The sequence below is a fragment of the Streptomyces sp. NPDC003247 genome (assembly GCF_042888135.1).
Classification (GTDB): domain Bacteria; phylum Actinomycetota; class Actinomycetes; order Streptomycetales; family Streptomycetaceae; genus Streptomyces.
Genome location: NZ_JBIAPF010000003.1, coordinates 576664 through 634334, shown reverse-complemented (window position 1 = coordinate 634334; position 57671 = coordinate 576664). Strand labels below are relative to the sequence as shown.

48 protein-coding genes (2 of these 48 only partly in view) are annotated in these 57671 nt (G+C 74.8%); 17 read left to right on the top strand and 31 right to left on the bottom strand.

What is annotated here, in order from left to right; all coding sequences use genetic code 11:
- Positions 1–2884, top strand: the 3' portion of a protein-coding gene (locus ACFYWQ_RS12195; RefSeq protein ID WP_389515392.1) for a helix-turn-helix transcriptional regulator. The gene continues 92 nt to the left of window position 1, outside the view; the window shows 2884 of its 2976 coding nt (coding positions 93–2976); its start codon lies beyond the left edge, outside the window; its stop codon occupies positions 2882–2884.
- Between the two features lie 590 nt (positions 2885–3474).
- Here ACFYWQ_RS12195 and ACFYWQ_RS12190 read toward each other — a convergent pair.
- The 6 genes from ACFYWQ_RS12190 to ACFYWQ_RS12165 all read right to left on the bottom strand — a co-directional run bounded on the left by ACFYWQ_RS12190 (position 3475) and on the right by ACFYWQ_RS12165 (position 10385).
- The gene (locus ACFYWQ_RS12190; RefSeq protein WP_389515390.1) at positions 3475–4074 is read right to left on the bottom strand and encodes a GAF domain-containing protein; all 600 of its coding nucleotides are present in this window, start codon (positions 4072–4074) and stop codon (positions 3475–3477) included.
- Positions 4075–4084: 10 nt separating this feature from the next.
- Positions 4085–4984 carry a S8 family serine peptidase gene (locus ACFYWQ_RS12185; protein ID WP_389515389.1) on the bottom strand — a complete coding sequence of 300 codons (900 nt, stop codon included), beginning with the start codon at positions 4982–4984 and terminating at the stop codon, positions 4085–4087.
- Positions 4981–8307, bottom strand: a complete 3327-nt coding sequence (locus ACFYWQ_RS12180) for an adenylate/guanylate cyclase domain-containing protein (RefSeq protein WP_389515387.1) — start codon at positions 8305–8307, stop codon at positions 4981–4983. Before ACFYWQ_RS12180 ends, ACFYWQ_RS12185 begins: the two co-directional genes overlap by 4 nt.
- Before the next feature lie 103 nt (positions 8308–8410).
- The gene (locus ACFYWQ_RS12175; protein WP_389515385.1) at positions 8411–8611 is read right to left on the bottom strand and encodes an aroma-sacti cluster domain-containing protein; all 201 of its coding nucleotides are present in this window, start codon (positions 8609–8611) and stop codon (positions 8411–8413) included.
- The gene (locus tag ACFYWQ_RS12170) at positions 8608–9303 is read right to left on the bottom strand and encodes an iron-containing redox enzyme family protein (protein ID WP_389515383.1); all 696 of its coding nucleotides are present in this window, start codon (positions 9301–9303) and stop codon (positions 8608–8610) included. Before ACFYWQ_RS12170 ends, ACFYWQ_RS12175 begins: the two co-directional genes overlap by 4 nt.
- Positions 9300–10385, bottom strand: a complete 1086-nt coding sequence (locus ACFYWQ_RS12165; RefSeq protein WP_389515381.1) for a radical SAM protein — start codon at positions 10383–10385, stop codon at positions 9300–9302. The genes ACFYWQ_RS12170 and ACFYWQ_RS12165 overlap by 4 nt, the downstream gene beginning before the upstream one ends.
- A gap of 336 nt (positions 10386–10721) precedes the next feature.
- On the opposite strand from ACFYWQ_RS12165, the gene ACFYWQ_RS12160 reads away from it, so the two are divergent.
- Positions 10722–10904 (top strand): hypothetical protein, encoded by a 183-nt coding sequence (locus ACFYWQ_RS12160; protein ID WP_389515380.1) that lies wholly within the window; start codon positions 10722–10724, stop codon positions 10902–10904.
- A 136-nt stretch (positions 10905–11040) separates the two neighbouring features.
- On the opposite strand, the gene ACFYWQ_RS12155 is transcribed toward ACFYWQ_RS12160, so the two are convergent.
- From ACFYWQ_RS12155 to ACFYWQ_RS12140, 4 genes are all read right to left on the bottom strand, one after another.
- Positions 11041–12900, bottom strand: coding sequence for a BTAD domain-containing putative transcriptional regulator (locus tag ACFYWQ_RS12155; RefSeq protein WP_389515378.1), 1860 nt, complete (start codon positions 12898–12900; stop codon positions 11041–11043).
- A gap of 715 nt (positions 12901–13615) precedes the next feature.
- Positions 13616–14422 (bottom strand): rhomboid family intramembrane serine protease, encoded by an 807-nt coding sequence (locus tag ACFYWQ_RS12150; RefSeq protein ID WP_389515376.1) that lies wholly within the window; start codon positions 14420–14422, stop codon positions 13616–13618.
- 114 nt (positions 14423–14536) lie between these two features.
- Positions 14537–15937: an FAD-dependent oxidoreductase gene (locus ACFYWQ_RS12145; protein WP_389515943.1), complete on the bottom strand. Its 1401-nt coding sequence runs from the start codon at positions 15935–15937 to the stop codon at positions 14537–14539.
- A gap of 44 nt (positions 15938–15981) precedes the next feature.
- Positions 15982–16878, bottom strand: coding sequence for a DUF4349 domain-containing protein (locus ACFYWQ_RS12140; protein ID WP_389515374.1), 897 nt, complete (start codon positions 16876–16878; stop codon positions 15982–15984).
- A gap of 162 nt (positions 16879–17040) precedes the next feature.
- Here ACFYWQ_RS12140 and hemG point away from each other — a divergent pair, with 162 nt between their 5' ends.
- Both hemG and hemQ read left to right on the top strand, forming a co-directional pair.
- Positions 17041–18540: a protoporphyrinogen oxidase gene (hemG, locus tag ACFYWQ_RS12135; protein ID WP_389515372.1), complete on the top strand. Its 1500-nt coding sequence runs from the start codon at positions 17041–17043 to the stop codon at positions 18538–18540.
- Positions 18541–18545: 5 nt separating this feature from the next.
- On the top strand, positions 18546–19277 hold the full coding sequence (gene hemQ / locus ACFYWQ_RS12130; protein WP_385073826.1) for a hydrogen peroxide-dependent heme synthase: 732 nt from the start codon (positions 18546–18548) through the stop codon (positions 19275–19277).
- 370 nt (positions 19278–19647) lie between these two features.
- Here the strand turns inward: hemQ and ACFYWQ_RS12125 are convergent, their stop codons facing one another.
- The 11 genes from ACFYWQ_RS12125 to zapE form a co-directional block, all read right to left on the bottom strand.
- The gene (locus ACFYWQ_RS12125; protein ID WP_389515370.1) at positions 19648–21249 is read right to left on the bottom strand and encodes an alpha/beta hydrolase; all 1602 of its coding nucleotides are present in this window, start codon (positions 21247–21249) and stop codon (positions 19648–19650) included.
- Between the two features lie 212 nt (positions 21250–21461).
- Positions 21462–22274 carry a TIGR04222 domain-containing membrane protein gene (locus tag ACFYWQ_RS12120; protein ID WP_389515368.1) on the bottom strand — a complete coding sequence of 271 codons (813 nt, stop codon included), beginning with the start codon at positions 22272–22274 and terminating at the stop codon, positions 21462–21464.
- 336 nt (positions 22275–22610) lie between these two features.
- On the bottom strand, positions 22611–24095 hold the full coding sequence (locus tag ACFYWQ_RS12115) for a DUF692 domain-containing protein (protein WP_389515366.1): 1485 nt from the start codon (positions 24093–24095) through the stop codon (positions 22611–22613).
- Positions 24096–24219: 124 nt separating this feature from the next.
- Positions 24220–24921, bottom strand: coding sequence for a peptidyl-tRNA hydrolase (locus ACFYWQ_RS12110; protein WP_389515364.1), 702 nt, complete (start codon positions 24919–24921; stop codon positions 24220–24222).
- Positions 24922–24988: 67 nt separating this feature from the next.
- Positions 24989–25180, bottom strand: coding sequence for a hypothetical protein (locus ACFYWQ_RS12105; RefSeq protein WP_385073812.1), 192 nt, complete (start codon positions 25178–25180; stop codon positions 24989–24991).
- 123 nt (positions 25181–25303) lie between these two features.
- Complete coding sequence (locus tag ACFYWQ_RS12100; RefSeq protein ID WP_389515362.1) at positions 25304–26146, bottom strand: polysaccharide deacetylase family protein; 843 nt, start codon at positions 26144–26146, stop codon at positions 25304–25306.
- 84 nt (positions 26147–26230) lie between these two features.
- Positions 26231–27613, bottom strand: a complete 1383-nt coding sequence (locus tag ACFYWQ_RS12095) for a PhoX family protein (RefSeq protein ID WP_389515360.1) — start codon at positions 27611–27613, stop codon at positions 26231–26233.
- 107 nt (positions 27614–27720) lie between these two features.
- Complete coding sequence (locus ACFYWQ_RS12090) at positions 27721–28512, bottom strand: slipin family protein (protein WP_389515358.1); 792 nt, start codon at positions 28510–28512, stop codon at positions 27721–27723.
- Positions 28513–28718: 206 nt separating this feature from the next.
- On the bottom strand, positions 28719–30200 hold the full coding sequence (locus ACFYWQ_RS12085) for a SulP family inorganic anion transporter (protein WP_389515356.1): 1482 nt from the start codon (positions 30198–30200) through the stop codon (positions 28719–28721).
- Positions 30201–30208: 8 nt separating this feature from the next.
- A complete protein-coding gene (locus tag ACFYWQ_RS12080; RefSeq protein WP_389515353.1) occupies positions 30209–30790 on the bottom strand; it encodes a carbonic anhydrase in 582 nt (193 codons plus the stop codon).
- A 675-nt stretch (positions 30791–31465) separates the two neighbouring features.
- The gene (gene zapE, locus ACFYWQ_RS12075; protein ID WP_389515351.1) at positions 31466–32569 is read right to left on the bottom strand and encodes a cell division protein ZapE; all 1104 of its coding nucleotides are present in this window, start codon (positions 32567–32569) and stop codon (positions 31466–31468) included.
- Positions 32570–32606: 37 nt separating this feature from the next.
- Here zapE and ACFYWQ_RS12070 point away from each other — a divergent pair, with 37 nt between their 5' ends.
- From ACFYWQ_RS12070 to msrB, 4 genes are all read left to right on the top strand, one after another.
- On the top strand, positions 32607–33491 hold the full coding sequence (locus ACFYWQ_RS12070) for a pyrimidine reductase family protein (protein ID WP_389515349.1): 885 nt from the start codon (positions 32607–32609) through the stop codon (positions 33489–33491).
- A gap of 325 nt (positions 33492–33816) precedes the next feature.
- Positions 33817–34290 carry an indole-3-glycerol phosphate synthase gene (locus ACFYWQ_RS12065; RefSeq protein WP_389515347.1) on the top strand — a complete coding sequence of 158 codons (474 nt, stop codon included), beginning with the start codon at positions 33817–33819 and terminating at the stop codon, positions 34288–34290.
- Positions 34291–34397: 107 nt separating this feature from the next.
- On the top strand, positions 34398–35789 hold the full coding sequence (murC, locus tag ACFYWQ_RS12060; RefSeq protein ID WP_389515345.1) for a UDP-N-acetylmuramate--L-alanine ligase: 1392 nt from the start codon (positions 34398–34400) through the stop codon (positions 35787–35789).
- 22 nt (positions 35790–35811) lie between these two features.
- Positions 35812–36219: a peptide-methionine (R)-S-oxide reductase MsrB gene (gene msrB / locus ACFYWQ_RS12055; protein WP_389515344.1), complete on the top strand. Its 408-nt coding sequence runs from the start codon at positions 35812–35814 to the stop codon at positions 36217–36219.
- A 92-nt stretch (positions 36220–36311) separates the two neighbouring features.
- Here msrB and ACFYWQ_RS12050 read toward each other — a convergent pair whose 3' ends face one another.
- The 3 genes from ACFYWQ_RS12050 to ACFYWQ_RS12040 form a co-directional block, all read right to left on the bottom strand.
- Positions 36312–37376, bottom strand: coding sequence for a YbhN family protein (locus tag ACFYWQ_RS12050; RefSeq protein ID WP_389515342.1), 1065 nt, complete (start codon positions 37374–37376; stop codon positions 36312–36314).
- 365 nt (positions 37377–37741) lie between these two features.
- Complete coding sequence (locus ACFYWQ_RS12045) at positions 37742–39193, bottom strand: sensor histidine kinase (RefSeq protein WP_389515340.1); 1452 nt, start codon at positions 39191–39193, stop codon at positions 37742–37744.
- Complete coding sequence (locus ACFYWQ_RS12040; RefSeq protein ID WP_389515338.1) at positions 39190–39879, bottom strand: response regulator transcription factor; 690 nt, start codon at positions 39877–39879, stop codon at positions 39190–39192. Before ACFYWQ_RS12040 ends, ACFYWQ_RS12045 begins: the two co-directional genes overlap by 4 nt.
- 167 nt (positions 39880–40046) lie before the next feature.
- Between ACFYWQ_RS12040 and ACFYWQ_RS12035 the strand changes: the two genes are divergently transcribed.
- From ACFYWQ_RS12035 to ACFYWQ_RS12025, 3 genes are read left to right on the top strand one after another with little or no spacing between them, the layout of a single operon-like run.
- Positions 40047–41384, top strand: a complete 1338-nt coding sequence (locus ACFYWQ_RS12035; RefSeq protein ID WP_389515336.1) for a ferric reductase-like transmembrane domain-containing protein — start codon at positions 40047–40049, stop codon at positions 41382–41384.
- A gap of 17 nt (positions 41385–41401) precedes the next feature.
- Positions 41402–42112, top strand: coding sequence for an FMN-binding protein (locus ACFYWQ_RS12030; protein ID WP_389515941.1), 711 nt, complete (start codon positions 41402–41404; stop codon positions 42110–42112).
- A 1-nt stretch (position 42113) separates the two neighbouring features.
- A complete protein-coding gene (locus tag ACFYWQ_RS12025) occupies positions 42114–42854 on the top strand; it encodes an FAD:protein FMN transferase (RefSeq protein WP_389515333.1) in 741 nt (246 codons plus the stop codon).
- Positions 42855–43108: 254 nt separating this feature from the next.
- Here the strand turns inward: ACFYWQ_RS12025 and ACFYWQ_RS12020 are convergent, their stop codons facing one another.
- Entirely contained in the window at positions 43109–45262 is a 2154-nt protein-coding gene (locus ACFYWQ_RS12020; RefSeq protein ID WP_389515331.1) for an ArnT family glycosyltransferase, read from the bottom strand.
- A gap of 347 nt (positions 45263–45609) precedes the next feature.
- Between ACFYWQ_RS12020 and ACFYWQ_RS12015 the strand changes: the two genes are divergently transcribed.
- The 3 genes from ACFYWQ_RS12015 to ACFYWQ_RS12005 are packed head-to-tail and all read left to right on the top strand — an operon-like array spanning position 45610 to position 48190.
- Positions 45610–46752, top strand: a complete 1143-nt coding sequence (locus ACFYWQ_RS12015) for an ABC transporter ATP-binding protein (protein ID WP_389515329.1) — start codon at positions 45610–45612, stop codon at positions 46750–46752.
- Positions 46749–47516 carry an ABC transporter permease gene (locus ACFYWQ_RS12010; RefSeq protein WP_389515327.1) on the top strand — a complete coding sequence of 256 codons (768 nt, stop codon included), beginning with the start codon at positions 46749–46751 and terminating at the stop codon, positions 47514–47516. The genes ACFYWQ_RS12015 and ACFYWQ_RS12010 overlap by 4 nt, the downstream gene beginning before the upstream one ends.
- Positions 47513–48190, top strand: a complete 678-nt coding sequence (locus ACFYWQ_RS12005; protein ID WP_389515325.1) for an ABC transporter permease — start codon at positions 47513–47515, stop codon at positions 48188–48190. The genes ACFYWQ_RS12010 and ACFYWQ_RS12005 overlap by 4 nt, the downstream gene beginning before the upstream one ends.
- Positions 48191–48573: 383 nt before the next feature.
- Here ACFYWQ_RS12005 and ACFYWQ_RS12000 read toward each other — a convergent pair whose 3' ends face one another.
- From ACFYWQ_RS12000 to ACFYWQ_RS11985, 4 genes are read right to left on the bottom strand one after another with little or no spacing between them, the layout of a single operon-like run.
- A complete protein-coding gene (locus ACFYWQ_RS12000) occupies positions 48574–49173 on the bottom strand; it encodes an ATP/GTP-binding protein (protein WP_389515323.1) in 600 nt (199 codons plus the stop codon).
- On the bottom strand, positions 49160–49600 hold the full coding sequence (locus ACFYWQ_RS11995; RefSeq protein WP_389515322.1) for a DUF742 domain-containing protein: 441 nt from the start codon (positions 49598–49600) through the stop codon (positions 49160–49162). Before ACFYWQ_RS11995 ends, ACFYWQ_RS12000 begins: the two co-directional genes overlap by 14 nt.
- Before the next feature lie 49 nt (positions 49601–49649).
- Complete coding sequence (locus ACFYWQ_RS11990) at positions 49650–50126, bottom strand: roadblock/LC7 domain-containing protein (RefSeq protein ID WP_389515320.1); 477 nt, start codon at positions 50124–50126, stop codon at positions 49650–49652.
- Entirely contained in the window at positions 50123–53311 is a 3189-nt protein-coding gene (locus tag ACFYWQ_RS11985) for an ATP-binding protein (RefSeq protein ID WP_389515319.1), read from the bottom strand. The genes ACFYWQ_RS11990 and ACFYWQ_RS11985 overlap by 4 nt, the downstream gene beginning before the upstream one ends.
- 330 nt (positions 53312–53641) lie before the next feature.
- Here ACFYWQ_RS11985 and ACFYWQ_RS11980 point away from each other — a divergent pair, with 330 nt between their 5' ends.
- From ACFYWQ_RS11980 to ACFYWQ_RS11970, 3 genes are read left to right on the top strand one after another with little or no spacing between them, the layout of a single operon-like run.
- Positions 53642–54598 carry an ABC transporter substrate-binding protein gene (locus ACFYWQ_RS11980; protein ID WP_389515317.1) on the top strand — a complete coding sequence of 319 codons (957 nt, stop codon included), beginning with the start codon at positions 53642–53644 and terminating at the stop codon, positions 54596–54598.
- A gap of 10 nt (positions 54599–54608) precedes the next feature.
- Positions 54609–56480, top strand: coding sequence for an aromatic amino acid ammonia-lyase (locus tag ACFYWQ_RS11975; protein WP_389515315.1), 1872 nt, complete (start codon positions 54609–54611; stop codon positions 56478–56480).
- A 44-nt stretch (positions 56481–56524) separates the two neighbouring features.
- Positions 56525–56941: an ankyrin repeat domain-containing protein gene (locus ACFYWQ_RS11970; RefSeq protein WP_389515313.1), complete on the top strand. Its 417-nt coding sequence runs from the start codon at positions 56525–56527 to the stop codon at positions 56939–56941.
- A gap of 6 nt (positions 56942–56947) precedes the next feature.
- On the opposite strand, the gene ACFYWQ_RS11965 is transcribed toward ACFYWQ_RS11970, so the two are convergent.
- Both ACFYWQ_RS11965 and ACFYWQ_RS11960 read right to left on the bottom strand, forming a co-directional pair.
- Positions 56948–57577: an ATP/GTP-binding protein gene (locus ACFYWQ_RS11965; RefSeq protein ID WP_389515311.1), complete on the bottom strand. Its 630-nt coding sequence runs from the start codon at positions 57575–57577 to the stop codon at positions 56948–56950.
- Positions 57564–57671, bottom strand: partial view of a DUF742 domain-containing protein gene (locus ACFYWQ_RS11960; protein ID WP_389515310.1) — the final stretch only. It continues 249 nt past the right edge of the window; 108 of the gene's 357 nt are visible here — the last part of the coding sequence; the start codon falls outside the window, past its right edge — the gene reads right to left on this strand; it ends in the stop codon at positions 57564–57566. Before ACFYWQ_RS11960 ends, ACFYWQ_RS11965 begins: the two co-directional genes overlap by 14 nt.

Genomic DNA, 57671 nt, shown 5'->3' with positions numbered 1-57671 from the left:
CACGGCCGCCCGCCGGCCACCGGTCGGCCGGGAGGAGGAGACGGACCGCCTGCGGCGGATCCTCGCCGACCGCTCGCCCGCGGGGCCCCGGCTGGTGCGGCTGACCGGGGATCCGGGGACCGGCAAGACCCGTCTGCTCACGGAGTGGGGGGAGCGGGCCGAGCGGGCCGGGTTCACCCTGCTCGCGGGACGGGCGTCCCCGCGGGACCGGGACCGCCCGTTCGCGCTCTTCGCGGAGCCGGTCGCCCGGCTGCTGGCGGACCCCGTACCGACGGCGGCCGTCGCCCCGGCCGACCGGACGCTCCTGCACCGATGTCTGCTGGAACCGGACCTGGCCGCCGGCCGGTCGCGGCGGGAAACGGCGGCCGGCGGGCCGGACCGGCTGCTCCACGTCATCGGCGACCTCGTGTGGGCGGCGGCACGCCACCGGCCGGTGCTGCTGAGCCTGGACGACCTGCACTGGGCGGACGACCGCTCCCTGGACCTGCTGAGCGACCTGCTGCGCCGTCCGCGGGCCGGGACGCGACTGGTCCTGGTCGGTGCCCTGCGCCCGCGTCAGGCGTCCGCACCGCTGATGGCCGCCCTCACGGACACGCACACCGCCTGCCGGGTCGACCAGGTCGCGTTGCGGCCCCTGTCCCGCGACGCGGTGGACACGCTCCTGGGACCGGCGACGCCCCCCGAGCGGCGGCGGATCCTCCACCGGGCGAGCGGCGGGAACCCCCTGTACCTGCGGATCCTGTCCCTGTCCCCGAAGGCCCCGAGGGGCGTCGACCACCCCCACGACCTCGTGCTGTCCGAGGAGGCCGCCGTGTCCGCGATGACGGCCGTCGCGCGGGAACTGGCGCCGCTCGGCACCGTGGAGACCGACGTCCTGCGGGCCGCCGCCGTGCTGGGCGACGAGTTCGAACCCGCGCACCTGGCCGTGGTGGCCGGGTGCGATCCGCCGGTCGCCGCCGCGGCCCTCGACCGGTTGGTGGCCCTGGACCTGCTGCGGGACGACCATCCGCGCGGCAGGCTGTGCCGGGCCCGGCACCCGGTCCTGCGGGCCGCCGTCCACCGCAGCATCCCCCCGGCCTGGCGCCGGGACGCGCACGCCCGCGCCGACCGGCTGCTGCGGGACACCGGCGCCGGCCCCCTGGAACGGGCCCCGCACGTCGCCCGGTCGGGGCGGATGGGGGACATGGACGCGATCCGCCTGCTGGGGGAGGCCGCTGACGGGCTCATGGACACGGACCCCGCGCTGTCCGCGTCGTGGCTGCGCACGGCGCTGAGCCTGCTCGTCGAGGACCGCGAGGGGCTGCGCGCGTCCCTCACGGCCTCCTTGGCCCGGGCCCTGGGCCTCAGCGGCCGGCTGCGCGCATGCCGGGAGCTGCTGCGGCGGACGCCCCCGGAACCGCATCGCCCCACCCGTGAGAGCGCGCGGCGTGTCGCCTTCCACGCCATGGTCGAACGCCACCTTGGCGACTACCGGGCCGCCGAGGCCCTGCTGGAGGCCGAACTGGCGCGGGTGCCGGAGGGCGCGGACGCGGTCGCCCACCCGATGCGTCTGGAACTGGCCACCGTGAGGCTGCTGTGCCGCGCCGGTCCCCGCTCGCCCGAACGGGTGGCCGAGCTGGTGGACGACGTCCTGCGCCGGACCCCGGACGGTCAGGAGCCGCAGCGCATGGCGGCCCTGGTGCGGCTGGCGCACGCCGGCGCATGCCAGGGGGACGTGACCGCCCTGAGGCGGTCCGCGGCCGAGGCGTGCGCCCTGGCCGACGCGACGGGCGACACCGTCCTCGCCGCGCACCTGGACACCGTGTGCCAGCTCGGCTGGGCCGAGGCCCTCGCGGAGCGGCACCTCGACGCGCTGCGGCACACGACCCGCGGGGTACGGCTGGCCCGTGAGACGGGACAGCTGTTCGTCCTCCCCCATCTGCAACTGGCGCACTCCTACGCCGGACTGGCCGCCGGCCGGCCCGCCGACGCGCTCCGATCCGCCGAGGAGGCCGAGGAGACCGCCCGCCTGCTGGACCGGCCGTCCGTCCTGGGCTTCGCCCTGGCCCTGAACGCCTGGGCCACCTCCCTGCTGGACGGGCCGGACGCCGCGGCGCCGCTCGCCGAGCGCGCGGTGCAGGAGGCCGGCGCCGACGGCCGGCCGTGGGGCGTCACCGCGGGAGTGCTGGCCGGCATCCGGGTCGCCCAGGGGCGTCCGGACGAGGCCCTGGACCTGGCCCGCTCCGCCGCCGAGCACAGCGGGCCTCCCGGCACCGCACGGTGCGTCAGACCGATGTGGTACGCCCTGGCGGCCGAGGCCGCGGCGGCCCGGGACCACGGTGACGGACGTGTCTGGGCCCGGCGCGCCCGGCTGGACGCCGAGGTGCTGGGACTGCCGGGCCAGCGCGGCCACGCGGCCCTCGCCGAGGCCCACACCTCGGCCGACCCGATCGGGCCGCTGCGCTCCGCGATCGGCGACTTCCGCACGGCCGGGCTCGTGGTGATGGAATGCCGGGCGGGGCTGCTGCTGTCGCGGACGCTGGCGGCCCGGGGACGGGACGAGGAGGCACTGGCCGCGGCCCGGCACGCCAAGAGGCTCGCCGAGTCGTGCGGGGCGCGCCACCTGCGACAGCAGGCCGTGGACGTCCAGCGCCGGCTGGGCGCCCGGCAGCCGCGTACGGCGCGGGAGCCGCACGGGACCGGCCCGCCGATGTCGGTCCGCGAACGCGAGATCGCGCGCCTGGTCGCGCTGGGGCTGTCCAACGGCGACATAGCCCGCGCGTTGGTCGTGTCGCCCAAGACGGTCGAGGCGCACCTCACCCGCGTCTTCCGCAAGACCGGAGTGCGGTCGAGGGCCGCCCTCATCGCCGTGATGACCTCCGAGGACACCCGCAGGGGGGCCTGAGACCGGCCGACGTCCGGTGCGGGCCGGGCACCGGGCTGCGGCGGTTCGGCTCGGCGTGACGGTGCCGACTCAGCGGCTCGGCTTGGCGTCGCGGCTCCGGCGGCTTGGCTGGGCGGCTTGGCTCGGCTTGGCGTCGCGGCCTGGCATGCCGGCCCGACTCAGCGGCTCGGCTCGGCTTGGCGTCCCAGCCCCGGTGCCGCGGCCTGGCGGCCCAGCCCCGGTGCCGCGGCCTGGCGGCCCGGCCCCGGTGTCGCGGCTTGGCGGCTCGGCCTGGCGTCGCGGCCCGGCGTCCCGGCTTGGCGTCGCGGCCCCGGTGTCGCGGCTTGGCGGCTCGGCTTGGCGTGCCGGCTCCGGCGGCTTGGCCTGGCGTCGCGGCCCCGGCGTCCCGGCTTGGCGTCCCTGCCCCGGTGTCGCGGCCTGGCGGCCCGACCCCGCGTCGTGGCCTGGCGTGCCGGCTTGGCGTGGCGGCCCCGGCGTCGAGGCCCGGCGGCCTGGCCGGGCGGCCCGGCCAGGCCGCCCGGGAGTCCGGCGGTGGCGGCGGCAACCCGCTGAGGGCCGCACCTCCGGCGCCGCGGGCGGTCCGGCCGCGGTCACGGCTGCGGTGCCTCCACCAGCAGTTCCTCCAACTGGCGGATCAGCCGGGCCGCCGCGGTGCGCCGGTCGGGGGCGAGGTCCGGCCCCGCGGCGGAGGCGTCCGCGTGCCGCCTGACGATGTGCAGGGCGATGGAGGCCTGGCGGGCGAAGAGGAACAGCAGGTCGAGTTCCGACAGGCTGGAACGGGACTGGACGGCCGGGTCCAGGACCTCCAGCACTCCCAGGACGCGATCGCCGTGGATCAGCGGTGCCGCCATGATCGCGTCGGGGACGTACTGGGTGGACTGCGCCAGGGAGCGGTCGAACGAGGCACTGGCCGTCAGGTCGTCCACGATCATGGGCTCCCCGGAGGCCGCCACCCAGCCCGCGATGCCGCGGTCGGCCGGGAAGCGCCTGCCGACCAGGAACTCCTCGCCCCGGCCGGAGACGGCCTGGAAGACCAGCTCCCCGGCGTCCTCGTCCAGGAGGAAGATCGAGCCGGCCTGGGCCCCGAAGATGGCGCGGGCCACGTCGACGATCGACTGGAGCAGTTCCCCGGCCGATGGGTCGCCCGGCGTCGCGGAGGGGTCCGCGGCGGGCGGGATGTGATGGGACACGCTGACACCTCTACTGGTCGATGCCGCCGGCGGCGGTGCCCGGACCGCTGCCGACGTGAGGGAGACGGACGTTGGCGGCGGAGAGATAGAGCGCGGTCTTCAGCTGGAAGGGGGTCATGCGGGGGTGCGCGGACAGGATCCGGGCGGCCAGTCCGGTGATGAAGGGGGTGGCGAAGCTGTTGCCGGTGGTGCGGATGGACTCGCCGCCCAGCCAGGCGACCTCCACGTTCTGGCCCGGGGCGAAGAACTCCACCGGCGGCCGTGGGTTGTACAGGTGCAGGCCGGCGTCGTCCTCGTGGTGGCTGCCGACCGAGATCACCGAGGCGAACCGCCAGGGGAAGCTCTCCACCGGGGTGTTGTGCGCCGAGGCGACGATCACCGTGCGGCCGAAGTACGCCTCGTCGGCCAGCGCGTGCAGTTCCCCGGCGAAGCGGGTCCTGGTCGTCGACAGGCTCAGGTTCACCACGTCGAAGCCCTGCTGCACGGCCCAGCGCAGCCCGGCCAGCAGGATGTCCCCGGTGCCGGAGAAGCGCTCGCCGAGGACGCGGACGCTGTGCAGTTCGCACTCCGGTGCGACGCGGCGGACGATGCCCGCGCAGGCCGTGCCGTGCCCGCAGGTGTCACCGGTGTCCGTGCTCTCCACCCGGATGCCGTCTTCGTCCTTCACGACGACCCACGATCCGTGCACCGTGCCGACGGCGGGGTGGTCGCGTTCGACGCCCGAGTCGACGACACAGACCCGGACGCCCCGGCCCGTGCCCTCCTCGGCCGCCGCGGTGACGTCGGTGAAGGTGTCCGCCGCGACGGGGATGTCCTCGGGGCTCCTGCCCCGCAGGCTCCAGGTGAGCTCACGGCTGTGTGCGGTGGTGGCGGTAGGGGCGGTGGTGGTGGCGGTGGTGGGCGCGCTCATCGATGCTCGATCCGGTCCGGGCGTACAGGGGTGGTGTCGGGGCGGTCGGAGGCGAGGCGGAGCACCTCGGCGGCCCGGCGCGCTCCCGGCCGGTGGCCCTTGGCGTCGAACCAGGTCCCGGCCTCCGCCGCGGAGGCCGCCGCCCGGTCGCCGAGGCCCAGCAGCAGACAGGTGTGCGCGTGGTCCAGGGCGGCCAGGCCCCGCACGGCCGGGGAGTCCGTGGCGGTCGCCGCGTCGACGGCACGGCCGGCGAACCGCAGGGCGTCGCCGGTGAGCCCCCGAGCCGCGGCGAGCCGGCCGCGCAGGCCGTCCAGTTCTACGGTCTCGACGTGCGGCCTGTCCGTTTTCCGTGCGAGCCGTCCGACGACGTCGGCGGCCTCGGTGAACCGGCCGGATTCGACGAGCAGGCGGGCGGACTCCAGCGCGATGCCGTCCAGCAGCGTGCCGGCGCCGTAGCGCCGGCCCTGCTCGGTCGCGCCCTCCAGCAGGGTGAGGGCCCGGTCCCGGTGGCCGGCCAGGGTCTCCACGGTCGCGCCGAACACCGGCAGGAAGACCCGGGCCTCGGCGTACCCGAGCTCCACGGCCAGCCGCCCGGCCTCCGCCAGGCTCTCGCGGGCCGCGTCCCAGTGGTCGTCGAGCGCGAGGAGGAGGGCCAGGGGGCAGCTCAGCGTCAGTCTGACCGTGCGGCGCTCCGCGCCGTGCTCGGCGAGGAGGGCTCGGCAGCGGCCGAGGGCCGACGCCACCGGCTCCGGCCCCCGCCACAGCGAGATGCCCGTCGCGCCCAGCGCGGCCGCCCGCTCGGGCTCGCCGTCGGCGTTCACCGCGTGCGTCAGGGCGCGGGCGAGGTAGTCGGCCGCCTCCCCGTGCCGGCCCTGGGCCTGGCAGCGCTGCCCGAGCCGCAGGCAGGCGCGGGCCTGCCCGAGGTCGTCCCCCGCGGCCTCGAAGACGGCGAGCGTGGCCCGCGCCGCCCCGGCCGGTGTCTCGCCGCCGGGGCTCACCGTGGCCAGGGCCAGCCGGGCATGAGCGGCCTCGACCGGGTCCCCCGGCGCCGCCAGCACACGCCGGAGCAGCTCGCGCCCCTCGCCGGTGCGCCCCAGGGCCAGCCGGGTCTCGCCCAGTCTGCGGACGGCGGCGGTGCCGCTCGCCTCGTCCGCGCGGTGCAGGGCGACGGCGCGCTCCAGGAGGTCCTCGGCCCAGGGCAGGTCGGCGCGGGCGAGGGCCTGGGCGCCGGCCTCGCCGAGCGTCCCGGCTGCGCGGACCCGCAGCGCGTCGGTGACCTCGTCGGACAGGCCCAGCTCGCTGCGGTGACGGTGGGCACGCTCCAGGTGGCCGCCCACCGACGCGGGTCCGGCGGCGCGCACGGACGGCAGTTCCGCCGCCCTCGCGTGTCCCTCCGCCCTGGCCCGCTTGGACAGGCACTGGTACGTGACCTCCTGGACCAGCCCGCTCGCGAACCGGAAGGACGCCTCACCGGGCCGGCCCGCGGGCCCCGGCTCCACCAGCCGGCGCCTGACGAGCCTGCGCAGGGCGGCCCGTACGACGTCCGCGGCGACCGGAACAGCGACCGGAACAGCGACCGGAACAGCGACCGGACCACCGCCGCCCCACGCCCCGACGGCCCCCTCCGGCCCGTTGAACCCCTCCAGCCCCCTGAACCCCTCTGGCCCCTTGAGCCTCTCGGGCCTGTTCAGCCCCTCCGGCCCCTCCGGCCCCTCGGACCCGGTCAGCCCCTCCGCCCCGGTCAGCCCCGCCAGCTGGGCCGGGGTGAACTCCCGGCCCAGCACGGCGGCGAGGTCCAGGACGCTCCGGTCGCGCGGTTCCAGGGCGTCGATGCGGGCGCCCAGAACGGCCTGCACGGTGGGCGGCAGTCCGTCCCGCAACCCGCTCTCGGCCGCGGCGGCGAGCAACTGCTCCAGATGCAGGGGGTTGCCCCCCGCCCGCTCCAGCAGTCCGGCCGGCACGCGGTCCCGGTGGGCGGCGACGTCCGTCAGTTCCCCGGCCAGCAGCGCGGACTCCTCGTCCGACAGCCCCGTCAGCGGCAGCGACAGGGTCGGCGCGCCGAGCGGATCGGGACGGGACTCCAGCAGTTCGGGGCGGGTCAGGCAGACGAGCAGCACGCCGGAGCCGTCCAGCTCGCCCAGCAGCCGGTCGAGGACGTCCAGCAGCAGCGGCGCCGCCCACTGGCCGTCGTCGATCACCAGGACGACGGGGGAGTCGGCGGCCAGCGTGCCCAGGACCCGGACCAGGGCCGCACAGGTCTCGTCCAGCGAGGGGTTCGGGGTGCCGTCCCGCAGCAGGCCCCCGTCCAGCAGCCGCAGCGCCTCGTCGAAGCCCGGCCGCCCGGCGCCGGCGTGCGGACGCGCGGGGTCCGTCCCCGGGCGGCGCCCGCTCGAGGCCAGCAGTTCGGCCACCGCGTCCGCGAGCGGGCGGAGGCTGCCCTGCTCCCCGTAGGGCCGGCAGCGGCCGGCTCCGTGCCGGTGGGGCCGCGACGTGCGCCGCAGCCACTCCCGTACCAGCCGGGTCTTGCCCTGTCCGGCCTCCCCGTGCACCAGGACGCGCCGGGCGCCGCCGTCCGAGGCGACCGCGGCGAGCGCGGTGTCCAGCGCGTCCAGTTGGCCGCGGCGGCCCACGAAGCGGGCGTCGAAGCGGCGCAGGAGTTCGGGGTCGTCCTCACCGACCTCCAGCAGCCGGTACGCGGTCACCGGCTCGGCCTTGCCCTTGAGGGCCAGCGGCCCGACCGGTTCGGCCCGTACGGTCGGACCCGCGGAGAGCAGCGTGTCGGGGCCGATGAGGATCTGGCCCGCGGCGGCGTTCTGCTCCAGCCGGGCGGCCACGTTGACGGTCTCGCCGGAGACGAGCGCCTGCCGCGCCGAGGCGTCGGCGCCCGCCACCACCTGACCGGTGTTGACCCCGATCCTGACGTCCAGGCGGACCCCCGGCAGGGCACCGAGTTCCGCGTTCAGCCCGTCCAGCGCGTCGACCATGTCCAGCGCCGCGGCGAGCGCGCGGCGGGCGTCGTCCTCGTGCACGGTGGGCACGCCGAACACGGCCATGACGGCGTCCCCGATGAACTTCTCCACGGTCCCCCCGTGGGCTTCGATCCGGCGTCTCATCAGGTCGAAGTAGCGCAGGGTGACGGTGCGCAGGACCTCCGGGTCGAGAGCGCCGGAGAGGGCGGTGGAACCGACCAGGTCGCAGAAGAGGACCGTGACCACCTTGCGGCCGGCCGGCGAACCGGCGGGCGGCGCGCACGCCGCGCCGCAGGACGGGCAGAAACGCGCGTCGGGCGGCAGCACCCGCCGGCACGCGGAGCACTCGGGCATGTCCGCTGTCCTTCCTCGCGTGGGGGACGTGGGGGGACGTCCCTCGCGTGGGGGACGCCGTGGAACCGGACGCCGGGTCCGGCGCGGTCGCGGTGCGCGCGGCTCAGAACAGCGCCCCGCCCGCGATGTCCATGTGGGCCTGCACCTCGGGCCCGCTGTCGTCCAGCCGGCCCTTGATGTCGACCAGCACGCCGAGCTCGTGGGGGGTGAGGGCGCGGAGCACCTCCCGCTGTTCCTCGGTGAACGCGTCCACGGCGAAGCCCGCGGCCCGCAGACGGGTCAGCGGGTCGTGACGGTCGGTCATGGAGAACCTCCTGGAGTGGCTGCCAGCTGGAGGAAGAGCCGGGCGACCCCGTCGGCCGTGTGCAGCGCGCTGACGGTCACCGCCTCCTCCTGGTCCCGGGTCAGGGGCAGGGAGTCGATCAGGCCGTCCACCGCCGCCAGATGCCCGGTGTCGAGTTCCGCGTGCTCGCGCACGGTGCGGAAGGCGGCGGCGGGCAGCCCGGTCCGCGCCGCGAGCCGGCCGGCCAGCCAGGGCGCCGGCGCGTTGCCCTCCAGGACCCGGATGTAGCCGAGGAGGGCGACCGGATGGTGGTGCTCGACCCAGTAGTACTGCGCACCCGCCAGGCCGGCCACGACGGGCGGGCCGATGCCGTGGCGCGCGGGCGCCGGGTCGGCGCCGGCCGCGGCCAGATCGTCGAGCAGCCAGTCGTCGTGGCCCCGCTCCTCCTCGATGTGCTGTTCGAGGTAGCGGGCGAGCGGCACCGCCGAGGGGTCGCCCGGCGGCAGTTCCCCGCAGCGCAGGGCGGCCCGCTCCATCAGCGGCACCGACGCGCGGATCAGGGCGTGCATGGCGTACAGGTACGCGACGTAGCGGGAGACATGGCGGGAGGGCCCGCCGGAGGGCTCCCACAGCGCGGCGGCCGCGGCGTTCAGCGTGGGGGCGGTGAGGGCGAGCTTGACGCGCAGCGCAGCCGACCGGCTCGGGGCGTTCATCCCGCCGCACCGCCGCCCGCGGCGGGGCGCAGCGCCACCAGCTCCGCGTAGGGCGGGCAGCCGTGACGCCGCACGACCTCCACCGGCCCGGCCGCGACCTGCATCCGGGACGCCTCCCGGTCGAGCAGGGCGCCCACCGGGCCGGACGCCTCCCGGGCGGCACCGGCCAGCACCTCGGGGTGGTCGGACAGGCCGCGGCAGGTTTCGCAGTAGTCCGGCTCCCGGCCGTCGGCGCGGTGGCGGGCGTACAGGTGCGCGGGACCGACCGTCCTGATCATCCGCAGCACCGGCGAGGACAGCGCGCGGTGGCGCACCGCGCCCCAGCCGTCCTCGGCGATGTGGCCCAGGGACAGGTGCCGGGGGACGGGTCGCCGGTCGACCACCCGCTGGTTGCAGCAGGCCAGCACCGCGCCGTCGAACGCCACGACCGGCCAGGCCGCCATCGCGCAGGGCAGCGCCCGGCGCGCGTCGAGGGGCCGGTGCGCCCGCTGCGCCCAGGAGGCCGCCCGGCCCAGCGGGCGGACCTCGTTGACCAGCATCGGCACCCGGTCGGCGAACTCCCGCCTGATGTGCGCGGTCACCTCCGCCAGATAGGGATCGTCCGGACCGCTGCCGGTGAGGTGGAAGCTGGCCGCGATCCCCGCGTCGAGGACCTGCCGTACGGCGCGCAGGACGTCGGCGCGCGGGACCTCCCGTTCGTGGTGGACGTCCAGGCTGGCCGAGAAGTGGTCGGCGGCCGAGATCGCCCGCATGATCCGGGGCGGTATCCGTCCCCCCTTGGCGAAGAACATGCCGCTGAGGAGCGCGGTACGGGTGCCGGCGCGCCCGGCCAGGGCGGCGAGCCGGGCCGCCGCGTCCGGGAGCAGCAGGGGCTCCCCACCGGTCAGCATCATCACCTCGGGCCGGTCCTCGGCCGTGAACGAGCCGACGAACCGCTCCAGGTGCTGCGCGTCCGGCTCCTCCCCGGTCGGCGTGGAGGAGGTGGAGCAGTGCGCGCAGCGCAACGGGCAGCGCCGCGTGAGGGTGACCAGCAGTCCCGCCGCCGGAACCGGTCGCAGTCCGATGAGTTCGGCCAGTTCCATGAGCCGCCCCCGGTCAGTCGGTGTGCCGCCCAGGTGCGGCCGTCTCGACCAGCAGGTTCCCCGGGGCGGGTTGGCATCCGGTGGACGGGCGGTTGCGGACCGGTATGGCCGCCGGTCGCGGCGCCCGTCGGGACGCGAGGGGGGGCGGGGCACGGAGCGCCGGGGGTGCGGTGCCGAGTGCCGAGTGCCGGGTGCCGGGGGTGCGGTGCCGGGTGTCCGGCGGCGACGTCCTCCGCGAGCTGGGCCGACACCGTTTCCATACCGGTGATCGAGTGTTGTCGAACTCCCGTTCCCTAACGTGCTGTTCGTGCCGGACGGCGACCCAGCAGCCGGCGGATGACCCCGACCCATGAGGAGATCACCATGGCCGAGAACATCGAACCCGTCGAGGAGCAGAACGAGGACGCCCCCGAGGTCGAGGCCCACAGCTCCGTCCTGGACGCGCAGGGCCTGGGCAAGGACATGGACAAGGCCGAGGGCTCCTGCATCAGCCTCGTCAGCGCGACGTCGGCGGTGTGACCGCCGGCGGGGGGCCTCCCGCGCGTGAGCGCCGGACGCCCCCCGCCGGGACCGGCGGCGTCCGCCCGCTGTCCGGGCCGTGCACCCCAGCCGTCCGGGCCGGCCTCCCTCGGGATGCCGGCCCGCCGGTCGTCCGTCACACCGCCCCGTCCGCACACAGGGCCCGCGCCTGCTCCCGGGCCAGCAGCCGGGTGAAGTGGGGCAGCGCGTAGACCGCCGCGTGCGCGGTCACCTCGCTCGTCGGCGACAGGACCAGTCCCGCCTCGATCAGCCCCTCGACCCGGCGCAGCGCGGCGTCCGGGGTGCAGCCGAGCACGGCGGCCGCGCGCTCGACGGTGAAGACCGGCGCGTCCGGCGCCGCGAGGCGGAGCAGCGCGGCACGGTGGGCGTCGTCCAGGCGCCGCCACTCCTCGGCGACCAGCGCTCTCACGTCGAGGTCCCCGACCGCGAGTTCGTCCAGCACGCTCCGCTGATCGGCCAGCCGGTCCGCGTACTCCGCCAACGGCATGTGCCGCAGGACGGTGAGCTTGAGACCGGCGACCCGGACGGCCAGCGGCAGCGTGCCGCAGGCCCGGACGATGCGCTCGGCCGCCGCCGGGTCACCGCGCAGCCGCTCGGGGCCGGTGATGTGCCCCAGCAGCTCCAGGGCCTCCGCCACGGAGTACGGCGGTACGTCCACCCGACGGGTTCCGGCGAGCCCGGCGAGCCGGGTCCGGGCGGTGACGACGACCGTGCTCGCCCCCGTGCCCGGCAGCAGCGGACGGACGCTCGCCTCGTCGGGCGCGTCGTCCAGCACCAGCAGGACCTTGCGCGGAGCCAGCCAGGCACGCCACAGGGCGGCGGCCTGTTCGGCGTGGCCCGGCGGGCCCCCGGCACGACCCGTGTACCGCAGGAGTTCCGCGGCCAGGGACTCCGGCGACCGGCGGGAGCCGTCCGGTTCCCGGAGCCGCAGGTGGATCCGCCCGTCGGGGCAGCGGTCGGCCGAGCGGTGGGCGGCGTGCACCGCGAGCGCCGTCTTCCCGGCCCCGGCCGGCCCCGAGACGAGGGCGACCACGCCGCCGTCCGCGGCGGCCGCCAGCAGTTCCCCGAGCTGCTCGTCGCGACCGGTGAAGTCGGGGACGTCGGGGGGAAGCACCGTGGGGACGACGGGGCCGCGGCGCGGTCCCGCCCGCTCGGGGCGGACGGCTCCCCGGTCCCCTCCGTCGTCGGACAGGAGCGACCCGTACAGCGCCGTCAGGGCCGGGCTCGGGGCCAGCCCCAGCTCCCGCGACAGGTGCTGCCGCAGCTCCTCGTACACGGCCAGCGCCTCCGCACGCCGTCCCGAGCGGTGCAGGGCCGTCATGAGGGCCGCGCGCAGCCGTTCCCGCAGCGGGTGCTGCGCCAGGAGTTCGCCCGTCACCTCGGCGACCTCCCAGGACTGCCCCGACTCCAGCGCGGCCTCGGCCCAGTCCTCACTGACCGCGAGATAGCGGCCGGCCAACTGGTCGGCGTGGGCCCGCACGAGCTCGGAGCAGCCCAGTTCGGGCAGCGGGGGCCCCGTCCACAGCCGTCTGGCCTGGTCGAACAACCCGGCGGCGGTCTGCGGGGAGCCGTCCGCGGCCGCCTGGCGGCCCGCCCGGGCGAGGGCCTGGAACCTGAGGGCGTCCAGTTCGGGCTCGGCCACCCGGAGCAGATAGCCCCCCGGCCCGTGCACCAGCCGGTCCCCGGCACGGGCCAGGATCCTGCGCAGGGCGCAGACGTAGACCTGGAGGTTCTTCCGGGCCGTCCTGGGCGGTTCGTCGCCCCACACGGCGTAGGTCAACCGGTCGACGGACACGTAGGTGTTGGGCCGGCACAGCAGCATGGCGAGGACGAGCCGCTGCTTGAGGGGGCCGAGGGGGAGCGGTCCGCCCCCGGCCCGGACCGAGAGCGGACCGAGGACGGAGAACCGCACCGCCCCAGTGTCCGTGTCCGTGTCCGGGTCCGGGGCCAGGTCCGGAACCGGTGTCTCACGCATGGGCCGCGCCCCGGGACGCTTCGGTCCGGAGCCGCTGACGAACGATCATGGGGGGCAGCCTTTCGGTCACGGCGTGGTCAGGACGACACCGGAGGCGCGGGGAGCCGGTCCCTTCCGGTCGTCGGCAGATCGACTGTGCCGTCGAACGGTCACGATCAGCATTGGGGGATCCCCCACATGCCCCGGGCGCCGCACGCGCTCTCCGCTGCCGCCCGGCCGTGCGACGCGCGCGGCGTCCGCGCGGGCCGGCCGTACCCGCGTCGACGCGGCGACGAACCTGACGCGGGCGGTCGACACGACGCCGCGCGCCGGGGGCGACGTCGGAGCGGCCCCCCGCCCCCGCGGCCCGGGCCGCCCGGCGCCTGCGACCCGACCCCGGCCGCCCGGCGCCTGCCCCCGACCCCGGCCGCCCGGCGCCTGCCCCCGACCCCGGCCGCCCGGCGCCTGCAACCCGGGCCCGGGCGGGCGGGTGCGGTGTCCCGTGTGGTGGGCCTGGGCCCGGGCGGGTGTGGTGTCCCGTGTGGTGGGCTTGGGCCCGGGCGGACGGGCGTGGTGTCCCGCGTGGTCGGCCTGGGCCCAGGCGGGCAAGGCAGGCGTGGTGTCCCGCGTGGTCGGCCCGCCCCAGGAGGACGGGTGCCGTGTCCCGCGCGGCGGGTGGACGGGTCGCCGGTGAGTCGCTCCACGGCGGCGGGCACGCCCGGCCGGCCGGGACGGGTCACCAGCCCTGCCGGGCCCGCCTGCCGAACAGCAGCGCGCGCGGCTCCGGCGGCGGGGGCGTGCCCGCCTTGAGCGGCCAGGCGAGCAGCATGCCCGCGAGGAAGCCCACGACGTGCGCCGCGTAGGCGACGGTCCCCGCCTCGAAGACGCCCTCGCCGGAGGAGTACACGGCCTGGAGCGCGAACCAGAAGCCCAGCACCAGCCAGGCCGGCAGCCTCAGCGGCAGGAAGACCAGGAACGGCACCAGGACCCACACCCGGACCTTCGGATACAGCACCAGATAGGCGCCCAGCACCCCCGCGATCGCCCCCGACGCGCCGATCAGCGGGTCCGTCGAGTCGGCGTTCACCAGGGCGAAGCCGTACGACGCCGCGTAGCCGCAGGCGACGTAGAACAGCGCGAAGCGGACGTGCCCCATGCGGTCCTCGATGTTGTTGCCGAAGATCATCAGGAACAGCATGTTGCCCAGCAGGTGCAGCCAGCCGCCGTGCAGGAACAGCGCGGTGAAGACGCTCAGCACCGGCGACTTGTCGTACCCGGGCGGACCCAGCGCGCAGCCGCCGTCGCGCACCTCGCCGGTGGGGACGAGCCGGGGCAGCCGATCGTGCATGAGCTCGTAGGGCACGGCCGCGTAGTGCTCCAGGAACGCGTGCAGATGGCACGTCTGCGCCAGGGTGCTGTCGCCGGCCACCGAGCCGGACAGGCCGGGCATGAAGAGGAACACGAAGACGTTCGCGGCGATCAGCGCGTACGTCACCACCGGGGTACGGCGCGCGGGGTTCACGTCATGGACGGGGATGACCACAAGGGACTTCTGCCCCCGATCCGTTGGGCGAACCGGTGAACGCCGTCGCCCGCGGCCGGCTCTCCCGTTTCCACGTCGCCGAGGCTGTCGGGAGGGCACTGCCCCGCCGCACGCCTACGAGGCACGCACCTTCGCCGCCGCCTTTCTCGCCGCCACCAGCACCGGGTCCCACACCGGGCTGAACGGCGGGGCGTAGCCGAGGTCCAGGGCGGTCATCTGCTCCACCGTCATCCCCGCGGTGAGCGCGACCGCGGCGATGTCGACGCGCTTGCCCGCGCCCTCCCGGCCGACGATCTGGACGCCGAGGAGGCGGCCCGTGCGGTGCTCGGCGAGCATCTTGACCGTCATGGGGGAGGCGCCGGGGTAGTAGCCGGCGCGGCTCGTGGACTCGACGACGACCGTCTCGTACCGCAGGCCGGCCCGGCGCGCGTCCTTCTCGCGCAGCCCCGTGCGGGCGATCTCCAGGTCGCAGACCTTGCTGACGGCCGTGCCGACGACACCGGGGAAGGTGGCGTAGCCGCCGCCGACGTTGGTGCCGATGACCTGTCCGTGCTTGTTGGCGTGGGTGCCGAGGGGGATGTGGCGCTCCTGGCCGGAGACGAGGTCGAGGACCTCGACGCAGTCGCCGCCCGCCCAGACGTTCTCCTGTCCGCGCACCCGCATCGCCCGGTCGGTGAGCAGACCGCCGTGCACGCCCAGGGGGAGCCCGGCGGCCCCGGCGAGCGCGGTCTCGGGACGGACGCCGATGCCGAGGACCACCACGTCCGCCGGGTACGCGGCGTCCTCGGTGACGACCGCCCGCACCCGGCCGTCCGCGCCGGTCGCCACCTCGGTGACCTCGGCGTCGTCGACCATGGTGACGCCCAATGCCTCCATGGCCTCGCGGACCAGCCGGCCCATGTCGGGGTCGAGCGTCGACATCGGCTCGCTGCCCCGGTTGACGACCGTCACCCGGAAGCCGCGCTTGATGAGCGCCTCGGCCATCTCCACGCCGATGTACCCCGCGCCGACCACCACCGCGCGCGTGCCCCCCGCGCGCGTGAGCGTGCCGAGCAGCTCCTGCCCGTCGTCCAGCGTCTGCACCCCGTGCACGCCCTCCGCGTCGGCGCCCGGCATGTCCGGCCGGACCGGCCGGGCACCGGTCGCGATGACGAGCTTGTCGTACGGGGTCCAGGACTCGGCGCCGGAATCGACGTCACGCGCGCGTACCGCCTGCCGGGCCGGGTCGATCTCGGTGACCTCCGTGCGCAGGCGCACCTGGATCCCGCGCGCCCGGTGCTCCTCCGGGGTGCGCGCGACCAGGTCGTCCCGGTCGTGGACGTCGCCGCCCACCCAGTACGGGATGCCGCAGGCGGAGTAGGACGTGAAGTGGCCGCGTTCGAAGGCCACGATCTCCAGCTCCTCGGGGCCCTTCAGCCGGCGGGCCTGGGACGCCGCGGACATGCCCGCGGCGTCCCCGCCGATCACCACCAGCCGCTCCCGCCCCTGCCCGCCCCGGCGCGCGCTCTCGCTCATGCTCATGCTCATGCTCATGCGAACACGCTACGGCGGGCGGTACTTCAGTCCTGCCCGGGGCCGTCCGGCAGCGTCCGGCGCCGGCCCCGCCGCAGCCGCAGCCACACCAGGACGACCACCAGGGCCACCGCGGCGAACGGCAGCACCGCCCCGAACGCGAGGGCGATCCAGCGCAGCACCGTCACGAACGCGTCCCAGCCGCCCGCGAGGGCGTCCAGGAACCCGGGGTCGTCGTCCTTCGCCTCCCCGGCCACCGGCTTCTCGGCGAGGGTCAGCGTGATGGTGGCCATGCCGGTGCGGTCCTTCAGCGACGCCTGCCGGGCGAGCAGCGCCTCCAGGTCGGCCTGGCGGCTGCTCAGTTCGCCCTCCAGGGTCACGACGTCGCTCAGCTCGGTGGCCCGGTTCATCAGCTCCCGGATCCGGGCGACGCTGGCGCGCTGCGAGGCGATGCGGCTGTCGACGTCGACGACCTGGTCGGTGACGTCCTGCGCCTTCGCCGTGCGCTCCAGCAGCCGGCCCGTGCCCTGGAGGCCGGTGAGGACGTCGTCGTACCGTTCGACCGGTACGCGCAGGACGACCCGGGTGTGCTCGGCTCCCTCCTCGTCGCGGGTGGTGGTCTCGTCACCGATGTAGCCGCCGGCGTTCTCGGTGGCGGTGCGGGCCTCGCCGAGGGCCTCGGACACGTTCCCGACCTGCACGGTCAGGGACGCGGTGCGGATCACGTGCGCCACGGGCAGGGTCGGTGCCGCGGCGGGCTTGGAGTCGCCCGCGCCCTCCCCGGCCGCCTCGGCGGCGCCGGCGTCCCCGGCGGCCGCCTTGTCGGCCGCGGAGCTCGCGGCCCCCGTGTCGTCCGCGGCGCTGCACCCGGTGAGCGCGACCGCGGCGGCGAGCAGGATCCCGGCCAGGGTGTGGACCGGCCGTACGGAACGTCGAATGCGCATCTGGGCGTACCCCCCGAGGGTCGTGGAACCGCTGACGTGTCTTCGACGCCGGGGCGGGGCCGGACGTTGGGGAGGAGACGGTCCCGATGAGGTCACGGTCGGGACGCGGGAAGGACACCGGGGCGCGGCCGGTGTGCCGGTGGGGTCTGAGAGAGTGGGGGCATGAGCGCAACGGGTACGGCTGCGGGGCAGCACGTCGTCGTCATCGGAGCCGGGATCGCCGGTCTGGCCGCCGCCCACCGGCTGCTGGAGCGGGGCGCGCGCGTGACCGTGCTGGAGGCGTCCGACCGGGTCGGCGGCAAGCTGCTGCCCGGCGAGATCGCCGGCGTCCGGGTCGACCTCGGCGCCGAGTCCCTGCTGGCCCGCCGCCCCGAGGCGGTCGCCCTCGCGCGCGAGGTGGGCCTCGCCGGCCACCTCCAGCCGCCGGCCACCGCCACGGCCTCGATCTGGACCCGGGGTGCCCTGCGCCCCATGCCCAAGGGCCACGTCATGGGCGTACCGGGCACCGCCGCCGCCCTGGACGGCGTGCTCTCCGACGAGGGCCTCGCCCGCATCGAGCGGGACGCCGACCTGCCGCGCACGGAGGTCGGCGAGGACGTGGCGGTCGGCGAGTACGTGGCGGCGCGGCTGGGCCGCGAGGTCGTCGACCGCCTGGTCGAGCCGCTGCTCGGCGGGGTCTACGCCGGTGACGCCTACCGCATCTCGATGCGCTCGGCCGTCCCCCAGCTGTTCGAGGCGGCGCGCACGCACACCTCGCTCACCGGGGCCGTCCGCGAGATCCAGGCGAAGGCCGCCGCGAACCCGCGGTCCGGCCCGGTGTTCCTGGGCATCGCGGGCGGTGTGGGCCGGCTGCCGCTCGCGGTCGCGGAGTCGGTCCGCGCGCGGGGCGGCGAGATCGTCACCGGCGCGCCGGTGACGGAGCTGCGCAGGACCACCGCGCCGGAGGGCCCGGCCGGCGGCGCGCGGGCGGCCGGGCCGGGTCCGGCCTGGCGGGTGGTCGCCGGGGACCGGGTGCTGCACGCCGACGCCGTGGTCGTCGCCGTGCCCGCGTCCGCCGCGGCGGCCCTGCTGGCCACCGAGTCCCCCGGCGCCGCCGCCGAACTGCGCGCCGTCGAGTACGCCTCCATGGCCCTGATCACCCTCGCCTACCGCCGCTCCGAGGCCGCCCTGCCCGACGGCAGCGGCTTCCTCGTCCCGCCCGTCGACGGCCGCACCATCAAGGCGTCGACGTTCGCCTCCCACAAGTGGGGCTGGATCGCCGACGAGGACCCGGACGTGCTCGTGGTGCGCACCTCCGTCGGGCGGTACGGCGAGACGGAGGTCCTCCGGCGGGACGACGCCGACCTCGTCGCCGTCTCCCGGCGGGACCTCGCGGCGGCCACCGGCCTCACCGCCACGCCCCTGGAGACCCGCGTCACCCGCTGGACCGACGGCCTGCCCCAGTACCCGGTCGGCCACCACGCGCGCGTGGCCCGCATCCGGGAACACGTCGCCGAGCTCCCCGGCCTCGCCGTCTGCGGCGCCCCGTACGACGGCGTCGGCGTCCCCGCCTGCATCGCGAGCGCGCGGGCGGCGGCCGACCGGATCGGCGGCGACCCGCGCGGTGTGCAGGACCTCACCGCCCACCCGGTGCCGAGCCTGCACGGCGGAGCGGGAGAATGAGTGCCATGAGTGACGACGCCCCCACCACCGAGCCCGGCAGGATCCCGAACAAGGGCAAGCTGGCCAAGGACCTCAACGAGGTCATCCGCTACACGCTGTGGTCCGTCTTCCGGCTGAAGGACGCGCTGCCCGAGGACCGCTCCGGCTACGCCGACGAGGTCCAGGAGCTGTTCGACCAGCTCGCCGCCAAGGACGTCACGGTCCGCGGCACCTACGACGTGTCCGGTCTGCGCGCCGACGCCGACCTCATGATCTGGTGGCACGCCGAGACCAGCGACCAGCTCCAGGAGGCGTACAACCTCTTCCGCCGGACCCGGCTGGGCCGCGCGCTGGAGCCGGTGTGGTCGAACATGGCGCTGCACCGCCCCGCCGAGTTCAACCGCTCGCACATCCCGGCGTTCCTCGCCGACGAGACGCCCCGCGACTACGTCAGCGTCTACCCGTTCGTGCGCTCCTACGACTGGTACCTGCTGCCGGACGAGGACCGCCGCCGCATGCTCGCCGACCACGGCAAGATGGCCCGCGGCTACCCGGACGTCCGCGCCAACACGGTCGCCTCGTTCTCGCTCGGCGACTACGAGTGGATCCTGGCGTTCGAGGCGGACGAGCTGTACCGCATCGTCGACCTCATGCGCCACCTGCGCGCCTCCGAGGCCCGCCGCCACGTCCGCGAGGAGGTCCCGTTCTACACGGGACGCCGCAAGTCGGTGGCCGACCTGGTCGCCGGCCTCGCCTGACACACGCGAAAGGCCCGGCCGGTGCAAGACCGACCGGGCCTTTCGGGGACCGATTCCTCCGCCCTCCTCCGGGCCCCGTGACCGGGCTTCCCGGCCGGGCCAGCGGGACCGGTTCTCCGCGCGGGCTCTCGGCACCGGTTTTTCGCCTGGGCTTTGGGGACCGGTTCCTCGGGACCGGTTTTTCGCGCGGGCTTTCGGGACCGGTTCTTCGCGCGGTTCCTCGGGACCGGTTCTTCGCCCGGTTCCTGGGCACCGGTTCTTCGCCCGGTCCCTCGGCACCGGTTGTCCGCTCGGCTCCCCGGGGCCGGTTCTCCGCCCGGGCCCGAGGGACCGGCCCTTCCGGCCGGGGAGGCCCGGCCGGAGGAACCGGTCAGCTCTTCGCCCGGGCCGCCTCCCGCGCGGGGTGGTCCGCCGGCGTCGGCTCCGGGCGCGCCGCGCAGGCCGCGCGCCGCGCGGGCAGCCGCCCTTCCAGCAGGTACGCCTCCACGTGGCCGTTGACGCAGCGGTTCGGACCGCCGGCGATGCCGTGCGTGCCGGCGTCCCGCTCCGTCACCAGCACCGAGCCCGACAGACGCCGCTGCATCTCCAGGGCCCCCTCGTAGGGCGCGGCGGCGTCCCGCTCGGCGGCCAGGATCAGCGTCGGCGGCAGCTCGCCCGGCCCGGTCCGCACGTCCAGCGGCTGCTGCCGGGGCGCCTGCCAGTACGCGCACGGCAGGTTCGCCCACACGTTGTCCCAGGTCTCGAACGGCGCCACGCGCGCGATCCGCGTGTTGTCCTGGTCCCACACCCGGAAGTCCGTCGGCCAGGGCGCGTCGTTGCACTCCACGGCCGTGTAGACGGCGCTGGAGTTCTCCGCCGCGGCGGCGGCCTCCCGCACCGGTGCGGCCAGCGCGACGAGCGGCTTCGGGTCGCCGTTCAGGTACGCCGACAGGGCGTGGGCGCGGGACGGCCAGTGGTCGTCGTAGTACCCGGCCTGGAGGAAGGCGCCCTGCAACTGCCCCGGCCCGACCGTCCCGCCGGCCGGCTCCGCGGCCAGTCTCGCCCGCGCCCGCTCGTAACTGCGCAGCACCCGCTGCGGGGTGTCGCCCAGCTCGTACACGTCGTCGTGGCGCGCGACCCACTCCCGGAAGTCCGTCCAGCGGCTCTCGAACGCCACCGACTGGGCGAGGTTGTTGCGGTACCAGACCTGCGCGGGGTCCGGGTTCACGGCCGCGTCGAACACCATCCGCCGCACGTGCCCCGGGAACAGCGTGGCGTACAGCGCCCCGAAGTAGGTGCCGTACGACGCGCCCATGAAGGTCAGCTGCTCCTCGCCGAGCGCGGCCCGCAGGACGTCCAGGTCACGGGCGTTGTTGAGGGAGGTGTAGTGGCGCAGGGCGCCGCCCGCCCGCTCGGCGCAGCCGCGCGCGTAGGCCTTCGCCTGCGCGATGCGCTCCTGCTTGTAGGACTCCGACGGGTGCGTCGGCGACGGCGAGGGGGCCTTGACGAAGTGCCGGGGTTCCTGGCAGGTCAGCGGTGCCGAGCGGCCGACCCCGCGCGGCTCGTAGCCGACGAGGTCGTACGCGGCCCCGACGCGCTTCCACGCCGGCAGCGTTCCGGCCATCGGGAAGGGCAGGCCGGAGGCTCCCGGTCCGCCCGGGTTGAAGACCAGCGCGCCCTGCCGGGGCACCCGGCGCTTGGCGTTGCGCGGGTCGCGCTGGGTGGCCCGTACGCGGCTGACGGTCAGCTGGATCTGCCTGCCGTTCGGCTGCGCGTAGTCGAGCGGGACGGTGACCGTGCCGCACTGCACACCGCTCGGGGCCTCGGGCGTGCCGGAGCACTTCCCGAAGACGATGCCCTCCTGCGCGGCGCGCGCGGCGGCGAGCGCGACGCCGGAGCCGGCGACGTCACTCGGGGCACCGCCCGCGGGAGCGGCGGAGAGGGTGGTCAGGAGCAGGGCTCCGGCGGCCGGGTAGAGGGCGGCAGCTCTCATCGCGTGTCCCTTCGGTGCACGGCGGCGACAAAAGGGATGTTTGGTGCGTCGGTTGGGGAAGGCAAGCACCGGCCGGGGGTGTCGGCGTCAATGCCCCGTGTGCGCCCCTCGGCACCCGGATGCGCCCCGTCCACCCGGGCCCCTCCGCACCCTCCGGGCGAACGGGGCGCATCCGGCCGTGGGCCCTCTCCGGGCGGCCGGCGGGAGCCCGGCTACCGGCGGCCCGGGTCCCGCGTCCGTCCGTACGGCTCGTGATGGCCGAAGGCCGCCCGCAGGTCCGGCTCGCCGACCGCCCGGATCCCGCGGACGGCGACGCAGGTCAGGTAGGTGCGGTCGTCACCCGCGGTGTCGCCCGTGCCGGCGCCGTCCGCGTGTCGCGCCAGCGCGCCCAGCAGGCGCCGGCCGGCCGGGGAGGCCCAGCGGGAGTACGGGTGCACCTCGACCCGGGCTATGGCCAGACAGCTCAGGGTGAGCGCCAGGGGCAGCGCGAACCAGAGGGCGACCAGGGTGCGCGGCATGTCCGGGGGGACGGGCGTCAGCAGCGCCGCGGCGCCCAGCGCGAGTACGGCCCCGGCGGCGGCCCGCACCTGCCGCACTCCGGCCGCGACCGTCGTGCGCAGACCGTCGGGCACGGCGAGGCCGGCGCCGACCAGCCGGTCGGCGAGGCCGCGCACCGCGTCCGCCGCGGCGGCCGCGGACCGCACCGGCGCGATGGGGGACTGTCCCTCCGGCCCGATGGCCCCGATGACCGACCGTTCCATCTCGTCGCGCCCGCGCGGGTCCACGACGGTCGCCCAGCCGGTGCGGGCGAGCAGCAGCCGCCGCTGCCGCGCCATGGAGACCAGGGTGAGGTCGGCGACCCGGCTCGGGCCCCCGGAGAGGAACGCGGCCTCGTAGAGCGTCAGGTCATGGTCCTGACCCGCGTCCACGTCGACGGCCGCCGCCCGTACGGCGGCCAGGCACAGGCGGGTGCACGCCGCGCCGGCGACGGCCCAGGCCACGAGGAGGAGAAGGACCCAGAACATGCCGCGTTTCTATGCCAGACGCACAGGGAGCGCCATGCCTTGTTCACGATCCGGACCGAGCGTTGTCGGTCTGTGACGTTCCGTTTCCGTTCGTCCCGCCGGGGCGCCCGCCGGAACGGCGGAGCGGACCGGGCGACCGGACGACCAGAAGCCCGGGCGGCTGGGCGTCAGGCCCGCCGTCGCGGCCGGTGTCCCGGCCGCGGACCGGGCGGAGCGCACGTGATGCGGACGCGGTACGCGCGCGTGACGCGGACGCCCTGCGGCGCGGTGCCGGTGCGGCGCGCACGAGATGCGGGCGCGGTGCCGGCGCGGTGCGGGCGCCGCCGCCCGGACGCGTCACCGCCGGATCAGCGACCGTCCCATCCGCGCCCACCACGACCGCGGCCGCGGCGCCGGTCCCGACCGGTCCAGCCACCACCCGCGCAGCTCCCGCCGGGCCCGGTCCGCCATCGGCGGCCCGTCGAGCAGCACCTGCTCCGCGAAGTCCAGCGCGTCCCGCCGGTACCCGCCGCGCATCGGGTGGCCCTGGGCGTACGCCATGAACGCGGCCCGGTATCCGCCGCCGAGGATCAGTGGCAGATCCGGCGCCACCTTGGCCACCACGTCGGCCCGCTTGGCGGCCAGGGCCCGCGCCTGGACGCCGATCCGCGCCCGGTCGAAGCCCTCGGGGGCCGGGGTCCCGGCGACCAGGGCGGAGAGCAGGGCGGTCTGCGCGAGAGCGAGCCGCCGGCGGGTCGTGTCCGGCACGGCGGCGACGGCGCGCTCTCCCGCGGGCGTGCTCCCGCCGCCCGCGGTCGTGGCCCCGGCGGCAACGGTTGCCGTCCCGCCGACGACGGGTGCGGTACCTGCGGCAACGGGTGCGGTCCGGCCGGCAACGGGTGCGGTCCGGCCGCCGACGATCGCGGTCCCGCCGCCCGAGGTCGTGGTCCCGCCGCCCGAGGTCGTGGTCCCGGCGGTCCGGGGAGCGGTCCGGGTCCGGGTGCCCTCGGTCACGGCCGCCCGGATCGACGCCAGTTCCCGTTCCAGTTCCGCCGGTTCGGGGAAGTTCTCGTCGCGCTCCAGCAGCACGCCGGGCGGCGTCACCCGCGAGGTGAGGTCGGTCAGGATGTCGAGGACCGGGCGGGGCACCGGGTGGGCGTGGCTGTCGTGCCAGACGCCGTCCCGCTCGAAGCCGCCCGCGACATGGACGTAGGCGATGGCCTCCAGCGGCAGGTCGGCGAGGGCCTCGGCCGGGTCCTCGCCGCGGTTGACGTGGTTGGTGTGGAGGTTGGCGACGTCGATGAGCAGGCGTACGCCGGTGCGGTCGGCCAGGTCGTACAGGAACTGGCCCTCGGTCATCTCCTCGCCGGGCCAGGCGAGCAGCGCGGCGATGTTCTCGACGGCGAGCGGCACCGGCAGCGCCCGCTGTGCGATGCGCACGTTCTCGCACAGCACGTCGAGGCTGTCCCGGGTGCGCGGCACCGGCAGCAGGTGCCCGGCCTCCAGCGGCGCGGAGGCGGTCGGCGGGCCGCCCGCCCGGACGAACGCGATGTGCTCGGTGACCAGCGGGGAGCCCAGCGCCTCCGCCCGCTCGGCGAGCGCCGTCAGCCGTCCCTCGTCGGGCCGGTCCGCGCCGCCGAGGCCGAGCGAGACGCCGTGCGGGACGACCGTGACCCCGCGCTCGCGCAGCCGCAGCAGGGAGGCGGGGAGGTGGCCGGGGCAGATGTTCTCGGCGACGGCCTCGACCCAGTCGATGCCCGGCATCCGCTCCACCGCGTCCGCGATCTCCGGCCGCCAGCCGATTCCCGTTCCGAGCCGTGTCCCCGTTCCGAGCCGTGTCATCGTCCCCTCCTCCGTCCGGTCCCCCTCCGTGGTGACGGGGATATCGCCCCCTCGCCCCGGACCGAACCGCCCGCCGCCCTCCTTCAGAGCAACATTTGAGGTTCCACGGTGTGGACGAACGGCCCTACGGCCGGCGGAGGGCGGGATGGTCGGCGACCACCGTGCAGCTGCCGGGCGCGATCTCGGTGAACCCGGCGTCCCGCACCACCGGCAGCCCGCTCGCCGTCAGCTCCCGCCACCGCTCCGGACGCGCGGTGCGCACCGCGAGCGCGAACCCCGCCGCGCGCCAGGCCGCCCGCTCCTGCGGCGACAGCTCCCACCAGGCGAGCTGCGCGCCGTGCCCGGCCTGCGCCATCGCCTTGCCCGCCGACATCTGCACCTCGGGGCTCATCCAGAGCACCGGCAGTCCCGGATCAGCCTCCGCCGGGGCCTGCGGATCGTCGAGCTCGGTCCCCGACACCTGGAGCTTCGCCAGCTCCTTGGGCCATCCGTCCAGCGGCACCGGCGGGAACACCCGCACCTCGGCCGCCTTCCCGGTCACCGTGATCCCGGGCAGCGCCCCGGCCCGCCGCCACTCGGCTCCCCGGGCCCGCCGCACGACCTTCCGGATCCGGGCGTCCTGCCAGTCCCGCACGGCCTCCGCCCACTCCCCGTCGCCGGTGGAGCGCTCGTCGCTCAACAGCACGAGCACCGCCCGGGCGGCGGTCTCCAGCGCGTCGGTGCGGGCGGGAGGCTCGGCCCGCTCCAGACGGACGACGAGGGGCAGCACGAACTGGGGGGCCTCGTCGCGCGGGTTCGGCTCGGTCTGGAAGGGACTCTCACTCACGGGCGCAGGGTACTCGACCGTTCCCGAAGACCTCCGCGGGCCGTCCCGAGCCACCCGCTCAGCCCGCTCAGCCCGAGCAGGCCGTGCGCTGCGCCTCCTGCCACTCGCAGACGGGGCACAGCGTGATCCCCTTGTACGACTCCGGGTACTCCGTCGGCTCGCGGCACAGCACGCACTCGGCGTACGGCGGCCCGTCCGCCCGGGGCGGCCGCGTGGCGTCTATCAGGCAGTATCCGGTGTCGCCGTCGTCGTCGCTCATGACTCCAGCGTACGAGAGCGCGGGCCGTTCCCCACGGGCCAGTTCACCGCCGGCCCGTCCTCCACGCCGGCCCGTCCTCCACGCGGGACCTCCCTCCACACGGGCCCGCCCACGTCGGCCCGTTCACCGCCCGCCCTGCGCGGTGCCGATCAGCTCGGACACCCGTACGAACCGGTAGCCGCGCCGGCGCAGCTCGGGCACGATCGCGCGCACCGCCCGCTCGGTGGCCGGGGCGGCGCTGCGCGTGCAGTGCAGGACGACCACCGAGCCCGGCCGCACCCCCTCCAGGACCTGCCGGGCCACGGCGTCCGCGTCCGTCGCGAAGGCGTCCCCGCCCACCACGTCCCACTGCACGGCGGTCACGCCGGTGCCGCTCACCGCCCGCAGCGCGCGCCGGTCGTAGCAGCCGCCGGGGAAGCGGAAGTAGGGCCGCGCGTCGGGGATGCCGGCCCTGCGGAAGGCCGTGTACGCCCGTTCCACGTCGGCCCGCATCCGGTCCTCCGGCACGGTCGGCAGGCCGTAGCAGTCGTCGGTGAAGGCGTAGTGGCTGTAGGAGTGGTTGGCGACCTCGAACAGCGGGTCGCGGCCGATGGTGCGCGCCTGGTCCGGGTACTCCTCGGCCCACCGGCCCGTCATGAAGACGGTGGCCGGCACCTCCAGCGTCCGGAGCGCCGCGATCAGCTCCGGGTTGTCGAACCGCTCGCCGGCGGCCGCCCGCGGGCCCTGGTCGGCGGTCATGTCGGCGTCGAAGGTGAGGGCGACGGACCTGCCGTGGGTGCGCGGGGCGTGCGAGAAGACGGAGGCCAGGCCGCCCGGGCCCGGGGCGAGCGTGGGCGGCCCGGCCGGTGTCGAGGAGGGCGGGGCGGGGGCCGGGCGGGCGGGCCGGGGCGCCTGGTGGGTGCCGCAGGCGGCGAGTGCGGCACCCAGGACGCAGAGGGCGGCGAGACGGCGTACGGGAGCGATCACCCTGTGACGCTATGAGGGGAGAACCCCTAATTGTGTGTAAATATGCGCGCGCCTGTCATCGTGTCACCCGCCCGGTCCACTGCCCTACCGGCGCCAGGGCCCCGTCACCGCGAACGTCGTCCCCGGCGTGTAGCAGTTGACGTACATCGTCCGGCCGTCGGGGGAGAAGGTGACGCCGGCGAACTCGCCCCACTCCGGCTCCTCGGCGGTCCCGATGTTCTGCCGGCCTCTGGCCATCGCGTACACCTCGCCGTGCCGGGTCACGCCGAAGACGTGCTGTGCGCCGTTGCCGTCCTCGCAGACCATCAGGCCGCCGCCGGGCGCGAGACAGATGTTGTCGGGGGACTCGCCGGGCAGCCGCACGTCCGTGGCCGGCCCGAAGACGATCACCAGGGTCAGCCGGCGCCGCTCCGGGTCGTAGCGCCAGATCTGGCCGTAGTGGTCGGCCGCCGAGCCGTCCGTGCCGCGCGCGAACGACGACACGAAGTACACGCTCCGTCCGCTCCAGTAGCAGCCCTCCAGCTTCTGCGCGTGCGTGATGCCGCGCGGGCCGAAGTCCTGGAAGCGGATGGCGGTCCCGGCGGCCAGCGGGTCCGGTACGTCGACCCACTCGATGCCGTCGAAGGCGGCGCCCGTCTCCTGGATCGACGACAGGTCCGCCACGCCCGGCACGCGCATCGCCTGGAGCCGGCCGCCGGCGCGCAGCGATCCCGTGCCGCCCAGCGGCTTCTCGGGCAGGAAGCGGTAGAACAGGCCGAAGGGCTTCTCGAACGCGTCCTCCGTCTCGTAGACCACCCCGCGCCGCGGATCGACCGCGATCGCCTCGTGCTGGAAGCGGCCCATCGCGGTGAGCGGCACGGCGCCGGTGCGGTGCGGGTCGGACGGGTCGACCTCGAAGATGAAGCCGTGGTCCTTGGCGTAGCCGTTGGTGCCGGCCCGGTCCTCCGTCTCCTCGCAGGTCAGCCAGGTGTGCCAGGGCGTGGGCCCGCCCGCGCAGTTGACGGCCGTCCCGGCGATCGCGACCCGCTCCGACAGCACCTCGCCCCGGTGGTCCAGCGTCAGGGCCGTGCAGCCGCCCTTGCCGGCCGGGTCGTAGGTGAGGCCCTCGACGGTGGGGACGGCGAGCGGTGCGGTGGGGCGGTTCTCGTGGTTGCGGACCAGGTGGACCCGGCCGCGCGGACCGGGCAGGGCCGCCATGCCGTCGTGGTGGGAGGGGACCGGGCCCTCGCCGGAGCGCAGCGGGTCGCCCTCCCGGGAGAGGACCCGGTAGCTGAAGCCCTCCGGCAGGTCGAGCAGGCCGTCCGGGTCGGGGGCGAGGGTGCCGTAGCCGGTGTGGCCGAGGTTCTCCGCGGCGGCGGTGTCGGCGAAGAGTTCCGGCAGGGCTCCGGAGAAGACGATGCCCGCTCCCAGGGCACCGGTGCGGGCGAGGATCTGACGGCGGGTCGTGGCGCTACGGGTTTCCGGCATGCGGGATTCCGGCATGGGGTGAAGACCTTCCTGCTGGCGGACAGGAACACTGACCCGCCGTGTCTATCACCCGCCGCGCGCCCCGGGAACCACGCACGGAACGCGCGTCACCGGGCGTCGGCCTGCGACGGGGGCGGCTGCTGCTGGGCCTTCTCCAGGAAGCGCAGCAGTTCCACGGGGAAGGGCAGGACCAGCGTGGAGTTCTTCTCCGCGGCCACCGCCACCACCGTCTGGAGCAACCGCAACTGGAGCGCGGCCGGCTGCTCGGACATCTGCTCGGCCGCCTCGGCCAGCTTCTTCGACGCCTGGAGCTCGGCGTCCGCGTTGATGATCCGGGCCCGCCGCTCACGGTCGGCCTCGGCCTGCCGGGCCATCGAACGCTTCATCGTGTCCGGCAGGGACACGTCCTTGATCTCCACCCGGTCGATCTGCACGCCCCAGCCCACGGCCGGACTGTCGATCATCAGCTCCAGGCCCTGGTTCAGCTTCTCCCGGTCGGACAGCAGGTCGTCCAGCTCGCTCTTGCCGATGATGGACCGCAGCGAGGTCTGCGCCATCTGCGAGACGGCGAAACGGTAGTCCTCGACGTTGATGACCGCCGCCGACGGGTCCACGACCTTGAAGTAGACCACCGCGTCCACCCGCACGGTCACGTTGTCGCGGGTGATGCCCTCCTGGGCGGGCACCGGCATCGTCACGATCTGCATGTTCACCTTGCGCAGCCGGTCGACGGCGGGGATCACCATCGTGAAACCCGGCGTACGGACCGTGCCGGCGACCCGGCCGAGCCGGAAGACCACCCCGCGCTCGTACTGCTTCACCACGCGGGCGCCCGCCACGAAGTACACGAATCCCCCGGTGGCCACCGCCGCGGCAGCCGGCAGCAGTTCCTGGAGCATGACGACCCGCCTCCCTGAGAGGACCGGAATGCCTGCTCCTGTAACGATATGTCCGCGGGCGGGTCCCGGGCCATCGCCCGGAACCCGCCCCGAGACGGACCGCCCACCGCCGGGCGGTCCGCCCACCGTCAGGCGGACGGCCCGCCCCTGAAGCGGACGGCCCGCCCCGAGGAGGACCGCCCGCCCCGAGGCGGACCGCGTGCCCGCTAGGCGGCCATCGTCAGCTTCACCGGCTCGATGCCGACGGCGCTGTGCCGCTCGGCCCACGTCTCCAGTGCCGTGCGGCAGGCGTGGTCGAGGTGGTGCAGGCCGGACAGGTCCAGTTCGACCGGGCGGTCCTGCGGCAGGGACTCCAGGCTGTCGAGGATCTTCGGCAGCCGCAGGAAGGTCGCGTTGCCCGACAGGGACGCCCGGACGGGCCCGGTGCCCTGGTCGACGACGTCCAGCCTGATGTGCGAGGCCTCCCACGCCGTCTTCACCACGGCGAGCGCGAGACCGATCAGGACGCCCTCGAACATGCTGACCACGACGATCGACACCGCCGTGACGGCCAGGATCAGCGCCTCGCCCCGGTGCTCGCGCCACAGCCCCGCGATCGCCCGCACCGGCACGAGCTTGGCCCCGGCGTGCACGAGGACGCCGGCGAGGGCCGGCAGGGGGATGTACGCGAGCACGTCCGGAAGGAACGCGGCGAACAGCAGCAGCCAGACGCCGTGCAGGACGCGGGACGCCTTGGTGCGGGCGCCCGCCTGGACGTTGGCCGAGCTGCGCACGATCACCGCGGTCATCGGCAGCGCGCCGAGCACCCCGCAGACGGCGTTGCCGGTGCCCTGGGCGACCAGTTCCCGGTCGTACTCGGTGCGCGGCCCGTCGTGCAGCCGGTCCACCGCCGCCGCGCTGAACAGCGACTCGGCGGAGGCGATCAGGGTGAAGGCGACGACGGTGGCGAGCAGGCCGACGTCCGCCAGTTCGCCGAAGGAGTCCAGGGACGGCGGCTGGATCGAGCCGAGCAGCCCCTGCACCTCGACGGTGGCCACGGGCAGCGAGAACACCAGCGCGGCCAGTGTCGCCAGGCCCACCGCGGCGAGCGGGCCGGGCACCGCGCGCACCGCCGCGGGCAGCCGCTTCCACAGCACCAGCACCGCGATGGTGCCGGCGCCGAGCGCGAGCGAGGCCGCCGCGGCGGTGGTGCCGAACGCGTCCACGAGCGCCTCGGGCAGCCCGGCGATCTTCTCCGGGCCGGAGTCCGGCGCCTTGGCGCCGACCATCGAGTACAGCTGGCCGGCGATCAGCACCAGCCCGATCCCGGCCAGCATGCCCTCGACGACGGAGACCGAGATGGCCCGGAACCAGCGGCCCAGCCCGAGGACGCCCATGCCGACCTGGAGCACGCCGGTGGCGAGCACGATCACACCGAGGGCGGGCAGTCCGAACTCCCGCACTGCCTCGAAGACCAGCACGGTCAGACCGGCCGCCGGGCCGGACACCTGGAGGCTGCTGCCGCGCATCAGGCCGGTGACGATGCCGCCGACGATGCCGGTGACGAGCCCGAGCTCGGCCGGCACGCCGGAGGCCACGGCCACGCCCACGCACAGCGGGAGCGCGACCAGGAAGACGACGAGGGAGGCGGCGAAGTCCTCCTTCAGGTGCGGGAACCGGGATATTCGCGAGGTGTTCCGTGGGGTCATCGCGGCGCTCACAGGGCCTCGAACGCGTCGGTGTCCGCGCGGTGTTCGCGTACGGCACCGGTGTGCACCTCGTAGTACCAGCCGCGCACCCGCAGCCGGCCGTCCGCCAGCCGCTTCTCCACGCACGGGTAGGAGCGCAGCCGCAGCAGCTGGGCGAGCACGTGGTGCTGCACCGCCCGCATCACCGTCGGGTCGTCGGGGTCGGCGGCCGGCGGCCGGCCCGCGGAGTGCGCGAGCCAGTCCCGGACGGCGGGTACGGCGTCGAGATCGTCGCCGCGCACCAGCGCGCCCACGGCACCGCAGTGGGAGTGGCCGCAGACGACGACGTCCTGGACGCCGAGGACCTCCACGGCGTACTCGATGGTGGCCGCCTCGCCGGTGGGGCGCTCGGAGCCGTACGGGGGCACGATGTTGCCCGCGGTGCGCAGCTCGAAGAGCTCGCCGGGCCGGGCACCCGTGATCAGGGCGGGCACGACCCGCGAGTCGGAGCAGGTGATGAAGAGGACCTGGGGGGACTGGCCTTCCGCGAGGCGGGCGAACTCCTCAGGGCGTTGTCCGAACGTACGGGCGTTGTCGATGAGGGGCTGCATATGTGGTGATTCCTCCTGGCGCGCCGTGGGGGGCGCGTCGGACGGGCAGGACAGGTGAAGGCACTGCTGTCTGCGTCTCTCTCAGCAGCGGAAGACCTGGAGCGCCGCCGGAGAGTGGCCCGTCGAGGATCTCGACGGGCGGTGGTGCGACGCGGCCGGCCCGCAGGGTCGGTGGGCGGCCGCGGGATCCCGCGCGGGCAGGGTGCGCTCGCGCTGCTGGGGTGCCGAGTCGGCCGTGGAGGCCGAGCGGTGGCGGTCACGGGTGCGCAAGGGGTCGTAGGAGGCCCCGGACCGGTCGCATACGGGAGACGTGACGGTCTCGTCACGCGGTGTCACGCTGGAGGGTGTGATTCCAGGCTGGGTCTTGGCCTTGGCCTGACGGACGGTGTGCGCGTGTGCGAAGGAGGGCGCGGGCGCGAAGAGTGGAAGGGTCAGGAGCACGGCGGCGAGGAGCGACACGACGGTCCGGACCGCCTCACCTCGGAACATGCGCCCCCCTCCGAGCAGTTCACGCGTCTAGTCCGGACCAAGTACTGGTCAACGGTTGGTCAAGAAACACGTTAACCCTGCAAAGTCGTTTGCAGGGTTAACTCGGCGTTTCGAGATGAACTGCGCCTCAAAAGCGAGGGCTGGATGGCGCGAACTGATCCTTGACCCGGCCGGGATGATCGACTATCAGGACTCGATCAGCCGCTGGGCGTCGCGGGCCAGCGCGGTCAGCCGGGAGATCGCCCGGAAGTACTTCTTGCGGTAGCCGCCGTTCAGCATCTCCTCGCTGAACAGCCGGTCGAAGGGCAGCCCCGAGGCCAGGACGGGCACCTCACGGTCGTAGAGCCGGTCGGCGAGGACGACGAGCCGCAGGGCCGTCGACTGGTCGGGAATCGGCCGCACGTCGGTGAGGCACACCGCCTTCAGGCCGTCGGTGAGGGCGCCGTAGCGGCTGGGGTGCACCCGCGCGAGGTGGTCCAGCAGGTGCGGGAAGTCGTCGAGGGAAGCGCTCGCGGTGGCGTACGCCGTCTTCGTCACCTGTTCGTCGGAGTACGGCGCCGGCGCCTCGGGCAGGCCGCGGTGGCGGTAGTCCTCGCCGTCGATGCGCAGGGCGCGGAAGTGCGCGGACAGGCCCTGGATCTCGCGCAGGAAGTCGGCCGCGGCGAAGCGGCCCTCACCCAGCTTGCCCGGCAGGGTGTTGGAGGTGGCGGCGAGCGCGACACCCGCCTCGACGAGCTTGCCGAGCAGGGTCGAGACGAGGACGGTGTCGCCGGGGTCGTCCAGCTCGAACTCGTCGATGCACAGCAGGCGGTGGCCGGAGAGGGTCTTCACCGTCTGCTGGAACCCGAGGGCGCCGACCAGGTTGGTCAGCTCCACGAACGTGCCGAACGCCTTGAGCGCGGGCTCCGCCGGGGTCGCGTGCCACAGGGAGGCCAGCAGGTGGGTCTTGCCGACGCCGTAGCCGCCGTCCAGGTAGACGCCGCGCGGGCCGGGCGGCGTCTTGGGCGCCTTCGCGCGGCCGAAGCCGAGGAAGCCCCGTCGGGCGCCGCCGACGGCGTGCGCCCCGCCGAGTCCGGCCGCGAAGCCCTCCAGCACCCCGACCGCCTCGGTCTGGCTGGGCTGGTTCGGGTCCGGGACGTACGTGCTGAAGCGCACCGAGTCGAACCGCGGCGGCGGCACCATCTCGGCGACCAGCCGGTCCGCGGGGACGTGCGGCTCACGCGCGCACAGGGACAGCGGGGCCGCGTCGGCTATCGGGCCGAGGCCGGGGGAGGGGGTGGAGGACGACACGGTTCCCCATGCTAAGCGCCGTGCCAGACTGCCTCGTATGCGACGCCTGTTCCCTGTGACCGACCAGACAGCGGCCGAGAGCCCGGACGAGGGCGGTGGGGCCCTCGGGGCCCCCGCCGCCACCGAGGAGCGCGCGGCCCGAGAGGCGCGAGACACCCGGGAGGCGCGAGAGGCCCACGAGGCCCGCAGCTCCCGGGAGTGGAGCCTGGACGAGCTCGCCGACGCCTACGCCTACCCGGATCCCGGGCCCGGGGAGCCGACGCCCTGGCTGCGGGCCAACATGGTCTCCACGCTCGACGGGGCCGCCCAGCACGACGGGCGCTCACAGCCCATCTCCAACGCCACCGACATGCGGATCTTCGGCACCCTGCGGGCCCTCGCCGACGTGGTGCTCGTCGGTGCGGAAACGGTTCGCCAGGAGGGGTACCGCCCCGCCCGGGTCCGGGCCGAGTTCGCCGGGCGGCGGGAGGCGGCCGGTCAGGCGCCCGTCCCCGCCATCGCGATCGTCACCGCGAGCCTGGACCTGGACTTCTCGCTGCCGCTGTTCACCGCGCCGGTGGTGCCCACCCTGATCCTCACGGGTGCCGGCGCCGCCCCCGACCGGATCGCGGCCGCGGAGAAGGCCGGCGCCCGCGTGCTGCTCGCCGGGGACGGCGCGGGGGTCGAGCCCGCGCGGGCCGTCCAGGTCCTCGCCGGACTCGGGCACACCCGGCTGCTGACCGAGGGCGGTCCGCGGCTGCTGGGCCAGCTGGTCGCCGCCGAGGTGCTCGACGAACTGTGCCTGACGGTCGCGCCGCTGCTCACCGCCGGGGACGCGCAGCGCATCGCGGGCGGTCCGTCGGTCGCGGTCCCGCGCCGGTTCACCCTGCTGTCCCTCCTGGAGGAGGACGGCTTCCTCTACGGGCGGTACGGCAGGGCCTGAGGCGACGGGGTCTGAAGCGACGGGTCCTGGAGCGAGGGGCCCTGGAGCGGCATGGCCCGAACCCGGGGGGACAGGAGAAAGGGCGGGTGGGATGCCGGTGTCGGAAGTGACGGAAAAAGCAGGTGTGACGCGGCGGATCCGGGGAAGGCGGGCACGGCTGCCCTGGTCCCGAATTCGGCGGAATATGCCGTTCCGGTTGGCTTCGGGCGGGCAGACTAGGACGGCAGAACCCGTGCGAGCGCGGGGCAGGATGGTTTCCGCAGGGCCGATCACGGCCACGGAGGACTGAGGGCCACGCGGGTCCTCGAAGGAGAATGAGGCGCTGGTGTTCACAAGCGTTTTGATGATCGAGAAGGCCCTGACGTCCGCCGACGTGGAGTTCGTCACCACCTTGCACGGGGACGAGCAGGTCTCCTTCCACGTGCTCCTCCAGCCGCGCGGCGACCAGGCCGACCGGCTGCTGCGGGCCATCGACGACATCGCGCTCGGCGAGCTCGACGAGGCCGTGCGCGAGGGGGAGACACCCGAGGGGGAGGAGGCCAAGAGCGTCGGACAGAGAGCCCTGGAGGTGTCCCTCACCGCGTTGCGCGCCGCGGGCAGCACGGCGCAGGGGCGCCTGGTCGACGACCATCCGCTGGACGCGCTCAAGACGGTCGTCGACGAGGTGGAGGCGGACGAGGTGATCGTGCTGACCGATCCGCACTACGTGGAGGAGTTCTTCCACCGGGACTGGGCCTCCCGGGCGCGGCACAAGGTGGGGGTGCCGGTGCTCAAGCTGTTCTCCCACAGCAAGGCGTAGGGCCTGTCGTCCGGCACGGCGTAGGGCCTGTCGTCCGGGGGCGGTCCCGGCACGCAATAGGCTGGGCACGCTCATCGTCCTATGCACCGCACTCTGGGAGAACTCGCATGGCACCCGGCCTTCCTACCGCCATGGACCGACCGCACTTCATCGGCATCGGCGGTGCCGGCATGTCGGGCATCGCGAAGATCCTGGCCCGGCGCGGGGCCAAGGTGGCGGGGAGCGACGCGAAGGAGTCGGGGACGGCCGAGGCGCTGCGGGCGCTGGGCGTGACCGTGCACATCGGGCACGCCGCCGGCCACCTGGCCGACGACGCCAGCTGTGTCGTGGTGTCGTCGGCGATCCGGGCGGACAACCCCGAGCTGGCCCGCGCCGCGGAGCTGGGCGTCCCGGTGGTGCACCGCTCCGACGCCCTGGCCCGGCTGATGGACGGGCTGCGGCCGATCGCCGTCGCCGGCACGCACGGCAAGACCACCACGACGTCCATGCTGGCGGTGTCGCTGGGCGAGCTGGGACTGGACCCCTCCTACGCCATCGGCGGCGACCTGGACGCGCCCGGTTCCAACGCCGAGCACGGCGCGGGCGAGATCTTCGTCGCCGAGGCGGACGAATCGGACCGCAGCTTCCACACGTACGCGCCCGAGGTCGCGATCGTCCTCAACGTGGAGCTGGACCACCACGCCAACTACGCGTCCATGGACGAGATCTACGAGTCCTTCGAGACGTTCGTCGGGAAGGTCGTGCCCGGCGGCACGCTCGTGGTCAACGCCGACCACGAGGGCGCGCGGGAGCTGACCCGGCGGGTCGGGGGCGAGGGCGTGCGGGTGGTCACGTACGGCGAGGCGGAGGACGCCGACGTGCGGGTGCTGGCCGTCGAGGCGCAGGGGCTGAAGAGCCGGGTGACCGTGCTGCTGGACGGGCGGGAACTCACCTTCACGGTCTCCGTACCGGGCCGCCACTACGCGCACAACGCGGTCGCCGCGCTGGCGGCGGGCGTGGCCCTCGGGGTGCCGGCCGGGGACCTCGCGCCGGCGCTGGCCGCGTACACGGGTGTCAAGCGGCGCCTCCAGCTGAAGGGCGAGCGGGCGGGCGTCCAGGTCGTCGACTCCTACGCGCACCACCCGACCGAGATGACCGCGGACCTGGAGGCGATGCGCGCGGCGGCCGGTGACGCCCGCATCCTGGTCGTCTTCCAGCCCCACCTCTTCTCCCGGACGCAGGAACTGGGCCAGGAGATGGGCCGGTCGCTGGCCCTCGCGGACGCCTCCCTCGTCCTCGACATCTACCCGGCCCGCGAGGACCCGATCCCGGGCATCACCAGCGAGCTGATCGTCGACGCGGCCCGCGCGGCCGGCGCCGACGTGACGCCGGTGCACGACAAGGACCAGGTGCCCGCCCTGATCGCGGGAATGGCCGGGCCCGGTGATCTCGTTCTCACCATGGGCGCGGGCGACGTCACGGACCTCGGCCCGCGCATCCTGGACCGTCTCGCACAGTGATCTGAGTAAGGGGTTGGCCTTCATGTCGTACGACGTCGAAAAGCCCGACGAGCAGTGGCGGGCGGAGCTCACCCCGGCGGAGTACGCCGTGCTGCGCCAGGCGGGGACCGAGCCCGCCTTCACCGGTGAGTACACCGACACCAAGACGCGGGGCGTCTACTCCTGCCGGGCCTGCGGCGCCGAACTGTTCACCTCCGACACCAAGTTCGACTCCCACTGCGGCTGGCCGTCGTTCTTCGACCCGAAGGACAGCGACGCGGTGGAGCTGCTGGAGGACCGCTCGCACGGCATGCGGCGGACCGAGGTGCGGTGCGCGCGGTGCGGCTCGCACCTCGGGCACGTCTTCGAGGGCGAGGGCTACCCGACCCCGACGGACCAGCGCTACTGCATCAACAGCGTCTCCCTGCGCCTGACGCCCGACGGGAACTGACGCCCACCGGGAACCGACCCCCGGGCGGAGCCGGCCCGCCCCGGCTCCGCCCGTCGTCCTCCCGCCGGGCGGGCCAGCTGCCGTTCCCCGTCTCACAGTGCCTTCCGCTGGACCAGCGCCGACAGCACCAGCATCCCGGGCAGCAGGGGCAGCCAGACGGTCAGGGCGCGGTAGCCGATGACCGTGGCCGTGGCCAGGGCGAGGGGGGTGCCGTAGCCGGCCAGGGTGAGGACCAGGGCCGCGTCGACCGGGCCGATGCCGCCCGGGGCCGGGACGGCGCCCGCCGCGGTGCTCGCGGCGAGGAACGCGAACACCAGTTGCGGCCACGACAGCGGGACGCCGAGCGCCGAGCCGACCGAGGCGACCACGCAGGCCTGGAGCAGCGGTGCCGCCATCGCCCCGCACCACAGGGGCAGGCACCGGCCCGGGCGGGTGTGCAGGTGACGGGCGTCGGTGAGCGCCGTACGGACGAACGCCAGGGCCGGGCCGCGCCAGGCGCGGACCAGGACCAGGAGCGCCGCGGCCGCCGCGGGGGCGAGGAGCAGGCCCACGACCGCCAGGACCAGCGTCCGTCCCCGCGGGAGGAGCGCGGACGGCGGCACCGCGGCCGGGGCGGCCAGGACGAAGACGAGCAGTAAGGGTGTCTTCGCCACCGCTCTGACCAGGGAGTACAGCGCGATCGAGGCGGTGGCCCGGGGGAGCGGGACGCCCTGGCGCAGCAGGAAGCGGACGGTGACCGCGTGGGCGCCGATGCTCGCCGGGAGGAGGTGGTTCGCGGCGCCCGCGGCGACCTGGGAGGCCAGCAGCAGGCCCTTGGGCAGCCGGTCGGGGACCGCGCCCTGGCGGACACAGGCGGCGGCGACCCAGCCGAGGCAGGTGAACACCAGCCCGGCCAGCAGCCACCAGGGGTCGGCGGTGGCGAGGCGGGCGGTGCCGTCGCGCACGGCACGCCAGTCGATCGCCGCCCAGATCCCCAGCAGCAGGACCGGGAACAGCATCAGGACGCGGCGGACGGACGAACCGGCCACACGGTCGGCGGAGGCCGCGGAGGCCGCGGAGGCCGTGAGGGGCGCGGGGGCGGTCGGGGAGTCCTCGGGGTGGCGGTCGTCCGCGCGGGGGAGCGGGGAGGCGGGACCGTCGAGCGGCAGCAGGGACACGGCGCACGTCGTCCTTCCGCGTCACCTCCGCGGACGCCGGGGTGACGGAATAGGGCCCTGGGCAGGGAAGGGGCGGGGGAGGAGATTCCCCTCCGGCGTGACGGTGCGGTGTCCGGGAGCCGACGGTGCGAGGGCGGAGGGGCGACTGCGGTGCGGTGCGGTGCGGTGTGGGGTGGGGTGGGGTGGGGCGATGATGTGGCGCGGTGTGGTGCGGTGCGTAGGGCTGTGGGAGTTCTGCCCGGGGCGCCCGCCGCTCATCCCGCTCCCGGCACCGTCCGGTCGACGCCGCCCGAGATCCCGTCCGGCGGCGCTGCCCGCTGCCAGCCGTGAGCCGTCAGCCGTGAGCTGTCGTACGGCCGTCGGCGTCAGCCGTCGCCGGGCGGTCGCAGGGGCAGTGTCAGGGCGAAGACCGTGCGGCCCGGGGCGTCGTCCAGGTCGAGGGTGCCGCCGTGGGCCTCGACGAGGGCGCGGGCCACCGCCAGGCCGAGGCCGCTGCCGCCGCGGTCGCGGCTGCGGGCCTTGTCGACGCGGTAGAAGCGGTCGAAGACCCGCTCCCGGTCGCCGGCCGGGATGCCGGGGCCCTGGTCGCTGACGCCGACCCGTGCCGCGTCCCGGGTGGCGGACACCGCGACGGAGACCGGGGTGCCGGCCGGGGTGTGCACGGCCGCGTTGGTGAGGAGGTTGTCCAGGACCTGCCGGACGCGCTGGGGGTCCAGGCACAGCCGTACCGCCGACGGGCCCGGCGCCACCGTCAGCGGGTGGTTCGGGTGGCTCGCCAGGAAGGCGTCGGCCGCCTGCTCGACCAGCTCCACCAGGTCGGTGTCCTCCCGCCGCAGCGGTGTGTCGACCTCCGCCGCGTCCAGCCGGGCCAGCATCAGCAGGTCGTCGAGGAGGACGCCCATGCGCGCGGCCTCCGCGCGCAGCCGCGCCAGGTGCCGGTCGCGCTCCTCGGGCGCGTTGGCGGCCGCGTACTGGAAGAGGTCCGCGTAGCCGCGCACCGACATCAGCGGGGTGCGCAGTTCGTGCGAGGCGTCCGCGACGAAGCGGCGCAGCCGCTGCTCGGCCCGGGCGCGGACCGCTAGGGAGTCGTCGATGTGCTCCAGCATGGTGTTGAACGCGGTGCGCAGCTCCTCCACCTCGGGCCCGCCGCCGGCCCGGTCGGCGCGCAGCGGCAGCCGGGCCGCCGTCTCGGTGAGGTCGTGCGAGGCGATGCCGTGCGCGGTGTGCGCCATGTCGCTCAGCGGCTTCAGCCCGCGCCGCAGCAGGGCCCGGCCGACCACCACGAGGGTCAGCAGCGCGAGCGCGAAGGTGACGACCTGGATCGTGATCAGGTGCTGGACGGTGTCCTCGATGTCGTCCATGGGCGCGCCGCTCACCAGGATCACGCCGGGCTCGACCTCGCAGGCGCGCAGCCGGTACAGGCCCTCGCCGTCCAGGTACTCGGTGCGCAGCACCTCCGACTCCCCGGCGGCCCGCGCGCGGGCCGCCGCGGTGAGGTCCTCGACGTCCGCGGGCACGTCGGCGGCGTCCTCGGGCGCGCGGAGCACGGGCGTGCCGTCCGACACGTCGTACACGGCGTAGTACCAGCGGTAGTACTTCTTGCCCTCCAGCGTGCCGTAGGTCGCGATGCTCTTGGACTGGGCGAGCTGGGCGATCCGGAGCTGCTCGTTGAGCTGCTGCGACAGGTAGTCGCGCATGTACGTCGTCAGGGCCGTGCCGACGACCGCGAAGACCACCAGCGACAGCACGCCGAGGGCGAGGGCGAGGCGGGTGCCGAGCCGGAGCCGGCGGTACGTCTGCCGGAACCGCCCGATCACTCCGCCGCCCGCCGGACGACGTATCCGAACCCGCGCACGGTGTGGATCATCGGCGCGCCCGTCGCGTCCAGCTTGCGGCGCAGCCGGCTGACGACCAGCTCGACGACGTTGGAGCGGCCGCCGAAGCCGTACTCCCACACGTGGTCGAGGATCTGCGCCTTGGTGAGCACGGTCGGCGACTTGCGCATCAGGTAGCGCAGCACCTCGTACTCGGTCGGGGTGAGCGTCAGCAGGCTCTCGCCGCGCCGCACCTCACGGGTGTCCTCGTCCATGGTCAGGTCGCCGACCCGCAGGACCGACCGCTGGAAGGCGGGGCCCGCGCTGCGCCGCAGCACGGTGCGCAGCCGGGCCATCAGCTCCTCGACCGCGAACGGCTTCACCAGGTAGTCGTCGCCGCCCCGGGTCAGGCCCGCGACCCGGTCGGCGACCCCGTCCCGGGCGGTGAGGAAGACCACCGGCACCATCGTCCCGGAGCGGCGCAGCCGGTCCAGGACGCCGAAGCCGTCGACGTCGGGCAGCATCAGGTCGAGCACCACGATGTCCGGCCGGAACTCGGCGGCGCGGCGCAGCGCCTCCTCGCCCGAGTTCGCGGTGACCGCTTCCCAGCCCTCGTAGCGGGCGACCGTCGCCACGAGATCGGCGATCGGCGGGTCGTCGTCCACCACCAGCAGTCGTACTTTTTCCACCCGCACATACTGCGCCACCCGCCCCCGCGCACCAGACCCCGGTGCGGCGCGGAGGGCGATCGATACCCACTTGAAAGTTGTACGACAGGTAATCGACAGCTCCGGGCGGCGAAGCTCTGTGTCCTAGGACCAGATCGTCCTAGGAGCAGATCAAGGAGTTCCCGTCCGTGACGACCGTGCAGTCGCCTCCCGTACCCCCCACGGCGATACGTCCCAAAGTCGTGGCCCGCACCGGCCTGTACGCCGTGCTGGCCGCGAACGCGGCCGTCGTGACGCTCTTCGCCGTACAGGCGGGCTTCGCCTCCAACGCCCTGGTGGTGCTGGGCCGCTTCACCGGCCTCTACGCCGCCCTGCTGATGGCCTTCCAGCTGCTGCTGGTGGCCCGGCTGCCCTGGCTGGACCGCCGTATCGGCATGGACCGGCTGACCAACTGGCACCGCTGGACCGGCTTCGGCCTGCTGTGGACGCTGGTCGGGCACGTGGTGTTCATCACCTTCGGCTACGCCCGGTCGTCCTCCCTGGACCCGGTGAGCCAGCTCGTCGACCTCGCCGAGACCGTCGAGGGCGTGTTCCGCGCGGTCGTCGCGCTGGGGCTGATCCTGGTGATCGGCGCCGTCTCCGCCCGCTGGGCCCGGCGCCGGCTGGCCTACGAGACCTGGCACTTCATCCACCTGTACACGTACGTCGCCGTGGTGCTGGCCTTCACCCACCAGGTCGCCGTCGGCACCACCTTCACCTCCTCGCCCGCCGCCACCGGCTACTGGTACACCCTGTGGGCCGTCGCCCTGGGGTCCGTCCTCGTGGGCCGGGTGGGGCTGCCGCTGTGGCGCAACCGGCGCCACCGGCTGCGCGTCGAGAGGGTCGTGGCCGAGTCCGACACCGTGGTCTCCGTGTACATCACCGGCCGTGACCTGGACCTGCTGCCGGCCCGCGCGGGCCAGTTCTTCCTGTGGCGGTTCCTCACCCGGGACCGCTGGTGGCAGGCGAACCCGTTCTCCCTGTCGGCCGCGCCCGACGGCCGCACCCTGCGTTTGACCGCCAAGGCCGCCGGCGACGGCTCGGCCGGCCTGCGCCACCTGAAGCCCGGCACCCGCGTCTTCGCCGAGGGCCCCTACGGCGCCTTCACCGCGATGCACCGGACCCGCCCGGAGGCCGTGCTGGTCGCCGGCGGCGTCGGCGTCACCCCCATCCGGGCCCTGCTGGAGGAGCTGCACGGGCACGCCGTCGTCGTCTACCGCGTGGGCAGCGACCGGGACGCGGTCCTCTACGACGAACTGCGCGACCTCGCCCACGCCAAGGGCGCCGAGCTGCACCTGGTGACCGGCCCGCCCGTCCCCGACCGGCTGGCCCCGGCCGAGCTGGCCCGGCTGGTGCCGGACATCGCCGACCGCGACGTCTTCCTGTGCGGCCCGCCGCCGATGATGAACGCGGTCCTGGGCAGCCTGCGCGCGCTGGACGTGCCCCGGCAACAGATCCATTTCGAGCGCTTCAGCCTGGCGGGATGACGGAGACGAGGAAGAACGTGAAGCGAGCACTACCTGTCCTGGTCCTGTCCGTGGCCGGCCTCGTCCCGGTGTGGCGCTACGAGCCGTCCACCAGCACGTCGGCGGCCGAGGCACCGGCGTCGGCACCCGCGGCGTCCTCCACGGCCCCCGCGTCCGGCTCCTCGGGGCTGGTCGTCAAGGGCACGACCGTCGCCACCGAGAAGGGCGACGTGCAGGTCGAGGTGACCTTCGACGGTGACACGATCACCGCGGTGCGGATGCTGAAGCAGCCGGACCACCCGCAGACGGCGGCCGCGGTGCCGACGCTGATCGAGGAGACGCTCCAGGCGCAGAGCGCGGACGTCGACACGGTGTCCGGCGCGACCGTCACCAGCGACGGCTACCGCGAGTCCCTCCAGGCCGCGATCGACGCGCAGGCGGCGTCGGCCTCGGCGTCCCCGTCCGCCTCCGCCCCGGAGGCCGACGCCTCCCAGGTCGTGGCGGGATCCACCGTCGCCACCGAGAAGGGCGACGTGCAGGTCGAGGTGACCTTCGAGGGCGACACGATCACCGCGGTGCGGATGCTGAAGCAGCCCAACCACCCGCAGACGGCGGCCGCGGTGCCGACGCTGATCGAGGAGACGCTCCAGGCGCAGAGCGCGGACGTCGACACGGTGTCCGGCGCGACCGTCACCAGCGACGGCTACCGCGAGTCCCTCCAGGCCGCGATCGACGCGAAGGGCGCCTGACGTGCACCGCGTGGAACACGTCATGGGCTTCCCGGTCTCCCTGCGCATCGACGACGAGGGGGACCACGACGGCCCGGCGGACGCCGTCTTCGGCTGGCTGCGGGAGGTCGACGAACGGTTCAGCCCGTTCAAGCCCGGCAGCGAGGTGTCCCGGTACGGCCGGGGCGAGCTGCCGGCCGCCCGGATCAGCGCCGACCTGGCCGAGGTGATCGGCCTGTGCGAGGGGTACCGGGCGGCGACCGGCGGCGCCTTCGACGCCCGGCTGCCCGGCCGGGGCTTCGACCCCTGCGCCGTCGTCAAGGGCTGGTCGGTGCAGCGGGCGGCGGAGCTGCTGACCGCGGCCGGAGTACGCCGCTTCTGCCTCAACGCCGGCGGCGACGTGGTCGTCGCGGGCGGCCCGTGGCGGATCGGCGTACGCCACCCCGAGACCGCCGACCGGCTCTGCACGGTACTGGAGCTGACGGACGGCGCGGTCGCGACCTCCGCGCGCTACGAGCGCGGCGACCACATCCTCGACGGGCGCACGGGAGCGCCGGCGACCGGACTGCTCAGCGTCACGGTCGTCGCGCCGACGCTGACGGTGGCGGACGCGGTGGCGACCGCCGCCTTCTCGCTGGGCGCGGAGGGCGTCGAGTGGGCGGCCGGGCAGGAGGGCTGCCAGCTCTTCGCGGTCGACGCGGGGCGGCGGGTCCTGCGGACGCCGGGGTTCCCGGCGGCGGGGGTGGGGGCCGCCGCCGCGTGAGCACCGGTGCCGGGGGCGCCGGCGGTGACCCTGTGGTCGGGGTGTCGGCGGTGGCCCTGGGGGTGCTCGGGTGCTGACGGTGGCCCTGGGGTTGCTCGGGTGCTGACGGTGGCCCTGGGGTTGCTCGGGTGCCGGCGGTGACCCTGTGGCCGCCGGGGTCGGGCGCGGCCGTGGTCGCCTGGGTGTGTCCCCGGCGGCACCGCTGAAAGGGGCGGTACGGGATGCCGTACCGCCCCTTTTCCGCAGGCGCGTCCTCAGCCGGCGTCGGAGGCGTCCAGCCGGTACAGCCCGCTGTAGTCGCTCACGGCGGTGCCGTGCTTCTTCACCCAGGCCGTGATCTCGCTGCTCGCGGAGCTCCGGCCGCTGTCGCCGACCACGACGTAGTGCAGCTTGCCCGCCTTCACCAGGCTCTTGAGCTTGGCGAGGGTCATGGCCTCGTCGGTGCCCGACCAGCCGCCCATGGAGATCACGGGCTCGCCGGACTCCAGGATGACCGAGGCCGCGGTCTGGTCGGTGGTGACCGCCACGAGCCAGGTGGCGCCGTCCTGGTGCTTCTTCAGGTACGTGATCATCGCGGACGACACCTGGCTGCCGCCGCCCGTCCCGGCGCCCATGCCGCCGCCCGTGCTCCCGCCGGGGGATCCGGCCCCGGCGGTGGACCCGGACTCGTCCGTGGACCCGGACTCGCCGGTCGATCCGGTCTCGCCGGTGGACCCTGCCTCCGTACCGGAGGAAGGACCGGCGCCGCCCGACGGGGGCTGCCCCGGCTGCTGCCCGTCGCCGGTGCCGGTGCCGGTGCCCGTCGGCGCCTCGCCGCCCGGGCGCTGGCCGCCGGCCCCGCCGCCCGTGCCGCCCATACCGCCACCGGTGGTGGGGCCGGCCGTAGGGTTGGTGCCGTTGGGGGTGGAGGCGGCCGCGGACACCGCGTACGCGGCCGGACCGGCCAGCAGGGCCACGACCGCCGCGAGGGCGGCGACCACCGTCAGCCGGCGCCGCCGGGCGAACCGTCCGACCAGCAGCCCGATCACCGCGGCCGCGCCCGCGACCCCGGCCACGACCTCGGCGACCGTGTACGCCGTCCCCGAGCCGGAGACCCGCTGGAGCAGGACGACCGCCCAGACGGTGCTCGCCGCGACCGCCGCCGGCAGCACCCATCCCCACCGCGCCGCCGAGCCCTCGCGGAAGGCCCGGAACAGCATCACCGCTCCGATACCGGCCAGCGCCGCGATGCCCGGGGCCATGGCGGTCACGTAGTACGGGTGGAAGGTGCCCTCGGCGAGCGAGAACGTCAGGTAGTGCAGCACGAACCAGCCGCCCCAGAGCAGCAGGGCCGCCCGCCGGGCGTCGGTGCGCGGGGCGCGCCCGCGCAGCACCAGGCCGCCGATCAGGGCGACCGCGGCGAACGGGATCAGCCAGGAGATCTGGCCGCCCATCGTCTCGTTGAACATCCGGTACAGGCCCGCCTCGCCGCCGAAGCTCGCGCCGTTGCCCTGCGAGCCCGCCGACGAACTCGCCCCGAAGATCCGGCCGAGGCCGTTGTAGCCGACGACCAGGTCCCAGACCGTGTTGTCGGTGGAGCCGCCGATGTAGGGGCGGGACGACGCCGGGATCAGGTCGACGACCACCATCCACCAGGCGCTGGAGACGACCAGGGCGAGCGTGCCGGCGGCGAGGTTGCGGATCCGCCGGCCCAGCGGGGCCCGTGCCGCCCACAGGTACACCAGGAAGAACGCGGGCAGCACGACGTAGGCCTGCATCATCTTCGTGTTGAACGCGAAGCCGATCGCGACGCCCGACCACACCAGCGGCGCCGTCTTCCCGGTGCGCACGGCCTTCAGCAGGGCCGCCGCGCCGAGCAGCATGAGGAGGACCAGGACGGGGTCGGGGTTGGTGTCCCGGGTGATGGCCACCGTGATGGGCGTGAGGGTGAGCGCCAGGGCGGCGACCGTCGCCGCGACCGGGCCGAAGTCCCGCTTCACCATCCGGTGCAGCAGCGCCACCGAGCCCACGCCGGCCGCGACCATGGGCAGCGCCAACTGCCAGGTGCCGTAACCGAACACACGGGCCGACAGGCCCATCACCCACAGCGCGAAGGGGGGTTTGTCGACGGTGATGAAGCTGCCCGCGTCCAACGCGCCGAAGAAGAACGCCTTCCAGCTCTTGGTGCCGCTGTAGACGGCGGCGTTGTAGAAGGAGTTGCCGGTGACGGAGGTCAGGTTCCAGGCGTACAGGGCCGTGGCCAGTACCAGAATCGCCCACAGGGCGGGGCGGGCCCAGCGCGGGTCGTCCGGGGCGCCGGTGAGCAGCCGGCGCGTACGGGCCGCGAGTCCGCGGGCGGCGGGCGGTCCGGCCCGGTGCGGGGCACCGTCCTCCCGGGCGGGGGCGGGCGGCGGGGCGAGGGTCGTCATGGCGCGTACTCCAAACAGGCGTTCGCCCGGGCCGGGCAGGACGGAGGGAGGAAGGAATCGGGCAGGAGGGAATAGGGGATCGGGCGGGACGGAGGGCGAGGAACCGGACGCCTCCCGCGTCCGCGCACCCCCATGGCAGTGACGATCGGTGCCGCGTCTGGGGGATCCCTGAGCCGGCTCTGAGGGGAGGGTGAGAACCAGCGAACTCACAGGCGGGTCACAGAGGGGGCGGGTCGGGCTCGTCAAAACCCCCGCAACACAAGAGGTCTAGACTCTCCCCGCAACGGCCCGACCTCACCCGGTCGAGAACGGGCGGAACTTGCCAGACCCGAAGGGTATTCGGCGTTTTGATACGGATAGATTCAGTCACCAAGCGGTATCCGGACGGCACGGTGGCGGTCGACCACCTCTCCCTGGACATCCCGGACCGTTCGATCACCGTCCTCGTCGGGCCCTCCGGATGCGGCAAGACGACGACCCTGCGGATGATCAACCGGATGGTCGAGCCCAGCGGGGGCCGCATCCTGATCGACGGCCAGGACATCCAGCAGCAGCCGGTCGACACCCTGCGCCGCTCCATGGGATACGTCATCCAGAACGCCGGGCTCTTCCAGCACCGCACGATCGTCGACAACATCGCCACCGTGCCGCGGCTGCTCGGCTGGAGCAAGGACAAGGCCCGGTTCCGGGCGCGGGAGCTGATGGAGCGGGTGGGACTCGACGCCTCGCTCGCCCGCCGCTACCCCTACCAGCTCTCCGGCGGACAGCAGCAGCGCGTCGGCGTGGCGCGGGCACTCGCCGCCGACCCGCCGGTGCTGCTGATGGACGAGCCGTTCTCGGCCGTCGACCCCGTCGTCCGCAAGGGACTCCAGGACGAACTCCTGCGCATCCAGGACGAGCTGGGCAAGACCATCGTCTTCGTCACCCACGACATCGACGAGGCCGTCAAGCTCGGCACGATGGTCGCCGTCCTGCGCACCGGCGGCCGGCTCGCCCAGTACGCCCCGCCCGCCGAGCTGCTGTCCGACCCGGCCGACGCGTTCGTCGAGGACTTCCTCGGCGCCGACCGCGGTATCCGCCGGCTGTCCTTCTTCTCCTCCGCCGGCCTCGCCCTGCTCACCGCGCCGATCGTCGCGATCGACGCGAGCGCCGAGAAGATCGCCGCCCGGGGGGCCGCGGACGACGTGCCCTACCTCCTCGTCACCGGCGTCGACGGCAAGCCCCTCGGCTGGGGCGAGCCGCGCGACCTGACCGCCGGGAGCATCGACGCCGGCCGGCTGCTGCCGTACGGGCGGCCGTTCACGGCCGGTACGGACTCGCTGCGGTCCGCGCTGGACTGCGCCGTGCTCTCGCCGACCGGCTGGGCCGTCGCCGTGGACGCCGAGGGCCGGGCCGCCGGGGTCGTCTCCCAGCAGGCCATCGCCGAGGCGATCCGCGGCGCCCACGCGGAGGGCGGCCGGACCGGCGGGACCACGAAGGCCGCCGGATGAACTGGGACCGCGTCTTCGACATCCCCAGCGACCTCCAGCACAGCTGGACCGGCCTGGTCGGACTGCATCTGCGCGAGGCCCTGCTGCCGGTGCTGGCCGGGCTCGTGATCTCGCTGCCGCTGGCCCAGCTCTGTGTGCGCTTCCGCTGGCTGTACCCGCCGGTGCTGTGGGTGACGACGGTGCTGTACGCCGTCCCCTCGCTGGCGTTCTTCGTCCTCCTCATCGACTACACCGGCCAGACCGAGCTCACGGTGATGATCCCGCTCACCGTCTACAGCCTCGTCGTCCTGGTCCCCGCGATCGTCGACGCCGTCCGCTCGGTGCCGCGGGAGACCCTCGCCGCCGCCACCGCCCTGGGCTTCGGGCCCGTACGCCGTTACGTCCAGGTCCAGCTGCCGATCGCGGTGCCCGCGATCATCGCGGGGCTGCGGGTGGCGACCGTCTCCAGCATCAGCCTGGTCAGCATCGGCGCCCTCATCGGCAACCAGGGCGCCCTCGGCAACCTGATCAACGACGCCAACATCTACAACCGGCCGGAACTCGCGGTGAACGCCGTGGTCAGCATGGCCCTCCTCGCGATCCTCGCCGACGGCCTGCTGGTCCTCGTACGCCTGCTGCTGACGCCGTGGATGCCGCGCCGCGCGGGCCGGACACGGAACGCGGGCCGGAAACGGAACTCGGGCCGGGCACAGAACGCGGGCGAGACACCGAAGGCCGGCCGGCCCGACCCGGCCGCCGCAGCCCTGGAGGACGCAGTCCGGTGAACCTGCTCCACTTCATCAGCGCCTTCCTCGGCGACGGCTCCCACTGGCAGGGCTACGACGGCATCCCCACGCGCGTGGGGGAGCACATCCAGTACACCCTGGAGGCCCTCGCCATCGCCGCCGCGATCGCCCTGCCGGTCGGCCTCGTCACCGGCCACTACGGGCGCGGCGGCAACGCCCTCGCCCTGATCGCCACCGCCGGGCGGGCGCTGCCCACGTTCGGCCTGCTGGTGCTCATGACCCTGCTGCTGGGGTTCGGCCTGGTGAACGTGATGACCCCGCTGGTCGTCCTCGCCGTCCCGCCGATCCTGGTCACCACCTACGAGGGCATGCGCTCCGTCGACCCCTCCCCGGTGGACGCCGCGCGGGGCATGGGCATGAGCGAGGCCGGGATCCTCTTCCAGGTCGAACTCCCCGCCGCGCTCCCCCTGATCCTCAGCGGCCTGCGCTCCGGCGCCATCCAGATCGTCTCCACGGCCACCATCGCCGCGTACGTCAGCCTCGGCGGCCTCGGCCGCTACATCGTCGACGGCCTCTACCAACGCGACTACGAGAAGGTCGTGGGAGGCGCCACCTTGGTCGCGGGCCTGGCCCTGGTCACGCTCGCGGTGTTCTGGGCCGTCGGACGGGTCGCGGTGTCGCCGGGGGTGCGGAGGGGGACCCAGGCCCCGTAGGCCCATCGGGCCCTTGGGCCCGGCCGTTCAGGGGCCTGGCTTCCGGCCGTTCCGGGCCGGGCCCCTGGCCTTCCTCGGTCCCGGCCCCTGGCCTTCCTCGGTCCCGGCCCCCGGCCTTCACCGGTCCCGGCTCCGGCCTTCACCGGTCCCGGCTCCGGCCTTCACCGGTCCCGGCCCCCGGCCCTCCTCGGTCCCGGCCACCGGCCCCTTCCGGCCGGCAGGCCAGGTGAGGGACGCGGGGACGCGCCCCGCCAGGGGCGCGGGGAACTGCGCGACCGGCCCCGGACGGCCCGCGGCGTCCATACGGCCTCCCCTCCGGGCGGGGCGTCCATACGGCCCCCCCTCCGGGCGGGTCCCGGCCTTCGGCCCCCGCCCCCGGGCCGTCACCCCTCCGTGCGTGCCAGGGCCTGTTCCAGGACCACCAGCAGGGCGTCCCGGACCGAGCCGCGTTCGCGGGCGTCGAAGACCAGGACGGGGACGCCGTCGGAGACGTCGAGGGCCCAGCGGACCTCCTCCAGCGCGTGCTCGACGCGGCCGTCGAAGGCGTTGACGGCGACCGCGAACGGGATCCCCTTGTGCTCGAAGTAGTCGACGGCGGCGTAGCAGTCGTCGAGGCGGCGGGTGTCGACGATGACGAGTCCGCCGACCGCGCCCTCCACGATGTCGTCCCACATGAACCCGAACCGCTCCTGGCCGGGCGTGCCGAACAGGTACAGCTTCAGGGTCGGGTCGATGGTGATGCAGCCGAAGTCCATCGCGACCGTGGTGGTCGTCTTGCGCGGGGTGTGGCTGAGGTCGTCGACGCCCGCCGCGACCTCGGTGATGGCCGCCTCGGTGGTGAGCGGCTCGATCTCGGAGATCGCGCCGACGGCGGTGGTCTTGCCCACGCCGAAGCCGCCCGCGATCACCAGTTTCACCGGCAGCGGCGGCCGTACGGAGACCTGGCCGGCGGTGTGCCGGACCAGCGGTTCAGTCGGAGTCACGGAGTACCCCCCGGGAGTCGGGGATGGCGCGGAGGCCATCGATGAGCCTGCGCAGGACGGAAGCGTCGTGGGTGGCGCCGGAGTCGGGCACGTGCACCGACAGCTGCCCCGCCGCGCGCAGGTCCTCGGCGAGGACCCGCACCACGTTCAGGTGCAGCCGCAGCCGGGCCGCGATCTCGGCGATCGACTGCGGCACCCGGCAGGCGGCGACGATGTCGTGCTGTTCGAAGGAGAGCAGGCCGAGGGCGTCGAGCCCGGTGGTGGTGGCCACCAGCTGGGTCTCGACGGGCATGGTCCGCCCGGACGACGCCGCGCCCGCGCCCGCCACCCGGCCGGCCGTGACCAGGAAGGGCCGGACGGCGGGGGCGGGGCCGACGGGTACGACGCCGTCCTCGCCGGCGCCGCGCGGAATGCGGCCGTCCGCCATCGGTGGTTCGCTTCCTCTCTGGACCGGCGGTCTTCGCGGTGACTGCCGGTCAGCGCGACCTGGTGACGCCGACGCTGTTCTTCAGCTCCAGGACCAGCTGGGGGCTGAGCGCGCTGCCGGCGCGGTTGGCGAACACCGTCATCTCGTAGGCGATGTTGCCCAGCTTGGCCTCCTTGTCGGTGACCACGCCGAGCACGGCGCCGGAGCCGATCGCGGAGACCAGCACATGGCCGCCCTCCAGGTCGATGATGACCTTGTTCAGACCGCCCAGGCCGTAGTTGCCGGAGGCGCCCGCCGCCAGGCTGGTGATGCCGGACACGATCGCGGCCAGCCGCTCGGAGTCGGCGGGCTCACGCAGCTCCGACACGGCGATCAGCAGGCCGTCGGAGGACACCGCGATGGCGTCCACCACCCCCGCGGTCTCGGTGGCGAAACGGTTGAGCAGCCAGGTGAAGTCGGCTGCGGCGGCCCGCAGATCGGTCGGAGTGGCTGCTCCGGAGGGAGTCTCACCTGTCGACGTGCTCACTGCTCGGCTCCTTCCGGAGTGTGGTTCTGGTGGTGCCCGGGGGTGCGGTGGTGGTCCGCGTGGTCGTTCCGGCCGTTCGGGACGGGCCGGTGGTTCGAGGCGGTCCGGTCGTTCGGGGCGGCCGCCCGGTCGTTCTCTTCGGTGGTGCGCGGGGCGGGGGGACGGAGACGTTCCCCCGTGTCGCCGCCGGTGTCGCGGTGGGCGCGTTCGACGGCCGCCTCGAACTCCTCCAGCGCGCTGCGGACGGCGTCCGCGTCGGCGAGGGGCACGGTGCGGCGCGCGGCCTGCTGCGCGGCCGCGTCGGCGGTCGTCCGGAGCGTGGCCCCCCGGACACGCCGCCGCAGCGGCCGCGCGCCGCCGACGGCATCGGTGTCGAGGGCATCGGTGTCGAGGCCTTGGGCGGAGGGCCGTCCGGTTCCGGCGGATTCCGCGCGGGAGGCCGCCGTCGGCCGGGCGGCGGGCGCCTCGGAGGCGTCGACGGTCTCTGCGGCCCTGAGGGCTTGTGCGGCCTTGGCGGTCTCCGCGGCCCTGGTGACCTCTACGGCCCTGAGGGCCTGTGCCGCCTCGGCGGCTTCTCCGGCTCCGGTGGCCTCCGCGCCCCGGGCGGCTTCTCCGGCCCTGGCGGTCTCCGCGCCTCCGGCAGCCCCGGTGGCTTCTGCGGTCTCCGCGGTCTCCGCGGTCCTCGCGGTCTCCGGAATCTCCGCGGTCTCCGCGGTTTCTGCTGCCTCCGTGGCCTCCGTGGCCTCCGTGGCCTTCGCGCGGGGGGCAGTGGTCCGGCTGCCGTGGCTTTGGGCCGCGGGCTCGGGCGCGTCCGTGTCCGTCTTGGGGCGGGCCTGGGTCTCGCTCCCGCCCGGTTCCGCACCCGTACGGGCGTGGACCGGCGGTTCCTCCGCGTGGGGCCCGGGGCCGGCCGTGGGGCCGGTCGCCGTCCGGTGCGGTTCCTCGGCCGCGGCCGCCTCGCGCCGGGGCACCCGGCGGGGGAGGGCGCCCGGTTCGCGGTCGCCCGCCGACGCGGGCGGCACCGCGAGCGCCGGGGACGGTCCGGCGGACGAGGAGGAGGACGGGGAGGAGGACGGGGACGAGGGGGCGGACAGGGAGGCGGACGGCTCCTGCGCGTCCGTCGCCTCCACGGCGGACGCGGCGGAGGCGGCGGCCTCCGTCACCCCCGCGGGCGTCGCCTCCGCTCCGCTCGGCGTGAGCAGCAGCGGGGACGGGAGCGCCACCTCCACCGTCACACCGCCGCCGGGCGTGCGGGAGAGGGTGACGTCGATGTCCCAGCGGCGGGCCAGGGCGCCGACCACGAACAGGCCGAGCACCTTCGTCGGGACGAGGTCGAGGCGCTCACGGCGGACGAGGCGGGCGTTCTCCTCGGCGAGGCGCTCGGCGCTCATGCCCAGGCCGTGGTCGGCGATGGTGACCGTCGCCCCGTCGTCGTCGGAGTCGACGCCCACCTCGACCGGGCTGCCCTCGGGGGAGAACGACACCGCGTTCTCCAGGAGTTCGGCGACCATCAGCGTCAGGTCGCCGATGATGTCCGGTTCCACCATGGCCTCGGTGCCGGCGTGCAGCCGTACCCGCTGGAAGCCCTCGATCTGGCCGAGCGCGGCGCGCACCACGTTGGTGAGCGCGGCCGGGCCGGAGTCGAGAACGGTCTCGCGGATGCCGGCCAGCAGCATCAGGCTGTCGGCGTTGCGGCGCAGCCGGACCGCGATGTGGTCGATGGAGTAGAGGCGTTCGAGCAGCGCCGGGTCGGTCTCACCGCGCTCCACGGCGTCGATCAACGACAGCTGACGTGACGTCAGGTTGCTGACGCGGCGTCCGACGTTGCCGAACATCTCGGCGACGTTGCGCCGGCTCAGCACCTGGCGCTCCAGCAGCGCGGCCGCCGTGGTCTGGACGTTGTTGAAGGCCTCGGCGAGCTCACCGATCTCGTCGTCGGCGGTGACCGGCAGCTCGCGCAGCCGCGGCGGCCCGCCCTCCTCGGCGTCGTCGTCCGCCACCCGCGCGAGCTCGCGCCCGGCGACGTCGGCGACCTCCTGCGCGGCGCCGGTCAGGGCCCGCACCGGCCGGATCACCGAGCGGCGCACCAGCACCGCGAAGGCGATCCAGACGACGAAGCCGAGCAGCGCCAGGCCCAGCAGCAGGCCCGCGCGCCACTGTGCGTCGGACGCGGCGGCGTCGGCGCGGTCGGCGATCTGGTGGATGAGCGAACCGGTGACCTTCAGCCGGGTCTCGGCCTGCTCGTTGTAGAGGTGGTAGGAGTCCAGCACCTGCCGCAGCGCCGTGCGGACCTGCGCCTTGGAGCCGGCCTGGAGCGCGCTGGGGTCGACGGCCATCTCGGCGTAGTTCTGGCTGATGGTCGCCATCGCGGTGTTGTGCTCGATGCCGCCGAACTCGTCGGTCTGCGCCTCGCTCGCGAACCGGGCGAACCGCTCGGCCTGGTAGGCGTACACCTCCTGGGAGCCGACCGCGCCGGTGAACTCGATGAGGGCGTTGCTGTCGCGGGTGTTCGCGGAGAAGACGCCGGTCTCGAAGGCGCCGTGCGCGGCGTCGGCGCGCAGCAGCGAGTCGAGCAGGTTGCCGGTGAAGGTGGTGGCGAGCGCGGAGTTGCGGTCGAGGCCGAGGCCGTCGATGAGGCCGTCGGCGGCTCCCGCGTACGCCGGGTCGATGTTGTCGGCGGGCAGGTAGCCCTGCTCGATGGTGCTCCGCAGACCGGCGAGGCCCTCGATCTCCCTCAGGGCCTGCGCCTCACCGGCCGGCAGCCGGTCGCCGAAGGTGTCGCGCACCTCCTGGATCTGGGTGTCGACGTCGAGCTGGGCGACCCGGTAGGCGGAGGTGGAGGGCGTGCCCCCGTCGAAGGACGCCTCGTGCCGTACGGACAGGAGGATGGCCTGCTGGTGTTCGGCCTGCACCGCGGCGACCAGTTCGGCGACCTGGGAGCTGTCCCGCACCAGTTGGGCGGCCGTCTTGGCGCGCTCGGACTCCTGCCCCAGGTCGACGATGAGGTAGTTCAGCAGCAGGGCGATCACCGTCAGCGGAACGCCGACGAGGACGTTCAGCTTGCGCTGGAAGGGCCACCGGTCGGTGACACCCCGCAGGCTTCGGCGGGCGGACGAGGAAGCCGGGGGTGCCGAGGACGCCGGGGGTGCCGAGCCGGCGGGCGCGTCCACCGTGTTCGTGGACACCGGGCCTCCTTCATGGGGTCGTGCAAGGCGTGCGCGCCGCTGTGGCAGGCGTCGACGTCCGTGACACTATCGCTTCTCTGTGCGAAGGGGTGTGGCCGGACGTCAAGAATCCATTACGAAGCCCCGCCTGATCGGGCCACAACTGGCCATGAATCGAAGCCATTCGGTGACCCGAACGCTCTTGACTGATCGAGAAGAGGGTGGATTGGATCGAGTCAGGGGGCTCGGCTTCCACTTCTCCCCCTCCTTCTTCCCGCAGAATCCCCCCACAGATCCCCCGACTTCCCCCACAGACTTGCCCATCGACCTCCAGAGCCCGGAACGGGAACCGTGACTTCCAACGCCCACAGCAGCAGGTCCCTCAGGAACCACCCCGGTGCGGCGGCCGTCGCGCTGGCCGCGACGACGGTCCTGCTGGCGGGATGTTCCTCCTCCGACGACACGTCCGACCCGCTCGCCGAGGAGAAGGCCGACGGCAGCACCGTCGTCGTCGGCTCCAACAACTTCGCCGAGAGCATCCTGCTCGCCGACATCTACGGCGAGGCCCTCAAGGCCAAGGGCATCAAGGTGTCCTACAAGCCGAACATCGGCAGCCGCGAGACCACCTACGGCCTGCTCAAGAACGGCTCCATCACCGTCCTGCCGGAGTACAACGGCTCCCTGCTGGCCTACCTCGACGCGAAGGCCGAGCAGACGTCGCTGGAGGCCGTCAACGCCGCCGCCAAGGCCAAGCTCGACCCCAAGCTGACGCTGCTGGAGTCCTCGCCCGCCGAGGACAAGGACTCCGTCACCGTCAACCAGGAGACCGCGAAGAAGTACGACCTGACGGCGGAGTCGACGCTCGCCGACCTGAAGGACGCCGCCCCCGAGCTGGTCCTCGGCGGTTCCCCCGAGTTCCAGACCCGCCAGCAGGGCATGGTCGGCCTGGAGGAGGTGTACGGGCTGACGTTCAAGTCCTTCAAGGCCCTCGACGCCGGCGGCCCGCTGACCCAGGCCGCGCTGAAGAAGAACACGGTGCAGGCCGCGGACCTCTTCACCACGGACCCGACCATCACCAAGGAGAAGTTCGTCGTCCTCCAGGACCCGGAGAACCTCTTCGGCTTCGCGAACGTGACCCCGCTCGTCTACAAGAGCGGTCTCTCCGACGAGGGCGTCGCCGCGCTGAACGCGGTCTCCGCCAAGCTGGACACCAAGACCCTGCTGGACCTGGACTCCCAGGTGCAGCTGGAGAGCAAGGACCCGCTGGACGTCGCCAAGGCCTGGCTGAACTCCGCCGGCCTGGCCTGACGTACGCAGGTTGGACACGACGGAACCCGGACCGGCCCGGGTCCCTCCCGCACCGGAGGACATCCGGGTCGTCCTGAACGGCACCACCCTCACCGTCGGCGGGCTGATCGCGCTCGCCGACGGTGAGGCCGTGCCCGCGGTGGCCCCCGAGGCCCGCGAGCGGGCCGCCCGTTCCTGGCACACCGCCCAGCGGCTGGCCGCCGCCGGCCGGCTCTACGGCCGCGGCACCGGCGTCGGCGCCCACCGCGCGGTGACCGTCGACGCCGACGACGAGTCGGCGCACGGCCTGCGGCTCCTGCGCAGCCACGCCGGCGGCGCGGGCGCCCTCCTCCCCGCCCGACAGGTCCGCGCGATGCTCGCGATCCGCGCCAACCAGCTCCTGGCCGGCGGTTCCGGCATCCACCCCTCCTTCGTCGACGCGCTCACCGAGGCGCTGCGCCTGGGCGTCCACCCGGCCGTCAACGAGTACGGTGCCGTCGGCACCGGCGACCTCACGGCCCTGGCCCAGACGGGCCTGACCCTGATCGGCGAACGGCCCTGGCTGGACGGCCGCCCGGAGAGCCGACGGTCCGGCGGTCCGGTCGGCGGTCCGGTCGGCGGCCCGGCGGACGCCCCGGACGGCCTCCTCGACGGCCGTCCCACCGCGGGTCTGTACGACTGGCTGGACAGCCGCCCGGCCGACCGCCGGGGCCCGGGCCCGGTCGGCCGGACACCGGACGGAGCGGTCGGGGAGGCGGACACTGGTACGGGCACGGACACGGGCACCGGGAACGAACCGGTCGGCGGCGGCGACGGTGCTCCGGTCGCCCGGCCGGACAACGGGACCGGCACCTCGTCGGCCCGTCCCCTCGCCCTCGCCCCCGATGCCCCGCCGACCGGTCTCCCCGCCCCCGATGCCCCGCCGACCGGTCTCCCCGCCCCTGACACCTCGTCGGCCCGTCTCCCCGCCCCCGTCACCCTGCGCCCCGGAGACGCCCTCGCGCTCCTCAGCAGCAACGCCCTGGCGCTGGCGCAGGCCGCGCTCGGCCGGCACGCGCTCGACGTGCTGCTGCGGGCCACGCACGCCGTGGCCGCTCTGTCCCTCGCCGGGGTCTCCGGTGCGGCAGAGGCGTACGCCGCACCCGTGCACGCCCTGCGGCCCTACCCGGGCGCCGCCCGCGCCGCCGGTGAGGTACGGCGGCTGCTGGGGCTGCCCGACCGCCCGGCCGGACCGGGTCGCCGTATCCAGGACCCGTACGGCTTCCGGGCGTTCCCCCAGGTCCACGGTTGTGCGCTCGACGCCGGCGACAGGCTGCGCGAGGTCGTCGAGGTGGAGATCAACTGCGCCTCGGAGAACCCCGTCGTGATGCCCGACGGCACCGCGGCCTACCACCACGGCGGCTTCTTCGCCGCACCGCTCGGCCTGGCCGTGGAGGCCGCCGGCCTCGCCCTGCTCCAGACCGCCCAGCTCTCCGCCGCCCGCCTGGCGGCGCTCGGCGACCCCCGGCTGACCGGTCTGCCCGCGTTCCTCGCGGCGGGCCCCGCGAGCAGTTCGGGCACGATGATCCTGGAGTACACCGCCAACTCCGCGCTCGCGGAGCTGCGGGCGTGCGCGGCCCCCGCCTCCACGGGGCACGCCGTCCTCTCGCACGGCCTGGAGGAGGCCGCCGGCTTCGCGGGCCAGGCCGCCCGCCAGCTGCTGCGCGCGACCGACGCCTACGCCACCGTCCTGGCCTGCGAACTCGTCGTCGCCGTACGGGCGTTGCGGCTGCATCCGGTGCGGCCGCCGGTCGCCGCCTTCACCGTGGCGGACGCCGCCCTGCCCGACGGACTGGACGACCGCCCGCTGACCGCGGACGTGACGGCGGCCGCCGAACTGCTGCCGCGGCTGGCGCGGTTGTGACGGGACACAGGTGAACGCGTGAGAAGGGGAGGACGGAGGAGAGCGTGAACAGACGCAGACAGAAGAAACTGACGCGGCGTCTCGTGGCGGCGGCCATGTGCGGCGACACCGCCGAGGTCGACGTGCTGCTGCGGGCCGGGGCCGACCCCGCGGCGGGGGACGCCGACGGCACCACACCCCTGTACCTGGCGTCGGTCGAGGGGTTCGCCGGGATCGCGGCACGGCTGCTCGCCGCCGGTGCGCCGCCCGACGCCGAGAGCGCCGGACCCGGTGCGGAGGGAACACCCCTGTGCGCGGCCGCCGCCTGGGGCCACACCGACACCGTCCGCACCCTCCTCGCCCACGGCGCCGATCCGAGCCTGCGCGAGGACCAGGGCACGGGGATGACGCCACTGGAGTGGGCGAGCAGGGAGCCCCACCCGGAGACGGTCGCCGTGCTGCGCGCCGCGGGGGCCCGCTGACGGCGGTCAGTCCACCGTGCCCGGCGGGGGCGCGACGCTCGCGATCACCCGGTCGATCACCCGGTCGATCAGTGCGATCAGCACGTCCCGGCACGAGTCGCGCTCCCGCGCGTCGCACAGCAGCACGGGAACGTCCGCGGGCAGTGCCAGCGACTCCCGGATCTCCTGCGCGGGGTAGGGGTGCAGGCCGTGGAAGCCGTTGACCCCGACGACGAAGGGGATGCCGCGGCGTTCGAAGAAGTCGATCGCGGAGAAGCTGGACTCCGGCCTGCGTACGTCGATCAGCACCACCGCCCCCAGGGCGCCGACGGCCAGGTCGTTCCACATGAACCAGAACCGCTGCTGGCCCGGAGTGCCGAAGAGGTACAGCACCAGGTCACCGCCGATGGTGATCCGCCCGAAGTCGAGGGCCACGGTGGTGGTCCGCTTCTCCTCGATGCCCTTCAGGTCGTCGACGTCCAGTCCGGCGACGGTCAGCGGCTCCTCCGTGCGCAGCGGCGCGATCTCGCTGACCGACCCGACCAGGGTGGTCTTGCCGACGCCGAACCCGCCGGCGACGAGGATCTTCACCGTGTCGGGCGCGGCGACCGGGCCGTGCGTCCCGGCCGTCCCGGTGGTGGCGTCAGATGCGGCCAAGGCCGTCCCTCACTTTCTGCAACAGCTCCAGGTCCAAGGCGGCGCCGAGGGGACGCGGCGGGCGGGCCGTGATCAGGCCCGCCTCCAGCAGGTC

Bases quoted from the DNA above. Each gene is read 5' to 3' on its own strand.
- ACFYWQ_RS12070 (WP_389515349.1), top strand. From the start codon at position 32,607: ATGCGACGCCTGTTCCCTGTGACCGACCAGACAGCGGCCGAGAGCCCG.
- ACFYWQ_RS12155 (WP_389515378.1), bottom strand. From the start codon at position 12,900: ATGCGTGAGACACCGGTTCCGGACCTGGCCCCGGACCCGGACACGGAC.
- ACFYWQ_RS12105 (WP_385073812.1), bottom strand. From the start codon at position 25,180: ATGAGCGACGACGACGGCGACACCGGATACTGCCTGATAGACGCCACG.
- ACFYWQ_RS12080 (WP_389515353.1), bottom strand. From the start codon at position 30,790: ATGCAGCCCCTCATCGACAACGCCCGTACGTTCGGACAACGCCCTGAG.
- ACFYWQ_RS12165 (WP_389515381.1), bottom strand. From the start codon at position 10,385: ATGGAACTGGCCGAACTCATCGGACTGCGACCGGTTCCGGCGGCGGGA.
- ACFYWQ_RS12180 (WP_389515387.1), bottom strand. From the start codon at position 8,307: ATGCCCGAGTGCTCCGCGTGCCGGCGGGTGCTGCCGCCCGACGCGCGT.
- ACFYWQ_RS12175 (WP_389515385.1), bottom strand. From the start codon at position 8,611: ATGACCGACCGTCACGACCCGCTGACCCGTCTGCGGGCCGCGGGCTTC.
- ACFYWQ_RS12095 (WP_389515360.1), bottom strand. From the start codon at position 27,613: ATGCCGGAAACCCGTAGCGCCACGACCCGCCGTCAGATCCTCGCCCGC.
- hemQ (WP_385073826.1), top strand. From the start codon at position 18,546: ATGAGTGACGACGCCCCCACCACCGAGCCCGGCAGGATCCCGAACAAG.
- ACFYWQ_RS12085 (WP_389515356.1), bottom strand. From the start codon at position 30,200: ATGACCCCACGGAACACCTCGCGAATATCCCGGTTCCCGCACCTGAAG.
- ACFYWQ_RS11995 (WP_389515322.1), bottom strand. From the start codon at position 49,600: ATGGCGGACGGCCGCATTCCGCGCGGCGCCGGCGAGGACGGCGTCGTA.
- ACFYWQ_RS12115 (WP_389515366.1), bottom strand. From the start codon at position 24,095: ATGACACGGCTCGGAACGGGGACACGGCTCGGAACGGGAATCGGCTGG.
- ACFYWQ_RS12140 (WP_389515374.1), bottom strand. From the start codon at position 16,878: ATGCGCATTCGACGTTCCGTACGGCCGGTCCACACCCTGGCCGGGATC.
- ACFYWQ_RS12125 (WP_389515370.1), bottom strand. From the start codon at position 21,249: ATGAGAGCTGCCGCCCTCTACCCGGCCGCCGGAGCCCTGCTCCTGACC.
- ACFYWQ_RS12185 (WP_389515389.1), bottom strand. From the start codon at position 4,984: ATGAGCGCGCCCACCACCGCCACCACCACCGCCCCTACCGCCACCACC.
- murC (WP_389515345.1), top strand. From the start codon at position 34,398: ATGGCACCCGGCCTTCCTACCGCCATGGACCGACCGCACTTCATCGGC.
- ACFYWQ_RS12020 (WP_389515331.1), bottom strand. From the start codon at position 45,262: ATGACGACCCTCGCCCCGCCGCCCGCCCCCGCCCGGGAGGACGGTGCC.
- hemG (WP_389515372.1), top strand. From the start codon at position 17,041: ATGAGCGCAACGGGTACGGCTGCGGGGCAGCACGTCGTCGTCATCGGA.
- ACFYWQ_RS12010 (WP_389515327.1), top strand. From the start codon at position 46,749: ATGAACTGGGACCGCGTCTTCGACATCCCCAGCGACCTCCAGCACAGC.
- ACFYWQ_RS12120 (WP_389515368.1), bottom strand. From the start codon at position 22,274: ATGTTCTGGGTCCTTCTCCTCCTCGTGGCCTGGGCCGTCGCCGGCGCG.
- ACFYWQ_RS12090 (WP_389515358.1), bottom strand. From the start codon at position 28,512: ATGCTCCAGGAACTGCTGCCGGCTGCCGCGGCGGTGGCCACCGGGGGA.
- msrB (WP_389515344.1), top strand. From the start codon at position 35,812: ATGTCGTACGACGTCGAAAAGCCCGACGAGCAGTGGCGGGCGGAGCTC.
- ACFYWQ_RS12170 (WP_389515383.1), bottom strand. From the start codon at position 9,303: ATGAACGCCCCGAGCCGGTCGGCTGCGCTGCGCGTCAAGCTCGCCCTC.
- ACFYWQ_RS12160 (WP_389515380.1), top strand. From the start codon at position 10,722: ATGACCCCGACCCATGAGGAGATCACCATGGCCGAGAACATCGAACCC.
- ACFYWQ_RS12145 (WP_389515943.1), bottom strand. From the start codon at position 15,937: ATGAGCGAGAGCGCGCGCCGGGGCGGGCAGGGGCGGGAGCGGCTGGTG.